The sequence below is a fragment of the Virgibacillus sediminis genome, from assembly GCF_042643265.1.
Taxonomy (GTDB): Bacteria; Bacillota; Bacilli; order Bacillales; family Amphibacillaceae; genus Virgibacillus_O; species Virgibacillus_O sediminis.
On the sequence record NZ_JBHRRZ010000001.1, the window covers coordinates 115344 to 173014 of the forward strand.

The 57671-nt window shown below is 40.7% G+C and carries 55 protein-coding genes and 1 tRNA gene (2 of these 56 cut by a window edge); 38 read left to right on the plus strand and 18 right to left on the minus strand.

What is annotated here, in order from left to right; translation table 11 throughout:
- The 4 genes from ACFODW_RS00590 to ACFODW_RS00605 form a co-directional block, all read left to right on the plus strand.
- Positions 1 to 958 carry the 3' portion of a DUF2254 domain-containing protein gene (locus ACFODW_RS00590; protein WP_390301331.1) on the plus strand. It extends 404 nt beyond the left edge of the window, so the window shows 958 of its 1362 coding nt (coding positions 405-1362); its start codon lies off the left edge, out of view; it ends in the stop codon at positions 956 to 958.
- Between the two features lie 254 nt (positions 959 to 1212).
- Positions 1213 to 1446 (plus strand): spore coat associated protein CotJA, encoded by a 234-nt coding sequence (locus ACFODW_RS00595; RefSeq protein WP_390301334.1) that lies wholly within the window; start codon positions 1213 to 1215, stop codon positions 1444 to 1446.
- Entirely contained in the window at positions 1439 to 1702 is a 264-nt protein-coding gene (locus ACFODW_RS00600) for a spore coat protein CotJB (RefSeq protein WP_390301337.1), read from the plus strand. The genes ACFODW_RS00595 and ACFODW_RS00600 overlap by 8 nt, the downstream gene beginning before the upstream one ends.
- A gap of 40 nt (positions 1703 to 1742) precedes the next feature.
- Complete coding sequence (locus tag ACFODW_RS00605) at positions 1743 to 2312, plus strand: manganese catalase family protein (protein WP_390301340.1); 570 nt, start codon at positions 1743 to 1745, stop codon at positions 2310 to 2312.
- A 338-nt stretch (positions 2313 to 2650) separates the two neighbouring features.
- On the opposite strand, the gene ACFODW_RS00610 is transcribed toward ACFODW_RS00605, so the two are convergent.
- Both ACFODW_RS00610 and ACFODW_RS00615 read right to left on the minus strand, forming a co-directional pair.
- A complete protein-coding gene (locus ACFODW_RS00610; RefSeq protein ID WP_390301343.1) occupies positions 2651 to 2977 on the minus strand; it encodes a four-helix bundle copper-binding protein in 327 nt (108 codons plus the stop codon).
- Between the two features lie 435 nt (positions 2978 to 3412).
- On the minus strand, positions 3413 to 3562 hold the full coding sequence (locus tag ACFODW_RS00615) for a hypothetical protein (RefSeq protein WP_390301346.1): 150 nt from the start codon (positions 3560 to 3562) through the stop codon (positions 3413 to 3415).
- A gap of 508 nt (positions 3563 to 4070) precedes the next feature.
- Between ACFODW_RS00615 and ACFODW_RS00620 the strand changes: the two genes are divergently transcribed.
- Positions 4071 to 5927 carry a heavy metal translocating P-type ATPase gene (locus tag ACFODW_RS00620; RefSeq protein ID WP_390301548.1) on the plus strand — a complete coding sequence of 619 codons (1857 nt, stop codon included), beginning with the start codon at positions 4071 to 4073 and terminating at the stop codon, positions 5925 to 5927.
- 675 nt (positions 5928 to 6602) lie between these two features.
- Positions 6603 to 7580 carry a UV DNA damage repair endonuclease UvsE gene (gene uvsE / locus ACFODW_RS00625; RefSeq protein ID WP_390301349.1) on the plus strand — a complete coding sequence of 326 codons (978 nt, stop codon included), beginning with the start codon at positions 6603 to 6605 and terminating at the stop codon, positions 7578 to 7580.
- A 70-nt stretch (positions 7581 to 7650) separates the two neighbouring features.
- Here uvsE and ACFODW_RS00630 read toward each other — a convergent pair whose 3' ends face one another.
- Both ACFODW_RS00630 and ACFODW_RS00635 read right to left on the minus strand, forming a co-directional pair.
- Positions 7651 to 8835, minus strand: coding sequence for an amidohydrolase (locus ACFODW_RS00630; RefSeq protein ID WP_390301352.1), 1185 nt, complete (start codon positions 8833 to 8835; stop codon positions 7651 to 7653).
- Between the two features lie 161 nt (positions 8836 to 8996).
- Positions 8997 to 10379: an MFS transporter gene (locus tag ACFODW_RS00635; RefSeq protein WP_390301355.1), complete on the minus strand. Its 1383-nt coding sequence runs from the start codon at positions 10377 to 10379 to the stop codon at positions 8997 to 8999.
- A 740-nt stretch (positions 10380 to 11119) separates the two neighbouring features.
- Between ACFODW_RS00635 and bioB the strand changes: the two genes are divergently transcribed.
- From bioB to ACFODW_RS00660, 5 genes are all read left to right on the plus strand, one after another.
- Positions 11120 to 12112, plus strand: a complete 993-nt coding sequence (gene bioB / locus ACFODW_RS00640) for a biotin synthase BioB (protein ID WP_390301357.1) — start codon at positions 11120 to 11122, stop codon at positions 12110 to 12112.
- A 390-nt stretch (positions 12113 to 12502) separates the two neighbouring features.
- Entirely contained in the window at positions 12503 to 13564 is a 1062-nt protein-coding gene (locus ACFODW_RS00645; protein ID WP_390301360.1) for a Fe(3+) ABC transporter substrate-binding protein, read from the plus strand.
- A gap of 139 nt (positions 13565 to 13703) precedes the next feature.
- Positions 13704 to 15326, plus strand: a complete 1623-nt coding sequence (locus tag ACFODW_RS00650) for an ABC transporter permease (RefSeq protein ID WP_390301363.1) — start codon at positions 13704 to 13706, stop codon at positions 15324 to 15326.
- A 4-nt stretch (positions 15327 to 15330) separates the two neighbouring features.
- Positions 15331 to 16068 (plus strand): ABC transporter ATP-binding protein, encoded by a 738-nt coding sequence (locus ACFODW_RS00655; protein ID WP_390301366.1) that lies wholly within the window; start codon positions 15331 to 15333, stop codon positions 16066 to 16068.
- Between the two features lie 469 nt (positions 16069 to 16537).
- Positions 16538 to 17503, plus strand: a complete 966-nt coding sequence (locus ACFODW_RS00660; protein ID WP_390301369.1) for a 3-hydroxyacyl-CoA dehydrogenase family protein — start codon at positions 16538 to 16540, stop codon at positions 17501 to 17503.
- Positions 17504 to 17716: 213 nt separating this feature from the next.
- Here ACFODW_RS00660 and ACFODW_RS00665 read toward each other — a convergent pair whose 3' ends face one another.
- A complete protein-coding gene (locus tag ACFODW_RS00665; protein ID WP_390301372.1) occupies positions 17717 to 18316 on the minus strand; it encodes a TetR/AcrR family transcriptional regulator in 600 nt (199 codons plus the stop codon).
- Between the two features lie 193 nt (positions 18317 to 18509).
- Here ACFODW_RS00665 and ACFODW_RS00670 point away from each other — a divergent pair, with 193 nt between their 5' ends.
- Positions 18510 to 19247: an SDR family NAD(P)-dependent oxidoreductase gene (locus tag ACFODW_RS00670; protein ID WP_390301376.1), complete on the plus strand. Its 738-nt coding sequence runs from the start codon at positions 18510 to 18512 to the stop codon at positions 19245 to 19247.
- Positions 19248 to 19591: 344 nt separating this feature from the next.
- Here ACFODW_RS00670 and cls read toward each other — a convergent pair whose 3' ends face one another.
- From cls to ACFODW_RS00695, 5 genes are all read right to left on the minus strand, one after another.
- The gene (gene cls, locus ACFODW_RS00675) at positions 19592 to 21049 is read right to left on the minus strand and encodes a cardiolipin synthase (protein ID WP_390301379.1); all 1458 of its coding nucleotides are present in this window, start codon (positions 21047 to 21049) and stop codon (positions 19592 to 19594) included.
- A gap of 57 nt (positions 21050 to 21106) precedes the next feature.
- The gene (locus tag ACFODW_RS00680; protein ID WP_390301382.1) at positions 21107 to 21682 is read right to left on the minus strand and encodes a class I SAM-dependent methyltransferase; all 576 of its coding nucleotides are present in this window, start codon (positions 21680 to 21682) and stop codon (positions 21107 to 21109) included.
- A 718-nt stretch (positions 21683 to 22400) separates the two neighbouring features.
- The gene (locus ACFODW_RS00685; protein WP_390301385.1) at positions 22401 to 22853 is read right to left on the minus strand and encodes an OsmC family protein; all 453 of its coding nucleotides are present in this window, start codon (positions 22851 to 22853) and stop codon (positions 22401 to 22403) included.
- A 492-nt stretch (positions 22854 to 23345) separates the two neighbouring features.
- On the minus strand, positions 23346 to 24449 hold the full coding sequence (locus ACFODW_RS00690) for a 5-methyltetrahydropteroyltriglutamate--homocysteine S-methyltransferase (protein WP_390301388.1): 1104 nt from the start codon (positions 24447 to 24449) through the stop codon (positions 23346 to 23348).
- A 237-nt stretch (positions 24450 to 24686) separates the two neighbouring features.
- Complete coding sequence (locus ACFODW_RS00695) at positions 24687 to 24893, minus strand: hypothetical protein (RefSeq protein ID WP_390301391.1); 207 nt, start codon at positions 24891 to 24893, stop codon at positions 24687 to 24689.
- Positions 24894 to 25080: 187 nt separating this feature from the next.
- Between ACFODW_RS00695 and ACFODW_RS00700 the strand changes: the two genes are divergently transcribed.
- Both ACFODW_RS00700 and ACFODW_RS00705 read left to right on the plus strand, forming a co-directional pair.
- Positions 25081 to 25989, plus strand: a complete 909-nt coding sequence (locus ACFODW_RS00700) for an AEC family transporter (RefSeq protein WP_390301394.1) — start codon at positions 25081 to 25083, stop codon at positions 25987 to 25989.
- 545 nt (positions 25990 to 26534) lie between these two features.
- Entirely contained in the window at positions 26535 to 29240 is a 2706-nt protein-coding gene (locus ACFODW_RS00705; RefSeq protein WP_390301397.1) for a tetratricopeptide repeat protein, read from the plus strand.
- 60 nt (positions 29241 to 29300) lie between these two features.
- Here the strand turns inward: ACFODW_RS00705 and ACFODW_RS00710 are convergent, their stop codons facing one another.
- From ACFODW_RS00710 to lexA, 4 genes are all read right to left on the minus strand, one after another.
- Entirely contained in the window at positions 29301 to 30143 is an 843-nt protein-coding gene (locus ACFODW_RS00710; protein ID WP_390301400.1) for a protein-glutamine gamma-glutamyltransferase, read from the minus strand.
- 152 nt (positions 30144 to 30295) lie between these two features.
- Complete coding sequence (locus ACFODW_RS00715) at positions 30296 to 30475, minus strand: H-type small acid-soluble spore protein (protein ID WP_390301403.1); 180 nt, start codon at positions 30473 to 30475, stop codon at positions 30296 to 30298.
- Between the two features lie 60 nt (positions 30476 to 30535).
- Positions 30536 to 30610: transfer RNA gene (locus tag ACFODW_RS00720), tRNA-Gln, on the minus strand.
- 322 nt (positions 30611 to 30932) lie between these two features.
- Positions 30933 to 31556, minus strand: coding sequence for a transcriptional repressor LexA (lexA, locus tag ACFODW_RS00725; RefSeq protein ID WP_390301406.1), 624 nt, complete (start codon positions 31554 to 31556; stop codon positions 30933 to 30935).
- 285 nt (positions 31557 to 31841) lie between these two features.
- Between lexA and ACFODW_RS00730 the strand changes: the two genes are divergently transcribed.
- The 8 genes from ACFODW_RS00730 (at position 31842) to ACFODW_RS00765 (ending at position 37723) form a co-directional block, all read left to right on the plus strand.
- Positions 31842 to 32480, plus strand: a complete 639-nt coding sequence (locus ACFODW_RS00730) for a YneB family resolvase-like protein (RefSeq protein ID WP_390301409.1) — start codon at positions 31842 to 31844, stop codon at positions 32478 to 32480.
- A gap of 90 nt (positions 32481 to 32570) precedes the next feature.
- Positions 32571 to 32804: a DUF896 domain-containing protein gene (locus ACFODW_RS00735; protein ID WP_390301411.1), complete on the plus strand. Its 234-nt coding sequence runs from the start codon at positions 32571 to 32573 to the stop codon at positions 32802 to 32804.
- Between the two features lie 106 nt (positions 32805 to 32910).
- Positions 32911 to 34914 carry a transketolase gene (tkt, locus tag ACFODW_RS00740; RefSeq protein WP_390301414.1) on the plus strand — a complete coding sequence of 668 codons (2004 nt, stop codon included), beginning with the start codon at positions 32911 to 32913 and terminating at the stop codon, positions 34912 to 34914.
- Between the two features lie 127 nt (positions 34915 to 35041).
- Positions 35042 to 35512, plus strand: a complete 471-nt coding sequence (gene sirA, locus ACFODW_RS00745) for a sporulation inhibitor of replication protein SirA (protein WP_390301417.1) — start codon at positions 35042 to 35044, stop codon at positions 35510 to 35512.
- Between the two features lie 45 nt (positions 35513 to 35557).
- Positions 35558 to 35785, plus strand: a complete 228-nt coding sequence (locus ACFODW_RS00750) for a YneF family protein (protein ID WP_390267097.1) — start codon at positions 35558 to 35560, stop codon at positions 35783 to 35785.
- A 187-nt stretch (positions 35786 to 35972) separates the two neighbouring features.
- Entirely contained in the window at positions 35973 to 36677 is a 705-nt protein-coding gene (locus ACFODW_RS00755) for a cytochrome c biogenesis CcdA family protein (RefSeq protein ID WP_390301420.1), read from the plus strand.
- Between the two features lie 68 nt (positions 36678 to 36745).
- Entirely contained in the window at positions 36746 to 37180 is a 435-nt protein-coding gene (locus ACFODW_RS00760) for a Na(+)/H(+) antiporter subunit B (protein ID WP_390301423.1), read from the plus strand.
- Between the two features lie 66 nt (positions 37181 to 37246).
- Positions 37247 to 37723 carry a CcdC family protein gene (locus tag ACFODW_RS00765; RefSeq protein ID WP_390301426.1) on the plus strand — a complete coding sequence of 159 codons (477 nt, stop codon included), beginning with the start codon at positions 37247 to 37249 and terminating at the stop codon, positions 37721 to 37723.
- A 255-nt stretch (positions 37724 to 37978) separates the two neighbouring features.
- Here ACFODW_RS00765 and ACFODW_RS00770 read toward each other — a convergent pair whose 3' ends face one another.
- A complete protein-coding gene (locus ACFODW_RS00770; RefSeq protein WP_390301551.1) occupies positions 37979 to 38446 on the minus strand; it encodes a DUF2621 family protein in 468 nt (155 codons plus the stop codon).
- A gap of 282 nt (positions 38447 to 38728) precedes the next feature.
- On the opposite strand from ACFODW_RS00770, the gene ACFODW_RS00775 reads away from it, so the two are divergent.
- The 6 genes from ACFODW_RS00775 (at position 38729) to ACFODW_RS00800 (ending at position 44395) form a co-directional block, all read left to right on the plus strand.
- Positions 38729 to 39835, plus strand: a complete 1107-nt coding sequence (locus ACFODW_RS00775) for an ATP-binding protein (protein WP_390301429.1) — start codon at positions 38729 to 38731, stop codon at positions 39833 to 39835.
- Positions 39836 to 40100: 265 nt separating this feature from the next.
- Positions 40101 to 42809, plus strand: a complete 2709-nt coding sequence (acnA, locus tag ACFODW_RS00780) for an aconitate hydratase AcnA (RefSeq protein ID WP_390301432.1) — start codon at positions 40101 to 40103, stop codon at positions 42807 to 42809.
- Positions 42810 to 43050: 241 nt separating this feature from the next.
- Positions 43051 to 43179, plus strand: coding sequence for an FbpB family small basic protein (locus ACFODW_RS00785; protein WP_390301435.1), 129 nt, complete (start codon positions 43051 to 43053; stop codon positions 43177 to 43179).
- Positions 43180 to 43313: 134 nt separating this feature from the next.
- The gene (tlp, locus tag ACFODW_RS00790; RefSeq protein WP_390301438.1) at positions 43314 to 43547 is read left to right on the plus strand and encodes a small acid-soluble spore protein Tlp; all 234 of its coding nucleotides are present in this window, start codon (positions 43314 to 43316) and stop codon (positions 43545 to 43547) included.
- Between the two features lie 121 nt (positions 43548 to 43668).
- On the plus strand, positions 43669 to 44091 hold the full coding sequence (locus ACFODW_RS00795; RefSeq protein ID WP_390301441.1) for an acyl-CoA thioesterase: 423 nt from the start codon (positions 43669 to 43671) through the stop codon (positions 44089 to 44091).
- A 1-nt stretch (position 44092) separates the two neighbouring features.
- Positions 44093 to 44395, plus strand: a complete 303-nt coding sequence (locus ACFODW_RS00800) for a hypothetical protein (protein WP_390301444.1) — start codon at positions 44093 to 44095, stop codon at positions 44393 to 44395.
- A gap of 30 nt (positions 44396 to 44425) precedes the next feature.
- On the opposite strand, the gene ACFODW_RS00805 is transcribed toward ACFODW_RS00800, so the two are convergent.
- The 3 genes from ACFODW_RS00805 to plsY form a co-directional block, all read right to left on the minus strand.
- The gene (locus ACFODW_RS00805) at positions 44426 to 44719 is read right to left on the minus strand and encodes a HesB/YadR/YfhF family protein (RefSeq protein ID WP_390301447.1); all 294 of its coding nucleotides are present in this window, start codon (positions 44717 to 44719) and stop codon (positions 44426 to 44428) included.
- A 39-nt stretch (positions 44720 to 44758) separates the two neighbouring features.
- Positions 44759 to 44998: a membrane protein insertion efficiency factor YidD gene (yidD, locus tag ACFODW_RS00810; RefSeq protein ID WP_390301450.1), complete on the minus strand. Its 240-nt coding sequence runs from the start codon at positions 44996 to 44998 to the stop codon at positions 44759 to 44761.
- A 92-nt stretch (positions 44999 to 45090) separates the two neighbouring features.
- Positions 45091 to 45672, minus strand: a complete 582-nt coding sequence (gene plsY, locus ACFODW_RS00815) for a glycerol-3-phosphate 1-O-acyltransferase PlsY (RefSeq protein WP_390301453.1) — start codon at positions 45670 to 45672, stop codon at positions 45091 to 45093.
- Between the two features lie 206 nt (positions 45673 to 45878).
- On the opposite strand from plsY, the gene ACFODW_RS00820 reads away from it, so the two are divergent.
- The 10 genes from ACFODW_RS00820 to ACFODW_RS00865 form a co-directional block, all read left to right on the plus strand.
- Positions 45879 to 46949, plus strand: coding sequence for an ABC transporter ATP-binding protein (locus ACFODW_RS00820; RefSeq protein ID WP_390301456.1), 1071 nt, complete (start codon positions 45879 to 45881; stop codon positions 46947 to 46949).
- Positions 46942 to 48468, plus strand: coding sequence for an ABC transporter permease/substrate-binding protein (locus tag ACFODW_RS00825; protein ID WP_390301459.1), 1527 nt, complete (start codon positions 46942 to 46944; stop codon positions 48466 to 48468). Before ACFODW_RS00820 ends, ACFODW_RS00825 begins: the two co-directional genes overlap by 8 nt.
- Positions 48469 to 48483: 15 nt before the next feature.
- Entirely contained in the window at positions 48484 to 48900 is a 417-nt protein-coding gene (locus ACFODW_RS00830) for a CoA-binding protein (protein WP_390301462.1), read from the plus strand.
- A 317-nt stretch (positions 48901 to 49217) separates the two neighbouring features.
- Positions 49218 to 51173 (plus strand): DNA topoisomerase IV subunit B, encoded by a 1956-nt coding sequence (gene parE / locus ACFODW_RS00835; RefSeq protein WP_390301465.1) that lies wholly within the window; start codon positions 49218 to 49220, stop codon positions 51171 to 51173.
- A gap of 24 nt (positions 51174 to 51197) precedes the next feature.
- Positions 51198 to 53648, plus strand: a complete 2451-nt coding sequence (gene parC / locus ACFODW_RS00840) for a DNA topoisomerase IV subunit A (protein WP_390301468.1) — start codon at positions 51198 to 51200, stop codon at positions 53646 to 53648.
- A gap of 132 nt (positions 53649 to 53780) precedes the next feature.
- A complete protein-coding gene (locus ACFODW_RS00845; RefSeq protein ID WP_390301472.1) occupies positions 53781 to 54923 on the plus strand; it encodes an acyl-CoA dehydrogenase family protein in 1143 nt (380 codons plus the stop codon).
- A gap of 57 nt (positions 54924 to 54980) precedes the next feature.
- Positions 54981 to 56351, plus strand: coding sequence for an acetyl-CoA carboxylase biotin carboxylase subunit (locus ACFODW_RS00850; RefSeq protein ID WP_390301475.1), 1371 nt, complete (start codon positions 54981 to 54983; stop codon positions 56349 to 56351).
- Positions 56352 to 56564 (plus strand): acetyl-CoA carboxylase biotin carboxyl carrier protein subunit, encoded by a 213-nt coding sequence (locus tag ACFODW_RS00855; protein ID WP_390301478.1) that lies wholly within the window; start codon positions 56352 to 56354, stop codon positions 56562 to 56564.
- A 79-nt stretch (positions 56565 to 56643) separates the two neighbouring features.
- Entirely contained in the window at positions 56644 to 57423 is a 780-nt protein-coding gene (locus ACFODW_RS00860) for an enoyl-CoA hydratase (RefSeq protein ID WP_390301481.1), read from the plus strand.
- Positions 57424 to 57440: 17 nt separating this feature from the next.
- A protein-coding gene (locus ACFODW_RS00865; RefSeq protein WP_390301484.1) for an acyl-CoA carboxylase subunit beta crosses the window boundary here: on the plus strand, positions 57441 to 57671 show its 5' portion. Its footprint extends 1299 nt past the window's final position; the window shows 231 of its 1530 coding nt (coding positions 1-231); the start codon lies at positions 57441 to 57443; its stop codon lies beyond the right edge, outside the window.

A 57671-nucleotide genomic window follows, 5' to 3' on the forward strand; every position in this document is an offset into this window, starting at 1 on the left:
ACCGATCTTATCAATCCTGACAGCTATTACAGCTGCTGTGACTTTTATTTATTTTATCAACCATACAACCACTTGGATGCAGGTTCATAATATTAGCTTTAATATGAATGCAAAGTCGAAACAGGTGCAAGCTTCTCTCGAAAAAGAATTGAGGCCTTACGTCCGTGAGGGAGAGGTGAATAGGGAGTCCCTCCCCCTTGAGTCTGATGGAGAAGTTATAAAGGCCAGACAATCAGGTTATCTTCAAGTCGCTGATTTTTCCAGACTGATTAAGCAGGCGAAAAGAGACGACAGCCTCCTAAGGTTCGAGGTACGTATCGGAGAATTTGTAGTAGAAGGAACACCGTTGCTGACTTATTGGGAATATGGAGAAACCATTAATCCTGAGCGGTATTACAGGTCCATTGAGATTGGGATTAAACAAACAGAAATTCAAGATCTGGAGTATGGATTGATAAAGCTTGCCGAAGTAGCCATCAAGGCTTTCGGTCATAACGACCCTCTTACGGTTACAAATACGATTCATCAAATTGCTGATTTGCTCAAAAAGATCGGCCAGTCTACGAACTTCTCTCCCTACCTTTTTGACCAGGAGCAGAAGCTTCGTGTCATCTTAAACCAAAAGGATTTTCAATATTATCTTCATAAGGGATTCGCATCCATTCGTGAGTATGCTAACCAAAACTCAATAGTTATAACGGAGCTTATAACGATGGTGTCTCTGCTGAGTAAAACGATGGATAGGGAGGTACATCAAGATTTATGGGAATTTGCCCGCCAGACCATTTTTGGATTTGATAACTATAGCCTATATGAAAATGACTGCTTGTATATTTTAGAGCAATTATCCGAGCTTGCTAAAAACACAGACAACCAGAAGGATTATCTTTTCCTGCTTGAATATATGCTGCAGCGGGTCAATTCGAAGAGTGCTTACAAGGTTCATTCTGCTCCTTAACCAACTGAAGGTCAATGAAGAGTTTAGAATGTTAGAGTTACCAACTTAACATGAAGTAAAACGCACATAAAAAGAAACTTTCAAATTAAGAACTATTTATCCCGACGGGGCGTTTCTGGTACATGCAGGAACGCTTTTTCACTGTCTGGTGTGTTATTTGAACAGAGGAAAGCTTTTGGCGTTAGGGATGTATAGATCTGTAAATATCAACATATGTATTAGGGTTGCCATTCAAAAGAAGGGAGGATTCATATATGTTTACACAGTTTAAGTACTGGGAGCCTTATGTCAGCCCGTTTGATCCATGCAAACCAATGCGAGTAAAAAGTTATTCCACACCTCCACAACTCTATATGGGATTTCAGCCCCAGGGACTAGAACAATATAAAACCGCGAAAGAAGCATTATACTGTGGAACACTTTGGCCACAACTTTTTAGTCCTTATCCTGATCCTAATCCACACTTACGGGGTGAGAAAAATGAGTAAGCAAATGCCTCCTGAATATTACCGACTCCTAGAGGAAATTCAGGCAAATGACTTCGTTGTACTTGAATTAAATTTGTATCTGGATACCCATCCGAATGATTATAAGGCTATTGAACAATTTAATAACCTTTCAAAGAAAAGCATGGAGTTAAAAATTCATTTTGAAAAACGTTTTGGACCGCTTATGCACTTCGGGAAAAGCTTTTCCAATTATCCCTGGAATTGGGATGATTCTCCGTGGCCTTGGCAAGTGTAAACATTTGGTTTAGAGATTTACTAATGGGAGGAGATAAGTAATGTGGTATTATGAAAAAAAGCTCCAGTATCCTGTAAAAGTCAGCGAGTGTAATCCTAGACTGGCCAAATATTTAATAGAACAGTATGGCGGGGCTGACGGGGAATTAGCAGCTGCACTCAGGTACTTAAATCAACGCTACACGATTCCGGATAAAGTGATTGGTCTGTTAAACGATATCGGAACGGAAGAATTTGCTCATCTAGAGATGATTGCTACCATGGTTTACAAGCTAACTAAAGATGCGACACCCGAACAATTAAAAGAAGCAGGGATTGGAGAACATTATGTAAACCACGATAAGGCACTTTTTTATCATAATGCAGCCGGAGCTCCCTTTACAGCAACTTATATCCAAGCTAAAGGGGACCCTATTGCCGATTTGTATGAAGATATTGCTGCAGAGGAAAAAGCGCGGGCGACATACCAGTGGATTATTGATATGTCCGATGACCCGGACTTGAATGACAGTTTGAAGTTCCTCCGGGAAAGAGAAGTCGTACACTCCCAGCGTTTTAGAGAAGCGGTCGAGATACTGAAAGCAGACAGAGATACAAAGAAGGTTTTTTAAAGTATAGGATTTCCCCAAAATCAAACGCTTAGCTTTGTCTGAAATGATATCATAGTTTCAAATACTGCCTCAGTTGAGATCGTTGTAATAAATGGATATATAGATAGTCTGCTAAGTTGATATGCTCTCTTTGTATGGAAAGTTTAAGAGACGAACTAAAGTGTGAAGGAGGCTCTCCCTTTTCAAGATAAGAGGGGTCTGTACAGGAAGATAGAAGAGGGAGAACCTTCCATAAATTGTATGCTTCATTTTTATATATGAATCTATCCCTTATCAAACATAATGGGCCCGATTATAGCTAAGCTCATAATCGGGCCTATTTACAACTATCATTTTTTTTAAGCTATCTTTTTGCATGCTTCTGCGCATTTAAAGCAAGCATCCGCACACCTCTGGCAATGTTCATGGTCATGTTTCTTGCATTCATTGCCACAATCTTCACAGATTTTCGCACAAACAGACGCCAGTTCGGAAACATATCGGGAATTACGGGAAATAGCTTGTTCAAGGTAGCTGCAGATGTCGGCGCATTCACGGTCCAATCGAATGCACTCAGCCATCATTTTTACATCTTCTTCTTGCAGACAGGCATCAAAGCAGTGGTTACACTCTTCCATGCACTCATGTAAGGTTTGTAGTAATTCCTGGTTTTGTTCATGTGACATTTATATTACCTCCTATCTTCTAATTACATAGAAAGTTTTCCCGGTGCTAGTCCTCGTAAACAGGTATTGAAAAATTCCATAAAAATTGCATGAATATTTAACATTCCATTAAAAGGAAGAATAGCTTTCTAATTATGTAATTGTGTCATAGGGGTTGATTAAGGCTAACATGACCTTGACATGAGTAAGCATCATGTTAACAAGCATATATAGAAGTGCCACCGCTCAACTTCTTAATAAATCAGCACTATTCGGTTTACAACCCATCCACTGTCCACCAAAAATGGATTGCAAATGAAGCTAAAAATACAGCTAAAAGTATGTCAAATAGAAACTACGTATCGGCCTTGATGATGAATAACCAAAACGCAAGGAATGTTCATGTAGAAATGGCTCTGCAACAGTTAGCTATACAGGAAAGACTTGAAGGATTTATTAGCAGAAAAGGTTGGGGATTCTTTCCAAAAGCAACGCAGGAGGAACAGCTTCAAACATATCAACAATTTCAACCTTATTTATAACACCCTCATGTGCTTCCAAGTGTTCGGCCATAAGGCCAAGGTCTACCGACGGCAACATTGCCATATGATCACCTTTCTCCTTGAAATAAACTTCCCTTACAAAATATGATACTGAACCAGTCCTTGTAAAATTCGTCTATCTACATAATTTCTTGACAATTTTTTAATAAAATAATAGGTGTATCATGAAAAGAGTGAGGGAAAAGTTGAAAAATAAAAGTACACTTAGTTCGGCAATAATAGTCTAAATGCAGTAATAGACCCTGAAAGGAGAATGTAATTTGGCAAAAGATCATGAACAACATACCAATCACAAACATCCTCATGACCATCACAATGAACATCCCTCACAGACCGTCAACCAGAATAACGGGCATGACAACCATACAAGTACACATGAAGTTCACAATCAAAAGGAACATGCTCATTCCCACAATCATGAAGGACATCATGGGGGACATGACCAACATAGTCATGGGGGTCACCATGGCCACGGGGATATGATTGCCGATTTTAAGAAACGTTTTTATACCTCTCTTATATTAACCATTCCAATATTGGCTCTGTCTCCTATGATTCAAATGTTCCTCGGAGTGGACTGGGGATTCCCCGGTGATCTCTATATCTTATTTGCTTTATCTACGGTTGTCTTTTTCTATGGAGGGTGGCCTTTTCTTACTGGAGCCGCCAGTGAGTTAAGGGAAAAGAACCCGGGAATGATGACACTGATTGGACTGGCCATTACCATTGCGTATGGCTACAGTACAATAGTAGTATTCGGATGGGAAGGAGATCAGCTTTTCTGGGAATTGGCAACCCTTGTCGACATCATGCTGCTCGGGCACTGGATTGAAATGCGATCCATTATGGGGGCTTCCAATGCATTGGAACAATTGGTCAAACTGATGCCCAATGAAGCTCATCGATTGAATGAAAAAGATGAGGTAGAAGACGTTCCTGTTTCTGAATTAAAAAGTAAGGATCATGTTTTGATCAAGCCTGGGGAAAAGATACCGGTGGATGGAACAATAGTGGATGGGAACTCTGCGATTGATGAAGCGATGCTGACTGGAGAATCGGTTCCTGTCGAAAAGTCCACTGGAGATGAGGTCATTGGTGGTTCTATTAATAAAGAAGGTTCCTTAACCGTTCAAGTGGAAAAAACGGGTGAAGAATCCTACTTATCTAAGGTAATTACAATGGTAAAAGAGGCACAGGAGTCCAAATCGAAAACCCAGGATTTAACGAACCGGGCGGCCAAGTGGCTGTTTTATCTTGCCCTAGTGGCAGGCTTCCTCACGTTGTTCATTTGGTTGCTGCTAGGGTATTCCTTTGATGCTGCCCTTCAGCGTATGGTGACAGTAATGGTTATTACCTGTCCGCATGCCCTTGGGTTGGCAGCTCCGCTTGTAGTCGCAGTATCCACGGCCATTTCAGCGAAAAACGGCCTCTTGATCCGTAATCGAGGAAACTTTGAAGAAGCCAGGAATCTAAACGCCGTTGTTTTCGATAAAACCGGCACCCTAACCAAGGGAGAATTTGGGGTAACGGATGTTGTTCCCAGAGAAGGCTACTCGGAAGAGGATGTCGTATATTATGCCGCAAGTCTAGAACAGCAATCAGAACATCCAATTGCAGCCGGTATTGTAAACGAGGCAAAAGAAAAAGTGATTCATTTAGGTAAAATAGAGGAATTTCAGTCGATTACTGGTAAAGGGATTGAAGGAAAAGTCGATGGGAACAAGATTAACGCCGTCAGTCCTGGCTATGTAAAAAGCCAGAACCTAGTATATGATAAAGATCTCTTTAATCAGATGTCAGAAGAAGGAAAAACAGTTATATTCGTATTAATGAACGATACGTTAATCGGTATGATCGCCCTTGCAGATATGGTTCGGGATACAGCGAAGGAAGCTGTGGCAAGATTACGGGATAAAGGTATACGCTCCATTATGCTTACAGGCGATAATAAAAAAGTGGCTAATTGGGTAGCAAAGCAATTGGGTATTGATGAAGTGTACGCGGAGGTATTGCCGGATGACAAAGCCAATCAAGTAAAGAAAATCCAAGGAAAAGGCTGCAAGGTTGCCATGACAGGCGACGGTATCAATGACGCTCCGGCTCTTGCGACAGCTGATTTAGGCATCGCAATCGGGGCGGGAACGGATGTGGCAATGGAAACGGCAGATGTCGTTTTGGTAAAGAGCAATCCAAACGACGTAGTAGGACTCATGGATTTATCGAGGAAGACCTACCGAAAGATGGTACAAAACCTGTGGTGGGCCACGGGCTATAACATTGTGGCAATTCCGCTTGCGGCGGGTATTCTGGCACCAATCGGGATTGTATTAAGTCCAGCGGTCGGAGCCGTGTTAATGAGTTTAAGTACGGTAATTGTAGCTATTAATGCCCAGTTGTTAAAGGCATAAGTAATTGACAAGGAAGGAATGGAACGAAGGAAAAGTGAAACATGACTGGCTTAATATTGAGAAGGGAAAAGCCAAAATAATTCATAAGAAAAAGCTGTCCTCATATGACAGCTTCATATGTCTTTACTTCTTTAATTTTTATTCATCCCTGTAAAACTAGTGCTAGGTTCAGCGCCGATGGTCCTATGCATTGAGTGGTACATTTCTTTTATCTACTCTCTGGACCAATCAGGATGAACTTGTTCCATTGCTTTTTTCATTTGTCCATAATTTAACAGGTATTAACAGGCCTGTTTTTACCATGAATCTTGAAACACGAATAATTGAAAACGTGCATAGGAGACCATCATATTACGATTGTCCTCGGATTCACAAAAATTATCAACAAATTATAAAAATAAAGAGAAGGGGACAGGAAGACTTTGATTTAACTATGTTTGTGATGCAAACGTCTGTGTTTATGGTTATGGACTCATTATCCTATTATAGTCGGTACACTTCCATATGGTGTTTCTTTGTCAGTTGCTCTATAGGAGTTAGAATTTCCTAAGAGAAAATATGGCTGATGGGTAGGTGGTTCATTAGAATACATCAACTTTTTATCAGGGTCTTATGATTATGAATACCTCCATGTGTACACACTAAGTTCATGTATATAGTGGAGGGGGAATTCGTATGACCAATTCGACACTATTCCGACTCGGATACGTGGCAATGAGTGTAAATGTAAAAAATTGTTCGCCATCGCAAACGATGACTTACAAGCGGTTTCAGCAACTTAAAGATAAAGAGGCGGCGATCTCACGTTTAGAACGAATTGCTCAGTCAAACATTCATAATTGCCTCCGTTTACTAAAACACAATCTTGCTCATGATATTAGATTTTTCAGGCTTAGTTCACGCCTGGTACCGCTCGCCACCCATGAGGATTTGACCGGTTGGGATTACATGGAAGCGATACGTGATGATTTGCGGGTATTAGGAGATTTTACCCGAAAACACAACATGCGTGTTGATTTTCATCCAGATCATTTCGTTGTTTTAAATAACCCAAAAGAGGAGATTTTCACCGGATCGGTTAAAAGCCTTCTTCACCATGTTCAGTTACTGAACGGCATGGGAATTGATTTAACCCATCGCAGTGTTCTGCACGTCGGGGGTACTTATAAAAACAAACCTATGGCATTGGAACAATTTATCTCTAACTGGTCATATGTTCCTGCCAGTGTTCAAAAAATGTTGATGATTGAAAACGACGACAAATCGTTTAACTTGCAGGATTGTCTCTATCTTGGTGAGAAATTGGGGATTCCAGTGGTGTTCGACTACCATCACCACTTGGCCAACCACGAAGAAGCGGATTGGGCGCTGAACTGGGATCGGGTCATAAACACCTGGGGAAATTCACCTCTTCCCTTAAAAATGCATATCTCCAGTCCGAAAAGTGAACAAGCCTTTAGGAGTCATGCCGATTTGGTTGATCCGGATATGTTTATGCGATTTTTAAAAGAGGTCAATGGGTCTGTTCCACAGATGGATTGCATGATTGAAGCGAAGAGAAAAGATAGTGCTTTATTTCAGTTGACACAGGATTTAAAAGGTAGGGACGATATTGAAATGGTCGATGAGGCGAGTTTTTACGTAAAAGCCTAGAAAAGCGGATCAGGGTGTTAAAAAGGCACAATAAGCAAATACTGCTTATTGTGCCTTTTCTGATATTCTTTCAACCATTTAAATAGCTGCAAGTTACATGTCCAACAGCTTTTGCTGCTACAAGTATTGCGTCTTCATCAATATCAAATTTCGGATGATGATTAAAATATGGTTCCTCTACGCCTTTTGGTGTACAACCAATATAGAAATAAGAACCGGGAATTTTCTCCAAATAGTACGCAAAATCATCTGATGGCGACATCTTAGGAAATTCTTTAACTTCCGTAATACTTTCGTCTTCAACCCCATCCAAAGCCTCGGCAACAAATGAAGTCAATTCAGGGTCATTATACAATGGCGGATAATCAGGTGTATAGGTAAGATCACACGTAACGCCAAAGGTTTCTTGCAAACCGTTTGTAATTCGATGGACTTCTTTGTCGATAACGTCTTGTGTTTCTTCATCTGAATAACGGATATCGCCTTCAATTTCGATGCTGTCTTTAATCACGTTAAAACTGCCTTTGCCATCAAATGAACCAATCGTCACCACTCCGCCAGTTAGAGGATCTATCTTGCGGCTGACAACCGTTTGTACTGTGGTGACGAAGTATGAACCGGCAACAATGGCATCATTTGCTTTATGTGGGGAAGAGCCATGGCCGCCAGTTCCCTGAATCCGCAATTTAAAATAGGTTCGTCCATTAAACGAATACCCGCTATGATAACCAACCGTTCCAGCGGGCGCCATGGGTAACACATGAATACCGAAAATGGCATCTAGATCATCAAGCATCCCAGAATCCATGATGCTTTTTGCACCGCCAGGAGGTTGCTCCTCCGCGTGTTGGTGAATGATTTTAATGGTTCCTTTGATTTGGTCCTTCAGTTGGATGAGGCAGTCCGCCAAAATTAATAAATACGCTGTATGGGCGTCATGGCCGCATGCATGCATGACACCTTCATTTTTTGATTTAAACGGAACGTCCGCTTCCTCTGTGATTGGCAGCGCATCAAAATCGGCACGCAGGCCGATTGTTTTTCCTTCGCCATCCCCTTTAATTGTTACAATAATGCCATGTCCATTCCCTACATTCGTTTCAATGTCCACTTCTTTACCTTCATAGAAATCTTTAATATATTTAGCTGTTTTATCTTCTTTGAAGGACAGCTCTGGATTTTCATGTAGATGCCGGCGGATCTCAATCATTTCCTCTTTACGCGACTCAAGCATTTCCATTAATTTTTCTCTCATACATTCATTTCCTTTCTGTCTTAAGTGCTTTTTTCTGTTACTACATTTGATAAATAGGTAGTAGCTTCGTTAACAACTGTTAAGGTATCTAAACAATAGCGACAATCGATTGCTCCATTCCGGGGTCAGTGGAATTTGCCGTGCTTTTGATTGGTGAAGTATTATCTGGACTCCACATGTTTAGGAACTAAAGCTATAATGGAAATCAATGAAACAATAGCAAAAATTACATTTGTAATAATCCCTGCTGTTGCCGCAACTTCCACTGAACTGAAGGCTGCTACAGCCCCATATACGGTACCTGAGATCGCAATCCCGAATGCATTGCCTAATGAGCTCGCCATTTTATAAATACCCGAGGCCTCGCCAACCTTATTATCTGGTGAGGATGAGACGGCTGTATCAGTAGACGGTGTCGCATACATACCCAGACCTAAACCAAACAGGATAAATCCAAGAAATACTGCAATGGTATACCAAAGGTCAGGTAAAAAGGTTACTCCCATGATAGCAACACCAATTAATGTGGATATAGTCCCCCAAATCATCGGGTTTCTAGCACCGACACGCTGCATTACTTTTTCACCTACCCGAATTAAGGAAAGTACTGCTATCAAATAACCGATGGATAACATACCTGATTGGAATTCTGTAAAGCCACGGCCCACTTGGACATACGTATTAGCCACAATAAGTGTACCTGCTACAGCATTTAAGAAGAAATTCGATATGGTTGCGCCTGTATAAGATTTGTTTTTAAATAATTTAAAATCAATAAGCGGCGTCTGTTCCCGATTTTTTTCATAGCGCACGAAAGCAATAATACCGCCGATTACAACAGCCATTAAAATCAGGGTTATCGGGCTAGTCCAGCCCAAGGTTTCACCTTGTGTAATAACAATGTTCAGCGACAATATCGCGACAATAAATATGGCTAATCCGCCAAAGTCAAATTTAAATTTGCCTTTTGTCTCAGCCTTACTTTCTGGTACCTCTCTAATCAGCCACATAGCAAGTAAAGCGAAGATGATGGAAAAGATGAAAATCCATTTCCACCCCATATAGGTTGCAATTGCACCACCAGCAAAAGATGTTATACCAGACCCACCCCAAGAGCCGATGGACCAATAACTTAATGCACGCTGGCGTTCTCCACCTTCAAAAAATGCTTTCATTAAAGCAATGGTTGCTGGCATGATACACGCTGCAGACAAGCCTTGTAATGCACGTCCGATTATCAATAGGATTGAGCCTTGTGCCAACACGAGTAATAAGGAACCAATCACACTTAAAATCAAACCAATATAGGTGATTTTTTTCCTCCCTAATCGATCTGCTAAACCGCCAGCTACAACGATGAAAAGTCCGGAAAATAGGGAGGTGAGACTGATTGCAATATTTAGTGTCCCCATGTTAACGCCCAAATCTCTTTGTACTGCAGGAACAATGTTTACCATTGCCTGGGCAAAGAGCCAGAAAGTGATTACCCCAAACACGATTCCTATGATTAATTTATTTGTACCTCGATAGGTTGTTCCATCCATATTACATCCTCCTTAGTTTTGCAACTTTTCAAGCAAACTGAATCTCGCTTATTGTGTGGTTTCTTGGCCGTAAATATACGTGCATGAAAAGAATGATAAGAGGTTGATGGGACAACACCGATTACTATATTACACAGAGAGAAAGAGTATATTTTTTCTATTGGAGAAAGGAAGGTGAAGGTAATGGCACTTCGACGATGGAAAAATGAAACGGAAGCTATTTATTAGAGGAAGAAGACATTACGTTTTATCCAAAAATGTCAACTTTTAAATTAAAAGGTTTACAAATACCGCTAATTTCTTTTATAATCACTTATAAAGGAGAGGGGGGGGGTGTAATTTGAAAAATGTTGGACGGTGCTGGTTTTGTAATGAGAAATTTATTTACCCGGGGATCGCTTCGAAGGATCATTGCGTCAATCGCTCCTTTTTCGGTAGCCAACGATTAACCAGCCACTCCACTGTACCACTCTGTTAACTACATAAACTGGAGTGCCAATTTAAGCCATTTTTGAAAGCCGAATAACAGTTCTTATTTTCAGTTGCTTTACGGCAGAGAAATTGAAACGACATGAGTATTACCGTTTTATAAAACTGCAGATTGATTAAAAACATATCAATAAAACAACCATAGGTCGCACGTCCTTTGGAAGCTGGCCCCGGAAAATTTCAGCTAGCAAGAGATTACCATCCGTGCAAATCATTATCAAAACAAAAAAGTTAGGGCAAGGGGGAGTATAATGTTGAACTTTAAAGCATTAGCAAATGATGTCATTAATGGTTATGAGATTACAGAGGGAGAAGCGATGAAAATTTTAGAATGTCCGGACGAAGATATTCTAGAACTGCTGAACAGTGCTTATTTAATTCGAAAAAATTACTACGGAAATAAAGTAAAGCTGAATATGATCATTAATACAAAATCTGGGGCTTGCCCGGAAAACTGTGGATATTGCGCTCAATCAAGGGATTCAACTCATCCAATTCAAAAATATCGGATGATGCAAAAAGAGTCGATTGTGGAAGGGGCAGAAAGGGCTCATAAACTAAATTCAGGTACCTATTGTATTGTTGCTAGTGGACGTGGACCGACCAACCGGGAATTAGAGCAAGTCACAAGCGCCGTCAAAGAAATAAAACAAAAATATGACTTAAAAATTTGTGCCTGCTTAGGAATACTTAAACCTGGACAGGCTGAACAACTAAAGGATGCCGGTGTGGACCGGTACAATCACAATATCAACACTTCAGAAAATCACCACGATAATATTACCACCAGTCACAGCTATCAAGACCGCGTCGCAACAGTAAACAAAGCGAAAAATGCAGGGATCTCACCATGTTCAGGTGTCATTGTTGGTATGAGAGAAACAAAACAGGACGTCATACAGATGGCTACAGCACTGAAACAATTAGATGCTGATTCCATTCCAGTTAATTTTCTGCACGCAATGGAAGGAACATTATTAGAGGGGACTGATGAATTAAATCCCTTATATTGTTTAAAGGTATTGAGTCTGTTCCGTTTCATCAATCCAACGAAAGAAATACGTATCTCTGGGGGACGTGAAGTGAATTTACGCAGTTTACAGCCACTTGGTTTGTATGCAGCAAACTCCATTTTCATCGGGGACTATTTGACAACTGCTGGACAAGAAGGGACAAAAGATCACCAAATGCTAAAAGATCTTGGTTTCGAGGTTGATTATGCTGGAAGCGAACAGCCAATTTAGTATCTTGAATTAAAGATGACTTCTATTAAGAAGGTGACAATAAATCGCCATGTGATTAGATCACATGGCGATTTATTTTATTTCCGATCTTTTTCTTCATATAGTAAATGGTTCATCTCGATTCTTTTGGGGAGACGGCCGAGGGACTGGTTTGTGTTTGCTGGTAATGTCCATCTGCCGAAAGTTAAGCAGGTGAGAGTTATAATCTTCCTATACAGCATAAGAATTTTTTCTTTTCTCAAGACCTAAAAGAAAGGGGTTAACATGAATATTAAAAAAGAGTAAGAATCTTTATAAAAAACCTTGACTTGAAAGCGGTTATCGTTAATAATATTAATTGGAAATGATAATCATTCTCAATAATCTTAGGAAGAAAAGGAGCTACATAACATGTACAAAAAAATACTATTCTTTATTTCTCTAGTATTCTTAGTGGTTGTTTTAGCCGCTTGTGGCAACCAAGAGTCAGGTGGCGAAGAAGCCAATGAGAACGAACCCAGTGAAGAAGAAGTCAATCTTTATACCAGCCGACATTACGATATAGATGATGAGCTCTACAAGCAATTTCAAGAAGATACTGGTATAAAAGTTAACGTCATTGAAGGGGAGGCCGATGAGTTAATTGAGCGTATGAACCGTGAAGGTGAACAAACGGCTGACTTGTTCTACACAGCTGATGCAGGGCGCTTGCACCGTGCCAAAGAGCAAGGATTATTACAAAGTGTAGAAAGCGATATTTTAGATGAAAATATTCCTGAAAAATTAAAAGATGTTGACCAAGAGTGGTTTGGCTTAACGAAACGTGCTCGTGTCATCGTCTATCATGAGGATCGGGTGGACCCAAGCGAGCTATCGACTTACGAGGATTTAACGGATTCAAAATGGGAAGACCGTATTCTCATCCGTTCATCAGAAAATATTTATAACCAATCTCTCCTAGCATCCTTTATAGAGTTACATGGGCGTGATGAAGCTAAAGCTTGGGCTGAAGGAATCGTAGAGAATATGGCCCGTGATCCACAAGGTGGCGACCGCGACCAGGCCAAAGGAGTCGCAGCCGGTGAGGGTGATATTGCGGTTATGAACACGTATTACCTTGGCGGCATGTTAAATTCAGTAGATGAAGAAGAAGTAAAAGTCGCAGAGCAATTAGGTGTCTTCTTCCCTAATCAGGATACAACGGGAACCCATGTGAATGTAAGTGGCATTGGTATAACGAAGCATGCACAAAACAAAGAAAATGCCATTAAACTAATCGAGTTCTTATCATCAGCAGAAGTGCAAGAACAGTTTGCAAGTGCAAACTATGAATATCCGGTCAACCCTGAGGTGGAACCAGCTGAAACCCTTAAACAATGGGGCGACTTTAAAGAACAGGATATTAATCTATCCGTGTTAGGTGAAAACAATGCTGAAGCTGTGAAAATTTTTAATGAGGTTAACTGGAAGTAAGAACATATCAGATTAGGTTGTTGGCTCCAACAACCTAATCTTCTTGTATATTTTCGGAACAAATTAAAAAGATATTTCCTTTCGAGGCGAGGATTTTGTAAGATGGATAAGGTGTACAGGATTGAAAGGCGTGAACTACGTGGAATTGTTAAGAAATATTAAAAATAACATAAATAGTTGGACTATATTAAGTATTATATTTGTATGTCTCATATTACTGCCAAACTTATCCATCATCATACAATTCTTTAATGAACCCAATGAAAATTGGTTCCATATAAAAGAATACATGCTTAATACGTATATCACCAATTCTCTGATACTCGTCCTATTTGTTGGACTATTTGCAGCTTTAATTGGGTCAAGTTTAGCCTGGATTATATCTGCGTACGACTTCCCGTTACGCGGCTTCTTCCAGTGGGGGCTGATTTTACCGTTAGCGATCCCTCCATATATTGGCGCTTACACCTATCACGGTATATTGAATTATACGGGGATCATTCAAACCACATTAAGAAACCAACTTGATATAACGGTAAATCAGCAATACTTTAATATTATGAACATGCCAGGTGCAATTTTTATATTTGTGATTTTTCTATTTCCCTATGTTTTTACCATCACCAAAGCCTTTCTCGCCAGACAGTCGACTTCCTTGATTGAAAACGCTCGCCTACTAGGAAGCAGTGCTTGGCGAATCTATTTTAAAATTGTATTACCGATTGCTAGAGCCTCGATTGTGGCAGGTGTAAGTTTAGTTGTACTTGAAGTGCTCAATGACTACGGAGTTGTAAAATACTACGGTATTCAAACTTTTACTACGGCTATTTTCCAAACGTGGTTCGGTCTTGGGGATCTTGAATCGGCAATAAAACTGTCGGGAACTCTTATGCTCGTTATATTAGGTATTCTACTGTTGGAGAGAATTTTACGAGGTCGTAAACGTTTCAGCTTTACCACCACTAAAGTTAAGCTGTTACAGCCCGTTAAGTTGAAAGGTCGAAATAAGTGGCTTGCGTTTAGCTATTGTATGTTCATTTTTGCATTTGCTTTTATCATTCCTTTTATTCAATTGATTTTTTGGGCGTTTTTAACGTACGAACAACTCTTCTCCAGTGAGATGTTAAATGTTATTAGTAATACGGTGTCTGTTGCCCTTGTTGCAGCGACAATCGTTACGATTATGGCCGTTGTGATTAGTAATTTTTCACGACTCCATCGAGGTTTATTAGCAAAACTTTTTCCTAAGGTGACAATTTTAGGGTATTCTATTCCTGGGGCAGTCATTGCAGTTGGAATTGTGACTCTGGTCATTGCTATCGATCAAACGATATACCAATGGGGATGGGTATCTTCCTATGTACTAAGTACAAGTATCTTTATGTTAATTTTTGCTTATATCATTCGTTACTTAGCTGTAGGTTACAACTCGGTTGACTCAGGGTTCGAGCGAATTGGCACAAATTTTACAGAGGCTTCCAGGATGCTCGGCAACAATATCACCCAGTCTTTCTTCAAAGTTGATTTCAAACTCATTCGCGGTGCAATTTTCAGTGGATTCATCCTTGTTTTTATCGATATATTGAAAGAGCTCCCATTAACGTTAATCTTAAGGCCTTTTAATTTTGAAACACTTGCAACTAACGCCTTTACGTATGCGACCAATGAGATGATTCACGAAGCTGCTGTTCCATCGGTTTTAATAATTTTGATTAGTGCAGTTTCCATTTACTTTTTCCATTATTTCTTAGAAAGGAAGTAAACTTATGTTTGTTCATATCCAAGACCTGCATTTCAAATACCCAAACGCAAGGGAACTGTCAATTGATGCGTTTAATCTAACCATTAATGAGGGAGAGATTACCACTATATTAGGTGAGTCAGGCAGTGGCAAAAGTACGTTGCTGCGATTGATTGCTGGTCTAGAAATGCCCATCAAAGGAAAAATAATGGTTGGCAAGGACTGTATGTGCAGCCAGTTGAAGTTCGTACAGCCCGAAAAACGCGGTATTGGTATGGTTTTTCAAGATTATGCCTTATTTCCTCATATGACACTGGAAGAAAACATCAAGTTTGGTCTTTTAAAATGGCCGCGTAAAGAGAAACAGATACGGGTAAAAGAAGTGATTGATCTTGTGGATTTAAAAGGGTATGAAAAGCGTTACCCTTATGAGTTAAGTGGTGGACAGCAGCAGCGTGTAGCTTTAGCACGTGCCCTTGCACCAAGGCCTAAATTGCTACTTTTTGATGAACCTTTTAGTAACCTTGATGCAGATTTGCAAATTAAAATTAGAGAAGAACTTCGTGTTATTTTAAAAACAGCCGGTGTGACTTCCATATTTGTTACCCATGATCAAGACGATGCCCAAGCGTTAGCTGATAAAATAGTTATTTTAAGAAAAGGAAAAATAAAAGAGGTGGGATCCCCAGATAAAATCTTTGGTACTGAATGTGATGTTTCCGAACGCTTGGCTGTTAAACCAAGAGTTTTGTCTAAAATATAATTTTCAACTCTCGCAGCTTATGGGCGCGAGAGTTTTTTAATGAACGCCGTCTATTTATTTAAGGGAGAACATGTTAATGGAAGTTTTCCCAATATATTTAGCAGGTATTAGTAATCCTTTTCATCGGGATTGAACAGAGGAAATGTTGTTTTTTCATAAAAATTTGTATATTGTTGCATATAGAGGAATTGATGTGTTTATAAATCACAAAATATATTTTAAAATATATGAAAGCGCTGTCGGGATTCCGTTTTAAAAGAATAATGATGGGAAGTCCAACAGAAATACACTCATTTCATGATCAGTGTTTAGGCTTTACATAGCAATGAAGAGAATGCTCGTATTACTGTTGGAGATATGGAGCAACTTCAGTCAAATTAAATGTGAGCGTTAAATGCTTAACGGCTTGCGCCCAGCTAATATCAAGTTTAGTTATGACAAAATAATTCAGATGAAAAGGGGTATTCACATGAAGAACATCACAATACTTGGAGCAGGGGTTATGGGGCATGGTGCTGCGCAATTATTTGCTCAGGCAGGAAAAAATGTGCGTATCCGGGCTAGACGTGAATCATCTTTGGAAAAAGCAAGGGAACTTATGACTAACAGCTTAGATATCATGGTGGAGAAAGGCATGCTTACCGAAAACGATAGAAAGCAAGCATTAGCCCGTGTAACATATACAACTGATTTGCATGAAGCTATACAAGATGCTGATTTTATTTTTGAATCAATTCCCGAAGTTCTTGAGCATAAATTGGATACTTACGAAATTATTGAAAGCATTGTCTCAGACCAGACGATTATTTCATCTAACACTTCGACTTTCCCATTAGAAGAATTAACACAAAGAGCAGAGCATCCCGGTAGATTTATCATTACTCATTTCTTTAACCCGCCGCAACTTGTGCCGGTTGTGGAGATTGTTAAAGGGGAAAGTACAAACGAAGACACAGTGGACACGACTTATGACTTAATGAAGGAAATCGGAAAATCTCCAGTAGTGTTAAAAAAAGAGATTAAAGGTTTCATCGTCAACCGTGTTCAAGTAGCTATGCTTCGTGAAGCGTTCAACTTAATGGAACAGGGAGTAGCTACTGCAGAAGATATTGATATTGCTATGAAAGGAAGCATGGGCTTTAAATGGGCTTTTTGCGGGCCGATGGAAAGTCAGGACTTAGCTGGTTTGCAAACAACAAAAGCTATGGTTGGAAACATATTGGAAGACCTGTCTAATACAAGAGAAGTTCCTTCCTTTTTATCGGAAATGGTAGAAAATGACCAGCTTGGCATTCGAACTAACGAAGGTTTTTACAAGTATGATGATAATGGGGAAGAAGCAATCCATACTCGAGACGATCATTTCCTTGACCTGCTCAAATTATTACAGGAAAAAGCTGAAAATAAGGAAAGAAACGTACCGACTGCCAAATAAGAAGTATTCTGAATCTGGTCGCGTTGAGCTTAGTTGGATATTTTTTTTTGGCCATAGTCGAATAGGAACCAGTCCACATAGCTATAACTAAGGATAATTTTTGTGCGAATTTATATTTTGGCCAGAAAAAACGGCACCTCAAATTGTTAGACCGTTCCCGGCAATTTGGGGTGCCGTTCTAGTTCTCCTGTTGAATTTCCAGGTCTTCGATTTTTATTGGTTCCCGATATACGTAACCGATTCAATATGTGTGCGCGACAACTTAATTACCTCTTTAATAAATTCCTCTCTAGGGGCTTTAAAATTGGTATTAATCCAGTTGGTTAAAAGGCTATAAAAGCCATATGCTGTGTAGCGTGTAAAGTAATCCATATCTACGGGTATATTGTTGATCGTTTTAAATTGAAATCTTTCCTTGTAGATTCTAAAGATTTTCTGCGGAAATTGTATATGTATCCCGGGTATGGTGTCTTGATAGTTTATCAACTCGAAAAAGTTACGATTCTGATAGATATAGGTGATAATATCAAAGGACCCAGCATTCAGATTAGCAGTATTTATATTTTTTTCCGATTGATACGGATTTCCAACAGCTTCCTCTAACCCCTGAAGCTTGGTATGGAGTAAATCCTCAGCTAAATAGAAGATATCATGGTAATGGATATAGAACGTGCTTCGGTTATATCTGGAATACTGGACAATATCTTTGACTGTAACGGCACTGAAGCCTTTTTCCTTGATCAAGTCAATGAGTGCGAGCTGAAAATGCTCTTTTGTTCTGTTTTTGCGTGGAGTTGAAAGCTGTTTCTTCATTAGAATGCCCCCAATATGAATCAATTTGAAGTCGATTGTATAGCCCATAGACAAAAAATTAGGATTTGTCTATCTAGTGGACGCTGTAAGAAATATCAATGTTTGTATTACCCCCATGTAGGTAATAATATAAGAATATAAGCTTCTTTTAATAAGGTTTAAATTTATATATATTATAACAGGAGGTATCCTAATGGGGAAATTACAGGATAAGGTAGCTGTCATAACAGGTGGAGTATCTGGTATCGGTGCCGCAACAGCTCGTTTATTTGCAGCTGAAGGGGCAAAGTTAGTATTAGTAGATATGAATGAGGAAAAAGGTGCGGCTTTTGAATCGGAGTTGAAATCTCAAGGAGCGGAAGCCCTTTTTGTGAAAGCTGATGTAACGAGTGAAGAAGAAGTGAAAAATATCTTTTCTACTACATTATCTACTTTTGACAAAGTGGATGTTCTATTTAATAACGCTGGAATTGGCGCAGTAAAGCCAACAGAAGAATTAACGTATGCAGAATGGAGAAAAACGGTAGAAGTTGATTTAGATGGTGTATTCCTGGTTGCTCAAGCAGCAATCAAAGAATTCTTGAAAACTGGTAGTGGGGTTATCGTTAACACAGCTTCCATGTACGGATGGGTTGGATCACCTGGAAGCGCAGCATATAATGCAGCAAAAGCTGGTGTGATCAACTTAACCCGTTCACTTGGCTTAGAGTATGCAGAACGTAATATTCGAGTCAATGCATTATGTCCGGGGTTTATTGAAACACCAATATTAGGTGATACAGACAGAGAATTCTTAACGAATGCAACACCAATGAAGCGTTTAGGCAAACCGGAAGAAATGGCAAAAGCTGTGTTGTTTATGGCTAGTGACGATTCCTCTTTCATGACTGGCAACTCATTAATTGTTGATGGTGGATATACAGCACAGTAATGGACAGATAGCAAAGAATCCATTTTGAATTACATTCAGGATGGATTCTTTATTATGTGCAAGAAAGTATTCATTTGTTGCTTGACCAAGCCTTTTATAAGAATAGTCAACCCTGTTATTTTGAATTCAGTGTCCAGCCTTTCCGTGAAACATCCATTTTCTGTGTTTGGTGTAGTAGAAGGTAACCCAGCCAGCGGAGCGAAGTGTATTTCCGGAGCGGTTTATATCCACTAATCAAACTTTCTAGTTAGTTCGGATTAATCATTGTATAAAACACTTTTGTCCCAGCGTCTTTTGGTACTTTTTCATCACCATGAGGGCATAAGATTGATCGGCATTTTTGTTCAAAGAACTAGTGAAAATAGGCGAGAAACTGCTTCTTTGCACTTGCTCTGGATAGAACGTTTTCTGTAATCTTCAATAGTCAACTCCGAACTCATTCGGCTATCTTCCAAAAATAATTGATGAAGGCGTTGAGCAACTTTTTTATCGTAAATGATTGCATTCACTTCAAAATTTAGTTTGAAGCTGCGAATATCAAGATTTGTCGATCCAACTGATGCTACGTCTTGGTCGACCACAATAGTTTTAGAGTGCAAAAATCCCTCCTCATACAATAATATTTTTGCACCGTGTACTAAAAGCTCGCCTACATATGCCAAAGTAGCCCAATGAACAAGAGGGTTATTACCTTTACTAGGAATTAAAATTCGCATGTCGATACCTGCGAGCAGTGAAATTTTGCAAGCATCCATTAAACTCGGATCAGGTATGAAATAAGGTGTTTGTATATAAATACTATGTTTAGCAGACATGATCAGCTCAATAAACATGTTTTTGATGTGTTCTGTTTCCGAATTAGGTCCACTTGAAATAATCTGCACAGGACTATTTCCTTTGTGTTTCTCCTTAAGAAAAGAATGCTTTTCGAATTCCGGTTTAGGATGGTTCTGTGCCTTATACCAGTCTAAAATAAAACTCAACTGAATGTGGTTAACTGATTCTCCCTTAATTTTTAAATGGGTGTCACGCCAGTTTCCAATTTTTTTATCTAGACCTAGATACTCATTGCCTATATTAAATCCACCGATATAGGCAATACCGCCGTCAATAATACAAAGCTTCCGGTGATTTCGATTATTTAAATGAAAATTTACCAGCTTTAGAAATGACGGGAAAAATACTGCGACTTCTCCTCCATTAGAGATCAAATTATCAAAGAAGGAACGAGGTATTCCTCTAGAACCGATTTCATCATAGAGGACCCGCACTTTGACTCCTACCCTTGCTTTTTCAGTAAGCTCGTCTAGAAGCTTGGCTCCCAAAGAATCGTGTTTTATTATGTAATATTGTATATTAATTTCTGTTCTAGCAGCTCTTATGTCTCTGAATAAAGCGTTAAATTTCTCAGGTCCATTATTAAAAACAACAACCTCATTGTCGGTTGTAACTAATGCATTCGATGATCTTAGGTTCATCATAATTAATTTTGAGTATTTTTTTAGTGTAAGGTTTCCAAAATAGTTGTTATGTTTTAGAGCTGTTATTTGTTTATTTACCTTCGATTGAAGAAAATCCCTCCATCGCGTTGATGTGTTATAGAAATTTTTTTGTTTTAACTGACGGCCGAAAAATAGGTAAATTAAAAAACCGATGATTGGCATAAAGAGTAGAACCAACAACCAAGCCCAAGTTGATCCGATGTCCCTTTTTTCCTTAAAAATAATAATCAGCGCTGGAAGAATATTGATACTTAAAACTATAAAGGCCACAATAAGTGTGTTTACGTTCACTAAGCTCATTACTACCCCTCTAACATAGCCTGAATGATGTGTACGTTTAAAAAATGAAAGAACACCCTACTTATAAGCAATAAAAAATAACTCATTATACAATAACTTCCCGAACTTCCGTATTGTTTGGCAATTAAATCCCTCTTCTAAAAATAAATCATGATAGCCTTGTTCATTTTGAATATAAGACCCATTGTCCATTTTTTTCATGTACCAATTATTAATTTTCTTTTTTTCAAACAAGCAAGGTTCAAGGACTACTATCATTCCGCCGGGCTTTAATGTATTTTTAAATTGCTTGATATAGCTTTTTATTTTATCAGAAGGGATATGGTGCAATACTGCAACAATTAAAATGACATCTATCGAATTTTTTCTAACGTTTAATACATCGTTCTGAAATACATCAAAATCATAATCCGGATAAAGCTTTTTCGCAAAATTAATTCTTTGCTCAGTTGGATCTACTCCAATGTATTGCCCAGGTTTACAAAGAGTGCAGTTCGCCCCGGTACCGGCTCCGAAATCAAGTACATTCTTTTCCCTGAGATTAATGTGTTTTTCTATTCTTTTATGTATATAAAATTGTGTAAGCCATTTAGGTCGAATTATTTTATGATAGAAAAAAGGTGAGAGTTCCATATATAATTCTCCTTTTTCTTGGGATTGGATGGTGAAGAGTAGTGTCAGGCTGCCGGAACATCTTTTTTGCAACAATCTTAAGTTAACCAATATCCCTTTAGTGATACCTCCCATTGCTAATTTTGAAATTTCTTAATTTCCAAAGGAGATCTAAAAAGGATAGAGAATTTAATATGGAGGCTTTCCTGTTATCAATATGAATAAAGGGAGAGAGGTTAATGGAAGGAGGAGTTGGCACTGATCAAAGCTGTACGGAATTCTTACGTGAGCGAACATGGGGATGGATATAAGTGAAGAAGGAAATGGGTGACAGCATTTTTGAGTTGCTTGTATACAACTGATCTATCTGTCTTGACCTGCTGAAAAAGCCCGAGCATTTTCTGCTCCGATAGCTGGTTAATACAAAACTCTGGTTTATAAATGTATTATGGGTGGATTTCTCTGAGAGATACTTTCAAGGGCGCGTTTGAAGAATAACGGGCAACGAATGAGGAGGTCTGGTTTAATATAGGGATCTCTATAAAGAACAAAATTATGATGTGAGGATTAAAAGAAGGTAAACTCAGCTTGTTCCAAGTAAGCATACATGGAATCTAAAAGTATCAAGGAATATGTTAGCAATGATTACACTACTTGGATGGAAAAGGGAGGGCCTTTAAAATTATCCCCTGACTATTTAGAAGGCCCCTTCTTTTTTATTTTTGTTAATCAGTCACTTCTATTTAACAGGGTTTTCAACAACTACATTTGAGGAGACAAGATGAACTGTATTCGCAATGGTATCTCCAACTGGACAGTGGCTTTCTAGGTACGCCTTGTACGCTTCAATTCTTTCCTTCGGAGCATTCGTTTCAATATGGAATGTATATCGGATTTCCTGGAATCCCGATCGCACGTCCGATTTTCCTAAAAATCCATCAGTATCAATATCACCTTCTAATTCCACCCAAAAATTTTCGAGTTCAACGTCGAACTTTTTGGCATAAGTTTTTGCCACAATGGATTGGCATGCCCCTAAAGCGGAAAGGAGTAGTTCAACTGGGGTCATCCCTTTATCCGTACTGCCCATATTTTCAGGTTCATCAATGATTACTTTATGTCCTCGCGATTCTGCCTCTACCAAAAGATTTTCCTTTAAAACTGTTTTTGCTTGAACTGTTGTTAAAGCCATTTAATATCTCTCCTTTTCACTTATAAAATAGGTGTATCTTGTCGACTAGTAGACTTTGGATAAAAGATTATCTGTCCTAATTCTAGTTATCGATTCTAAAACATAGTATTTTTATAAGTCTAGTTTTGTTTATATTATCATACAATTTTTGAAAATCAACCACCATCTTCTAGAAAGTTCCTTTAGAGTACATGTCTGTATTCATGACAACTTCCTCGCGGGGCATGACAGGCCATTTCGAATACATATGGCCGGGCTGTTGGTTTACTCTGCGGTAACCATATTAGTGAACTATAGAAGGCATTGAAACTTGACCTTTGCTGTTGGTGTATAAATAAGGGGGCACCTATAGAACTGAATTGGAAAATAGGTGAATACTGATTGAAGTAGAAAAAAACAACCCCTAACTTGAATAAGGAATTGTTTTTCTGGTTAGTGCAGGAAATATGATGAAAGTCTGACCCTGAAGACATTAACATTCTATAGTGATTTTTATTCCCAAATTTCCTTGGATACATCCACGATAAATTTTAATTTCTCCCATTGTTGTTCTTCGGTTAATTTATTACCGTGATGTGTAGAAGCAAAGCCGCATTGCGGGCTAATGCAGAGCTGTTCTAATGGCACATATTGAGACGCTTCCTGAACACGGGATTTAATAGCTTCTTTATCTTCTAATTCACCACTTTTAGAAGTGAACACACCCAGTACTACTTGTGGCCCGCCGGTTGGAATATGTTTCAGTGGTTTGAAATCACCGGAACGCTCGTCATCATACTCTAAGAAAAAGCCGTTTACTTTTTCTTTCGCTAGAAAATTAGGAGCAATTCGGTCGTACGGACCTTCAAAGGCATATGCAGATTGATAGTTACCACGGCAGAGATGAGTAGTAACAACCAGGTCCTCTGGTTTGCCTTCTAATACGCCATTTGCAACACGTAGTGCGAGATCAATCAGTTCTTCTCTTTCCAAGTCACTTTTTGCAAATGGAAGTTCCGGTGCACATAGTCCTGCAATATACACATCATCCAATTGGATATAACGGCAGCCAGCCTCATAAAATGCTTGTAGGGCATCGCGGTATGCTTGGACAATATCTTTGGCGAACTCTTCAATGTCTGGATAAATCTCTTCATTCCGGATGCCGGCATTGAAAAATTGATTTGGGCTTGGGATCGTCATTTTTGCAACGGCACGATCCCCGACAATTTCTTTAAATTCGATGAAATCTTTTAAGTGTGGATGCTCGGGGTTGAAGGATACCTTGTCAGTGACACGTACGTTATATGCCTCTGTTTCAACTCCTACGAATTGATATCCTTGTTCTGGTACATATCCTTCCACTCCGTTTAAATGCTCCATGAAATCTGTATGCCAGAATCTGCGGCGGAATTCTCCGTCTGTTACCGCTTGAAGGCCAACTTCAATCTGTTTGTCCACGATCCGTTTGATTTCTTCCGTTTCTATTGCCCGTAATTCCTCGGCTGTAATATCACCTTTCGTAAATTTCTCTCTAGCTTCATGAATGGAGGAGGGGCGCAGCAAGCTTCCTACGTGATCTGCCTTAAAAGGGGCTTTAACTATCGTCTTTGTCATGATATTCCTTCTTTCTCTTCCTGTTTAATTGATTTAACGATAGTTTAGCATGAAGGACAGGAAGAGGGGTAACTGATAAAATCTATCTCTTGATATAGTTTAAAACTATGGCAAGGTTCTCTGAACAAGAATTATATTATGCTCTGTTATGAACTAGGTAGTTTTGGAAAGGAGGTTCAGGTTCTTCCGACTACTAGTATCTGAAGGGACAAGCCCCGAACATTACTGTACGGCCGATCACTTCTTATTATTTTCGACTCTTTTCCTTGCCATTTCAAAAACTTCTTCCATAAACGGGTCGCTGCCCTTAATTTCACTAAGCGTGACATTACCTCTCTTGATTTTACTGCATCTTTCATGAATATCTTTTTGGACAGAGAGAGGGACTAAACTTTCTTTCAACATATTTTGCAACTCTAGCACTATTTTCAAATCCTCATTCATTAATTAACACAACCTTTCCCATTTTGTTTGATGATAAGTGTAGTTAATACAGGTTGGAGTCGGCCGGAGCAACAAACTCTATAGATAGCAGTCTCCAAAAGTATGTTAAAATTGCTTGGATGTAATCAATTATCCCTTCACGCTTTGGAATAGGAGGGGAATAGCACATATTGAGGAGAACTATTATATGAATCAAGAATTTTTATACGTCATTCTCATCATTGCCTTTGGCTATCTACTTAAACGCCTTCATGTCTTAGAGGAAAAAGATGGGCAAGTTATTGCAAAAATAATTTTTAAAATTACGCTGCCTGCTTTAGTGATCGTTACATTTGATAAGGTTGAGATTGAAACTTCTTTAATGCTTATACCGTTAATTGTAGTATTATATGGGTTATTTGCCACTTTTATCGGTTTTCTCCTATTTAAAAATGAAGAACGGGAATTGAAAGGATCTTTCCTGATGCTTACGTCAGGGTTTAATGTCGGTTTATTTGCGTTTCCTCTCGTATTTGCCCTATGGGGAATGAGTGGGCTGACTTATTTTAGTATGTTTGATGTCGGAACTTCATTTATTACCTTTGGTGTGGCGTACATTTTAGGAAGTTATTTTTCAGATGAAGGATTAAGCCTGAAGCCAAAAGAAATAATTAAGAAACTGGTCAGGTCCATTCCATTAATGACTTACTTCATTGCAAGTATTCTGAACTTCAGTGATATTCAACTGCCAGATATAATCATTTCTGTGGCGGGTACCATATCGGAAGCGAATATCCCTTTGTCCTTGCTTTTACTGGGAATTTATTTAAACTTCAAATGGGAAAAGCAGTTCTTCAAACCAATAGTGAAGTTTCTGATGTTCAAATATGGGCTAGGATTGGTTTTTGGAGTAATTATGTTTTTCACCCTTCCATACGATGAGATGTTCCGGTATACGATTCTGATCGGTGTGTTACTTCCGGCTGCAACATCTGCTATAACGTTCGCCGTTGAATTTAAATACAGTACGGACAGCATTAGGCTTATGGCAAATATAACCAATATTACCATTCTAGTTAGCATTATATTTTTATACATATTCGCTAACGTTATTTAGTAAATTCTATAAATGCCACATTTAAATCCCTCATGCGAGGGATTTTTATTATCGTTAAGCGAATCGAAGTATGCAACTTATCTTTACCGCAACTTCACTCAACCACAAAGGTAGAGCCCCTACGATTATTATTATTTATAAGCAGGATAGGGAAGCATATGGGGCAGCCTCTCCCCCTGAAATAGTTGGACTCAACCGAATAGTTTCTTGAGCAACGAAAACAGGCAATCTTTGACTAAATTGGTCTGAAAGCAGATAATAAGGAATAGTTATCTCATAACAGCCCTTCTTCAGACGGACTTTAACAAGGCCCCTGAACAGAGCAGACTTACCAGTGTTAGGGAAGGGTTGTCACTAATCGATCGAACTGGATATCGGCTATTCCTGTTTACGTCCAGAATTTTTACGCATGAAATAAAAATGTCAAAACGTTTATTGCTTCTTGCCTAACGGGTATACATATATTACATCTAACTACTTTCATCATCACAGCATACGTAATGAATCAACACTACAGTAGAAATATGTTTTAGCGGGGGAGTAAGATGACATTAGAGAATCTACTAATCAGAAAGTACTATTACAGTACCTTTTTGGAAGATAATGAACAGCATCATCCTATAAAGGTTCTAAGTGAGAAATATATGGATGAGCAGCAGAATGAGATGTCGGATTTCTCGAATATCCGATTTGCGCAAGGAGAGGTTTATTACCTGAACAATGATTTTGAAGCGGCTATATTCAAATGGGAAAACGTTTCCAATGAATTGAAGCCTTGGGCGCAAAAGAATATTGCGGATGCTCATTACAAATTGAATCTATTGGCAATTGCAGAAGAGTATTATAAAGCAGTTGAAACCGATTCATCGGTCCTGAAAACAGAAGTGCTGTTACAGTTATTCACCTTATACATACAACGGAGCAATTTGGAATTGGCGGCTGAATCAATTAAGAATGCCGTTAAATTAAATCCAGGATACCCTGATGTTACGGACATGGCCCGTTCTTTCTTCGAAGAGCGTGGCAATTGGGATGATGCCGTTGAATTGGCTATAAATGAATCAATTCGAACGGAGTCTCTGTATTGGTTTGAAACTTTGGAATCTTATGTGGCTAAAGGGCATGCAGCAGATAGAGAACCTGACTTTTTTAAAGAAGTATTAATAGCTGTATATCATGTAGAGCAGGATTATTTTGAAAAACTGGTGGAATCGCTTTGGAACAGTTATAGCCAGACTAACAAGTTCTTTCTATGGCTGCGGGAGATCAACCACTTTTTCCTTCAATTGAAACCGGAGAATGACCGTATATGGAGAAAACTGCCGGCACTCTACGAAGAAACATATTTTGACTTAATTGACGGAAAGTACTTAATCAGGGATTTATTCCCTCTAATGCCTAGTCATTTAATCAATTGGGTTAAGTTGAGTGCTTCTGGAGAATCATTGGCTGCATCTTCAGCTCTTCTTGCATGGAGTGGAATTTTCCCATCCAATATCGATTCATCGATAACTGAGGAAGCAGAAAGCCTGGTTCTTAAATCATCTCCCTACCAAGAGGGGATGGAGGATGCTCTTCGACTATTTGAATCAATAAAGAAGTGGGCACAGGAACAAGGATCATTGCTGGACGAGCGATACAGATGGATGGTGCAAGAGCTTGTAGATAGTGATAGATTTCACTTGATGCTGATAGGTGAAAATGCAAATGAGAACTTAACGGTTGTACGTGAATTAGCTGAAAAGGACGTAAGGGAAATAACATCTGCACTCTTGATTAAAGATGGGGAGGAAACGGAAATACATGCCGTTTCAGATAGAGATGTTAAAACCTTTTCAACGATAGATGATACTGAAATGGAAGAATTAGACGAAGAAGTGTTTTTCCATTGGAATAAGCCGGCTCCCTTTTTAAGAGATAACAATCTATCGGTGTTGACTGCTCCTGAAAAAGAGCTGTCCAGCTATTTAAGTATGGCAGATGGATTGTTGTTTTCCTTCAATGCCGATCAGCCTTTGTCTGAGGAAGTTTTGGCAAAGACGGCAAAAATTAGGGAACAAGAACCAGACCTGCCAATTTGTTTTGCCCTGGTCAACGGTTATAGTAATTTGCAGGATGAAGAACATATGGAGTCGGTAAGTGGAAGAATTCATACTTATTTCCCTGATTCGTTGGTAATCAATTTTCAAAAGAATGAAGGGGGTGTGGGTCTATACAATGGCCTGTCAAAGTTTATCCACTCTGCACGGTATAATAGAAATATTGAAAAAAAGCGCACGAAGAGTATTTTAGATTATGTAAAGAAATCAATTAACCAGCTAAGGGCACAACGCCTGGAACTGGAGAAAAATCTAATAGTTAACGTGAAAGATAATAAGGAAATGGTTACGAAGCTTGAAGGTGCTCAGCGTCAATTGGGTGACATGGAGGACAAAAAAATACAGGACATTAAAAACTCTTATCAGAGCATCCGGGAAAAACTGAGAGCACGTATGGAAAGAAATATTCCGGAAATTCTGCGAAATTGCGCACAGTATATAAAGGAAGACAGCAATTTTGAGACAGTTCAAGAGGAACTGAATATAGAGATGAATAAACAGATAACTAATTATTTTGAAGAGACAGCTTTAAGGGATTTCCGCTCTTCTATTGAACAATGGTTGGAAGAGAGTGAAGAACAATTAGTAGAAAGCCAAAGTTATCTAGATGAAATGAAGGAAAGCTTTAACCAACTGTTTGGGGAAGAAAGGTTGAAGCTTCATTGTGACATGCAGGTATTGGACGATTGGCGGCGGGATATTGATCGGATGACAAGCGGAAGCATTAAGCTGGAAAATAATGATCTGATAAGCCAGCCAGGATCTTCCCAGTTTCTGTTGAAGGGGGCAGGGAGGTTGTTTGATTCACTGCCTCAATATAAAGGCGTCCTTTATAATAGATATAAACAATATATCGAAACAAGGGATTACAGCCAAGCAGCTGAATCCGTTACAGAAATGTTTATCCAGCAGTTGGAGTTATTTGGGAAATCGCTTGATCGGGATATCCATCTATTTTTCGCTGGTCCTTCTAAAGAACTGCAAAATGCCTTGAAAGAAACCCATAATAAGATCGAAGACGGTGAAACAGCTTTGAACAATATGAGGAAGAATCCAGAGAATTACCAAGATCCACTTACATTATTCGAATTAAAACTGCGCCAATTTGGATGGATGAATATGGTAGAAAAGCCTGTTCATGAATACCCTTAACTCTATCAAGAGCGGAAAATGCACCTTGCCCCTTGCAACAGACAGGGTGCATTTTTCCTATTAATAATACATATTATTCAAATAGATTAGATAGCCGTTAAACGAAATGGATGCTTGGTTATGGTGTACCACTTTATATTGTGGCTTATAAGCAACAAATTCTCGTGACGGCATAGAAAATTGCGATAGATGCTTAAAGGATGGCCTGGTAACAAACGGCATCATATAGGCTGAGCGAGTGCTTCCGGGCCTTCTATGTTGATTGAGGGATTGGATAATCTGTTCTCCGGACTTAATTCCTATTCCATGGCCGAAAAATGTTCCGTCCTCCAACACTACGGCATTTTCTCCCCTCCACCAATCCGTTTCTGGATGAAAATCTGGATTATTAAAATAGACCACATCACCGGGAAGCGTAAAATTTGTATTAATTCGCTGAATGCCAAGATCAGAGTCGAAATGCCAGCTGTATAAGTAGAGGTTCTGAAACAGCTGATTAAATAATCTCTCCCCGATAGCAGCTAAAACAGCACGGTAGTAAATGATCAATATAGCTGTTGCACATTCAAATCCATAAAGAGAGCCGTTTCTGTAAATATCTTCAATTGCATCCGAAGGTCTGACATCCTGCCGTAATCTAAACCCGCCGACACTCGTCCGGTGCCAATATTCCGGATTGCAGCGGGAGTTCCTAAAGGTTTCAAACTGTGCGTCACTGTTGTTCATGGCTTTTGCACTCTCTATAATGTTTTTTCGCAATTGGAGTTCAAAGCGCAATCCATTCATGGTTTGATAAGAATAAATGATAGGATGGCCTTGCATTTGTCTGTAGATTGTACGTTCAATAGCATCTGAGGTCCAAGTATCACTTGCTGGAGCATCCATTCCTTGCAATTGAATCATTTCGTCCACATCCTTGTTTTAGTAAAGTTGGATTTGTACCCAGTGTATTCTTGGTGTCGTTTAATGTGTATATCAACTAGTCCACTCATTGCAGAAAACAAAAACACCGTCCGGCTGTATAACCGGCGGTGTTCTTACTTTCCCTGTATTTCTTATTGTTCCTGCAATTCTCCGAGCGATACGCGGTGGGTCTCCTGTGGATTCTCCAACATATAGACATTGGCTGTTTCGTTTTGCTCATCAATGTTTTGTATGTATATCGGATTTCCACGGAACGTTACATTAATGAGGTTTTCGGATTGCCTTATTTCCTTTGCCCGCTGCTTATCCATATATCTCGTTCTCCTCCTTATCAGTCATACTTGTATATTGAAATCATGTTTAAAGTAAAATGGCTGGTCTAGCTGGATTCGAACCAGCGAATCACGGGATCAAAACCCGATGCCTTACCGCTTGGCTATAGACCAACGATATGGAATTGCAAATGACAAGAAAAAATTGTCTATTTTCAAGATAGATCTTAACCCTTGTATCTTGTATCGCCTGTATGTCCTTATTATCTTATCCGAATAGAGAGATACTATTCGTCCAAGATCATTTTTTTATATCTTTTGAAGCTGCAGACGGAGAACACCAGTATAAAAATAAGCGTAAGCGGACATATTCATCATTTGTGACTATTACTGTGTCGATTGAATATCTAAGAAAAGAGGATAAAGCCATGCTGCGATGTATGGAGACTTGAAAATTTTGAAAAATAAAAGCCGCCAATGGCAGCTTTTATCCAGTTTAATGGATATTTCTATATAGACCGATCACTTTTCCAAGAATTGTTACATTTTCATAAATAAGAGGGTCCATCGTAGCATTTTCAGGCTGGAGACGGATATGATCCTTCTCTTTGAAGAAGCGTTTTACTGTAGCTTCGTTTTCTTCTGTCATTGCTACTACTATATCACTGTTTTGAGCAGTGTTTTGCTGTTTAACGATGACCTTGTCTCCATCAAGAATGCCCGCCTCTATCATACTTTCCCCGTCAATAACAAGGATAAAAAGGTTGTCATCCGCTCCTGCGCTAGAATTGGGGAGGGGGATGTACTCTTCTATATTTTCTACCGCAGTTATCGGCAATCCGGCAGTTACCTTACCAATTACTGGCGCGTACGTAACTTCTTCTCTAGGGATATTGTTGTCTTCTTCCATATTCATTACTTCTATCGCACGCGGCTTTGTCGGGTCCCTCCTGATGAAGCCTTTGCTTTCCAACCTGGAGAGGTGGCCGTGCACCGTCGAACTAGAAGCAAGCCCCACTGCTTCTGCAATCTCACGAACAGATGGGGGATAACCTTTTTCACTGACTTGTTCTTTTATATAATCAAGGATCATTTGCTGCCTTTTTGAAAGCTTAGTCATCTATCAAACACCTCGCACATAGAATTTACTAGTGATAGTTTACCATTTGGTACCAGGTAATGCAAACGTTAGTTCGAAAAAACGGTTGACAGGACCATACGTTCGGTATTAATATGAATGTACTTAAATGCGAACAAAGGTTCTTAAATTTTGTGGGGGGAATGCTGTATGTTTGGTAAAATAACAATGACCGATGTATTTTATATAGGTGCTTTTATTTTGATGCTGGGGTTTTTGTATTTTGCTATGATAACCAGCTGAGATCGACAGAAGGGGTTATGACACATGAGAGCTATCATCTATTGCAGAGTTAGTACCAATAAAAGTGAACAAGAAACATCACTGGAGAGACAGCGGCAGGAACTCAATGAACTGGCGGTAAGATTCGGGTTTGAAGTGATTGCCTCCATAGAGGATCAAAGAAGCGGATACGATATAGATCGTGAGGGCATATTCGAGATGCTTGATTATTTTGGAGAAGGAAGTGCTGACTGTCTGTTGATACAGGATGAGACGAGGCTTGGGCGCGGTAATACAAAGATTGCCTTGTTTCATCAGCTGCAAAAATTAGAAGTACCGGTGTATACTGCCATCCATGACGGGAAACTGGAACTGTCCGAATCCGACTCCATGGTTCTTCAAATAGTAGGAATAGTGGAAGAGTACCAACGGAAAATTCATAATGCGAAAATTAGGAGAGGCATGAAAAAGGCCGTTAAAGAGGGGTATAACCCGGCGGATAATCTATCAAATCAAGGAAAGGCTCCCGGCAGGGAAAGAGTCCCATTTCCCATCGAGGAAGTAGTAAGATTGAGGCGGAATAAAATGACCTTTGAGGAAATTGCAAAGACATTGAATAATCTGGGATATCCGGTATCCAAAGCAACTGTCCACCGCAGGTACCAGGAGTATCAAAATACTTGATTATGAACATATGGAACGATAATATGAAGAGCAAGGACGGGATGTCCCTGCTTTTTTTATGTTCTGCAGGGGCCTCAAGGAGGTTTAAACATGTTATCTGAGGAAAAATTAGGGCGTATCAATGAGCTTTCCAGAAAATCCAAAAAAGAGGGTTTAACGGAAGAAGAAAAAAAGGAACAGAAAAAGCTTCGGGAGGAATACCTGAAAAACGTCCGGAATTCATTCAAAAACCAATTTAAGTCTATGACAGTGATGGATCCGGAAGGGAACGATGTAACCCCTCAAAAAGTAAGGGACCTGCAGGAAAGAAACAAAAAACATTAAAACTGTTCATTATCAATAATGAACTTTCACTTGTTATGTGAAAAGTTTCATTATAGAATGTATATGTGACAAACAAATCAGACAGAAAGAGAAAAGGAGATTTTAAATGGCAGACAGAATTGAACAGCAATCAATCAATACCATTCGTACCTTATCCATTGACGCAATTGAAAACGCAAACTCCGGACATCCAGGTTTGCCAATGGGTGCCGCTCCGATGGCATACACATTGTGGACGGATTTTATGAACCACAATCCTAAAAATTCCAAATGGTTTAATAGAGACCGTTTTGTATTATCCGCAGGACATGGATCCATGCTCCTATACAGCCTCTTGCACCTTTCCGGCTATAATGTAACCATGGAAGACCTGAAAGGATTCCGCCAGTGGGATTCAAAAACACCAGGTCACCCTGAAGTACATCATACAGATGGGGTGGAAGCAACAACAGGACCTCTTGGGCAGGGGATAGCTATGTCCGTAGGAATGGCTATGGCAGAAGCTCATTTAAGTGCAAAATTCAATAAAGAAGATATTAATGTAGTGGACCACTATACTTATGCAATTGTCAGTGATGGCGACTTAATGGAGGGGATCTCCCATGAAGCTGCTTCTCTGGCAGGGCACCTGGGCTTAGGAAAGCTCATTGCACTCTATGATTCCAATGATATTTCTCTAGATGGTGATTTGGACCGTTCTTTTTCGGATAATTCAGAGCAGCGGTTCAAGGCGTATGGCTGGCAAGTGCTCCGTGTTGAGGACGGTAATGATGTAGACGAGCTTCGTCATGCTATTAAAGAAGCACAGAAGAACACAGATCAGCCGACACTGATTGAAGTGAAAACGGTTATTGGTTATGGTTCCCCTAATAAATCAGCTTCAGCTGCATCCCATGGCGCTCCTCTTGGAGGCGATGAGGTTAAGCTCACTAAAGAATTCTATAAGTGGGAACATGAGGAATTCCATGTACCTGAAGATGTCTATGCTGATTTCAACGAGAAGATTGGAAAGCAGGGGGAAGAAGCTGAAGCAGCTTGGAATAAAACATTGGAAACATACAAGGAAAAATACCCTGAACTTGCAGAGGAATTTGAACTTGTTCTTTCAGGAGAGCTTCCGGCTGACTGGGATAAAGAACTTCCTGTTTTTGAACCAGAGAAGGACACGCTGGCAACTCGTGCATCCTCAGGTAAGGTCCTGAACGCTATTGCCAAGTCCGTTCCGAACTTCTTTGGCGGAAGTGCCGATTTAGCTGGTTCAAACAAAACTCTGATTGAGGGAGAAGATGATTTCTCTCGTAAAAACTATGCTGGAAGAAACATCTGGTTCGGTGTACGTGAACACGCAATGGGGGCTGCCCTCAATGGTATGGCATTACATGGAGGACTGAAGGTATTTGCGGGTACATTCTTTGTCTTCAGTGATTATCTGCGTCCGTCCATTCGCTTGGCATCTATTATGCAGACTCCAGTAACCTATGTGTTTACCCATGATTCTATTGCTGTCGGTGAAGATGGTCCTACTCATGAACCAATTGAACAACTGTCCTCACTGAGAGCAATGCCTGGTCTTTCTTTGATCCGTCCGGCAGATGCTAATGAGACACAGGCAGCATGGAGGCTGGCATTAGAATCCAAAGATCAGCCGACTGCTCTAGTGCTGACAAGACAGAACCTTCCAACACTCGAAGGTACGAAAGAAAATGCTTATGAGGGTGTTAAGAAAGGCGCATATGTTGTAAGCAAAGCCGATAAAGAAACACCTGATGCACTGCTTCTTGCCACTGGTTCCGAAGTACAGCTGGCTGTCCGTGCGCAACAGGAATTGAAAGAAAAAGGCATTGATGTCAATGTAGTCAGCATGCCGTCTTGGGATCGGTTCCAATCTCAGGATGAAGCATACCGTAATGAAGTCCTTCCACCGGCCGTCAAGAGCCGTGTAGCCATTGAGATGGGATCTCCATTTGGCTGGGAGCGTTATGTAGGTGATGAAGGAAAAGTTCTAGGAATTGACAGGTTCGGCGCCTCCGCAAATGGCGAAAAGGTTATGGAGGAGTACGGCTTCACTGTTGAAAATGTAATTAAATATGTAGAGTCCGTAATCAAGTAATAACCAAAAAGATGGTTCCTTTAAGGGGCCATCTTTTTTTCGACAAAACTAGTGTGGTTTTACAATAGGAAGTGACATTTTTTTGGAGGTGAATACGTATAATAGATGATAAAAGGAGATGATTGCAGTGTATGAGTATTCTATCTTTTGGATAAAAGAAGAAATAGCGAATAATTATTTCCATAAAAGTGATCTATTATATCGTTTTATATATGAATACCAGCGTAATCACCGCCGTCCAGATTTAAAGGATCAATTTAATTATATAACTAACAGTTTTTCCGTTTCTAATTTAGTTACATACCTGAAGACATGCCGGGACTTAGGTTTTGTCGGCAGTGAGAAAATTAGTATTAGGGGAAATATGGTGGAAATCTACCTAAATGAGAAATATATTTCTTTACAGATAAAAGAGAAACAATTACAATTCGTTTGTAAGACACTACAGGATGCAGAAGATCTGCTGTTTCCGCTGTTGCGGAAGTTCGATAACAAGTTATTCGTGGTTGGTAACAACCATAGAAAATTTGGGTGGATATCACCAATACAGCAGCTTAATGTTTCCCTCAGTGGACAAGTGTTGTATTCTTATCCCTAATTTACTATACTGTATAGGAGACAACACGAAGGAGGAAAGCTTGAAATGAGCACGATTTGGGTCGTATTAATAGCAATTTTGGCATTGATTGCCGGTGTTGCGCTTGGATTTTTCATTGCACGAAAGTATATGATGAATTATTTAAAGAAAAACCCGCCAATTAATGAACAGATGCTTCGCACACTAATGATGCAGATGGGACAGAAGCCTTCCCAGAAGAAAATCAATCAGATGATGCGGGCGATGAACAACCAGAATCAGTCCGGAAAGTAATATGCAATTATTAATCATTCATTAATAATGATATGCATACGAACATACTCCTTGCTATCCTAATAGTTGGGGGTATTTTTAATTTTTGCACTTTCCGTGTGAATGTTGGGGTATTGTCAAAAATGATTGCTTTTCTGCCCTTATAATTCTGATAAAATGAATAAAGCGATGTTTTAGGAGGATTACTATGGAAGAGATTAATGTCTTTCTCGCTTTTGGGGCAGGCTTTCTGTCATTTGTTTCGCCCTGTGTTTTACCGCTTTTTCCTGCCTTTTTATCTTACATAACTGGAATGAGTGTAAGCGAAATACAGGAAGAGAACAAAAAACTCAATAAAAAAGCGATGCTGCATACCTTATTCTTTTTGCTTGGTTTTTCCAGCGTTTTCATCATGATCGGGTTTACCACCTCTTTTATTTCGGAATTTTTGATGACTTATCAGGATATAATCAGGCAGATCGGAGCAGTTTTAATTATCTTTTTTGGTCTAGTGATTGTAGGAGTATTGAATTTTGAATTTCTCATGAAAGACAGGAAAATTAGATTCAAGAACCGTCCAGCCGGATTTTTCGGTTCCTACTTGGTTGGTACCGCATTCTCACTTGGATGGACTCCATGTACGGGCCCGATCCTAGCAATTGTATTATCTTTGGCAGCAACTAACCCTGATATCGGGATGATTATGATGGTCAGCTATGTGTTAGGATTTTCTATTCCGTTCTTTTTGCTTTCCCTATTTATCGGTAAGCTGAGATGGTTTAAGAGAAATAGTGGATGGCTAGTGAAAGTAGGCGGTTATGTGATGATCGGGATGGGGATTGCCCTATTTTTTGACTGGACCACCAAAATTACTGCATTTTTAGCTGGATGGTTTGGTTTTTACGGATTTTAATGGATTTTCACGCGTGTTTATACTATCATTATTAAATATAATGTTGTGAAAGAAGGGGACGGATTTATATGCATACACCGAATGATTTAATTTTAAAGACGACAACCTCGGTAATAACATTTATTCTGCTAGGATTTGCTATCTATCTGTTCATTGCTGGCCATAATTCTCCAGGTGGCGGGTTTGTAGGGGGATTATTGACCTCCGGTGCCATTTTGCTGCTGAATATGGCTTATGGAATGGAAGCGGTCCGAAAGATGCTTCCGATCAATTATACGACGATGATACCGGTTGGGTTAGCGATTGCAGTAGGCACGGGTGCGGGATCATTCCTATTTGGTGTTCCATTCCTATCCCAGACGTTCGGATACTTTCATTTCCCAATTTTTGGAGAAGTTGAACTTGCTACGGCAATGTTGTTTGATTTGGGTGTCTATTTCACGGTTGTCGGTGTTATGATGACCATCATATTAACAATCGCCGAGGACACGGAGCAGCAGTAGGAGGAACTAAAATGTCCAAAATGTTTGTTGGCTGCCTGTGCATAACGGCAGGGAAGAGTGATTAACATGTTCTGGTTAATAGCTAGTACCATTGTTGCTGCCTGCATGGCTTCTATCATGATTGTCATTCGTCTAAGAGCGTCAAAAAGACCGGCATCTCTTAGAAAGATTATCCTTCCTCCCTTATTTATGAGTACGGGGGCGTTGATGTTTATCTTTCCAGCTTTCCATATCAATCTTTTCCAGTTCATGGAAGCAGCGGCAGCAGGAATGGTTTGCTCTATCTTTTTGATTAAAACGACAAAATTTGAAGTCAGGGATCAGGCTATATATTTAATTCCCTCCAAATTATTTGCATTGATTTTAGTTGCTCTATTGGTATTTCGCTTAATCTTCAAATTGATCATCGGAAGTACGATCTCTTTTGGTGAAACAAGTGGGATGTTCTTTATTCTCGCTCTATTCATGATCCTAACCTGGCGGTCGGTAATGTTATATAAATACATACAGCTGGAAAGGGATCTTAAGTGCCGGACAGCATAAAAAAGTGCGCCAAGTGTTCCTTGGCGCACTTTTTTAATTTAGTAACTAAGAATTTTAGGCTCATCGGTAACCTATCAACTGGAATAGCCTGCTCCGCTCTAACAAAGCAAGTTTTCCTTCCACTTAAATATAACAAGTAAAAGGGCCACACACCATATGGCAGACCAACGAGCATTGAATAATTTCTAGTGGCCGCAGCAACATAATGGCACTATAAGGGCCAAGAGTTGGCATGGCCACCTGTTCTAATTTCTTTCACCTGCTGGTTGGATAGCGATCCTGCCAATCCTCTGCATAATCCTTTTTTGATAAATTAAATAAGTGCTCATAAGGTTTTGTGTCAATATCCTTTTCTTTTAGTTTTTTCCTTAAGAACTTATGATCCCTTTTCGGGGTAGCCACAATATAACCTTCTATTAGTGTTTCCTTCGTAATAACCTCATCTTTTTTCTGAAGGGCCATTTCTCCAATTTTGCTAGCAATCTTATGCCTGGCTACATCCCGAAACAATTCAGGAACAGGGGAGACAAGTTCCTCCAGAAATTCCTTTTCTTCCTCCTGCCACATATGTCTCGTTTTCTCCATGTAATATTCTTCCCAATCCATATCCGAACGCCCATCAGCTTTCGGCAGTTTTTTCAAGAATTTACGGAACATGAAGAATCCGCCGATTCCCATTAGACCAATCATTATAAAACCCCAAAGAACAATTAAGTAATCCATCATATCTGCCAACTCTTTCACCTGATCTTCCAAGAGAACAATAGAGGAATCCATTATTTTCTATTCCGAAGCAATTTATTTTTTGTTCTCTTTATAGTAATATTACATATAATTAGAAAGTAAAATTATGGTAGTTACATATTTACTGTTATCATTAATTATAGTAGGAATTTATAAGATAAACAAGATTCATGTCAACTAGCTGTTGCATCTTTAGAGATAATGCACTTTACAGACGAGATCAACCAGGTTTCTACATTTTGGAGGGGGGAAATCACTATAATGCAATATAAGAACCATGGCAGAGAAGGAGTCTCAGGGATCTATCCAAGCTTCCCAGAACAAATACAGACCGATCAGTCTAAGCTCCCTCCATCAATTTTGAGATGGATAGGTGAGGCTGCTGATGCAGTGATAATTGTATGGGATGAAGATGGGAATGCCCAGTATATTTCCAGGGCCTTTGAGCAATCGCTTGGATATAAATTGTCCGAAATCCAAGCGCTGAAATGGCATGATTTGGTATCTCGGCAAGATGCCTGCTATATAAAGAAAACAATCGATAAAAGTGGAGGACACGACCAGGTATTTACAAGCAGTCTTCTACATAAGAACGGCCAGTATATCAGGTGCCAATGCAAACTGAGAAAGATTACAGATCAAATGACTGGCTCCATATTTTACGCTAGTATCATTAAAGACATGACAGAGAGAAAAGAATTGGAAGAAATGATTATTCGCTATGAAAAAATGTCGGATGCAGGGCAGCTTGCGGCAGGTATTGCCCACGAGATACGGAATCCTCTGACCTCATTGAAAGGATTTTTGCAGCTTCTCCAGGCAAAAGTAAAGGGAAGAGATGAATACTATAAGATAATGCTTGAAGAAATTGAAAAAATGGAAAAAATCACCACCGAACTATTGTTTGTTTCCAAACCATTAACCGAAAATATGAAAATGGAACCCGTAACCGAAATGATTGAGGATGTAGTGACACTTTTGTCAACACAGGCAAGAATAAAGGGAATCGACATTGAGTATGCGGGAGAAGATGGCGCATTTGTCTATTGTGATCGTTCACAGGTTAAGCAAGTACTCCTCAATTTAATTAAAAATGCTGTAGAAGCGATGGAAGAACCAGGCACCATTCAGGTGAAAGCCAAAAAAAGTGAGGAAGATGTTTGTATACAGATAATTGATGAAGGTGCCGGCATTCCGGAAGAGCTCATTCAAAAATTAGGGGAACCCTTTTTCACGACAAAAAAAAGTGGGACTGGCCTTGGACTAATGATTACCAAGAAAATTCTTGAAAGGCATAATGGAAAACTGTCCATTAAAAGAAACAGAGAAAAAGGCAGCACTTTCGGAATATACTTTCCGATACAGTAAGTTATAACTTTAGACCATACTTCTTTTCCTTTGGTATAATTTTTACTTATCATTTTAAATAAGATATTGATATATCTACTTTTATGTTAAATAATTGTTTTATAGACTGTCTTCGTATAAAATATAACTCGAAATGATAATTTTCATTCATTTCTTATCTTAATGAAAGTATCAGTAATTTGAAATGTGAAAATGGTCATATACCCGTTTTCTGATGGAAATTCGGTGCAGTGGCCAAAGCAAGTATTGGGAGAGGGGTTAAAATATGGGAAACAACGCGTTTAATTCCAAGAAACAGTTTAACGCAAACGGAAAAACGTATAACTATTATGACTTAAAAGCGGTTGAAGAGGCAGGACTGGGCAAAGTTTCCCGTTTGCCATTTTCTATCCGCGTTCTATTGGAATCGCTTCTACGACAGCATGATGGCCGTCAGATTAAAAATGAACATGTGGAAGGCCTTGCAAAATGGGGAACAAAAGAAGGGGAAGGCAGCGATGTACCTTTCAAGCCATCCCGTGTAATTTTACAGGATTTCACCGGGGTTCCTGCGGTTGTTGACCTTGCTTCTTTAAGGAAAGCTATGGTGGATATGGGTGGAGAGCCAAATAAAATCAATCCAGAAGTGCCAGTTGACCTAGTTATCGACCACTCTGTGCAAGTCGATGAATACGGTACTCCTAATGCACTTCAAGCTAATATGGATCTTGAATTTGAACGCAATGCCGAACGTTATGAGTTCTTGAACTGGGCTCAGAAAGCTTTTGAAAACTACCGGGCAGTTCCACCGGCAACCGGTATCGTTCACCAAGTTAACCTAGAATACATTGCAAACGTTGTCCATGGAGTCAAAAACAGTGATGGAGAATATGAAGCATATCCGGACACACTAGTTGGTACCGATTCCCATACCACTATGATCAATGGCCTAGGAGTCCTTGGATGGGGCGTAGGCGGTATTGAAGCTGAAGCCGGAATGCTTGGGCAGCCGTCATTTATCCCGGCACCTGACGTTATTGGTGTGAAATTTACCGGAAGTTTCCCTAATGGAACAACAGCTACTGACTTAGCCTTGAAAGTTACTCAAGTGTTGCGGGAGAAAAATGTGGTTGGCAAATTTGTTGAATACTTCGGTCCTGGGCTGAAGGATATGCCTCTTGCAGACCGTGCAACCATTTCTAACATGGCACCGGAATATGGTGCTACTTGCGGATTCTTCCCAGTGGATGAAGAAGCTTTGAACTACCTTAAACTCACCGGCCGTGACCAAGAGCAGGTTGACCTGGTTGAAAAATATTGTAAAGAGAACAATCTCTGGTACTCTGCTGATCAGCCGGATCCTGAGTACACAGAAATGGTGGAAATTAACCTCGATGAGCTTGAGCCAAACCTTTCCGGACCTAAACGTCCGCAAGATTTGATTGCTCTTTCCGATATGAAGGAAAAGTTCAATAATGCTGTCACCGCTCCAGAGGGTAATCAAGGTTTCGGGATGGATAAATCAGAATTTGACAAAGAAGTAGAAATTGAGCATCCAAATGGCAGCCGTTCCGTTATGAAGACGGGTTCACTGGCAATTGCTGCAATTACTTCCTGTACTAATACTTCCAATCCATATGTAATGCTTGGTGCAGGACTTCTTGCGAAAAATGCGGTCGAAAAAGGGCTGGATGTACCGGAATACGTCAAGACATCTCTTGCCCCCGGGTCTAAGGTTGTTACCAAGTACCTGGAAGACTCTGGATTAATGCCATACCTGGATAAGCTTGGATTCAACCTGGTTGGTTATGGCTGTACAACTTGTATTGGTAACTCCGGACCGCTCCGCCCGGAAATTGAACAGGCTATTGCGGACAATGACTTGCTTGTTTCTTCTGTTCTTTCAGGAAACCGTAACTTCGAAGGCCGAATTCATCCGCTTGTAAAAGCCAACTATTTGGCATCTCCTCCATTGGTGGTTGCATACGCACTAGCAGGTACAGTGGATGTAGATCTTTCGAAGGAGCCATTAGGTAAAGATAAAAATGGGGAACCAGTATATATGAATGATATCTGGCCTTCTATGAAGGAAATCAAGGAGCAGGTGGAAAATGTGGTTACACCTGAGATTTTCCGCAAAGAATACGAAAATGTATTTGAATCCAATGAAAAATGGAATGAAATCGATACAACGGATGAACCCCTGTTTGAATGGGATAAGGATTCTACTTATATCCAAAACCCTCCATTTTTTGAAGGATTGTCCAAAGAAGCGGATACCGTTAAGCCATTGAATAAATTGCGTGCCATTGGTAAATTCGGTGATTCGGTTACAACGGACCATATTTCACCAGCAGGTGCCATCGCAAAAGATATGCCGGCAGGCAAGCATCTGCAGGATAAGGGAGTTTCCCCTCGGAACTTTAACTCCTACGGTTCCCGTCGTGGTAACCATGAAGTTATGATGCGGGGAACATTCGCCAACATTCGGATCCGCAATCTGCTGGCTCCGGGGACAGAAGGCGGATATACAACTTATTGGCCAACAGGCGATGTAATGCCGATCTATGATGCCGCAATGAAATATCAGCAGGATGGAACTGGTTTAATTGTATTAGGCGGTAAAGATTATGGAATGGGCTCATCACGTGACTGGGCAGCCAAAGGGACCAACCTCCTTGGTATTAAAACAGTTATTGCTGAAAGCTTTGAACGTATTCACCGCTCCAATCTTGTCATGATGGGCGTCTTGCCGTTACAGTTCGAAAAAGGCCAGAGCGCGGATAAATTAGGGCTGACCGGAAAAGAGACCTTCAATGTAGAAATTGGTGAAGATGTAAAACCGCATGATTTAGTAAAAGTTACTGCGGTCGATGAAGAAGGAAAAACAACTGAATTCCAAGCGATTGCACGCTTTGACAGTGAAGTAGAAATTGACTACTACCGTCATGGAGGCATCCTGCAAATGGTTCTCCGTGATAAGATGGAAGCTTAATGTTTGCCAAAAGGCCTGTACTGCTGACAGTACAGGCCTTTGCAATTTACTGAGCTTTCAATTGACTAAAAGTTATATTAATTGAAATAGTTGGCGATACTCCTTATTAGACAGCCAGGCTGTTTAGCCTTTGGCATCAATTACAGTCCGGCAGACGAAGCACGGGGTTTGATGATCTGTTGTGAAGGATGTCTTGCCCCGGTATAAAAAGGAGTGAGCCACCATTTCTTTAAAGAAGAGATTGTCTTTTGAAGAATTAGTCCAGGAGAACCGCCAGCAAATCCTGAATGATCGATTGCTGATGGATAAGCTCGAGGAAGAAGTCGATAACCGTATGCATCTTTCTTCCCAAAAGAAGCAAGCCGAATAGTCAACCCCCTTCTCTGAATGGCAGAAATGTCCAGGGGAGGGGAGTTGTTTTGTATGGGACCGGCAATCATTTACAGTTATATTGCTTCCTGTTTTGAAGAGACTATGGATGAGCCTAACAGAGGAGGGTTATGAGTGGTACACAATAATAATAAGCCAAAGCCTGATGACCGCAGTGACAATGTAGAGAAATTGCAAAGCATGGTACAGGATACTTTGCAGAACATGGAGAAGGCAAATGAAACCATGGAAGTTTCCCACGGCGATCAGAAAGAGAAAATCAAAGAAAAAAATGAACGCCGTGAAGCTGCTGTAAAAGGTATGCGTCAAGAGATTAAGGATGAGGCACAGCACAATAACCTTCACTAAGCTCAAGCAGGGATCCCGCAGATGTGGTCGGGATCCCTGCTATTGATTATAAGCAAAAATCTGCAAGCAACATATACATTTATGGTAGGATATAGAAAGTTAGGCATTAAGGGGGAAAATCATGAAGAAGATCCGTACACCCATAGAAGTAAGATATCAGGAAACAGATCAGATGGGGGTTGTTTATCATGCCAATTACCTTGTCTGGTTTGAAATAGGGCGAACTAAATTTATTGAAAGTCTCGGTCTCAGTTATACGGAAATGGAAAAAAATAATGTGGTCTCTCCTGTTACGGATGCGACAATATCCTTTAAAAAGCCGATACGTTATGGGGAGGACGTTGCAGTAGTAACATGGGTAGAAGCATACAACGGGGTACGCACAACTTATGGATATCAAATAATTAATGGTGATGGTGAAACTGCTGTCAGTGGTACCACCGAACATGTAATTGTACATAAAGAAAGTTTCAGACCACTTTCTTTAAGGAAAGCTTTTCCGTCATGGCATCAAGCATACTTACAAAGTAAAGAAGGAGAATAGGATGGCATTTGGAGTTTCAAAAGAGGAACTGAAGGCTTGGAAAAAGGATGTAAAAGATGGGAAGATCGCTTTTTTGACCCATTTTTGGCTGGATGACCGTTTTCCTGGCTGTACTACAGTTACAAAGGTGGGGTGCAGTGATTTAAGCCGGTTGCAGGAATGGGGAACTCGGTACGGCCTTAAACCCGAATGGATACACCATGATAAGAATTATCCGCACTTTGATTTGTTCGGCGATAGACAGAGGGATATTTTGAGGGGTGAGAACCAGCACGATCAATTGGAAAGATTTAAAATAAACTAGGAAAGAGGCGTACTGCAGGCACGCCCTTTCCTAGTTTATATATTTAAATTGCGGTTCATCGCTTTTTCTGCTGTAAGTGATTTCGAGGTCTTTTCCATCAAAGTACCAAACATCGGCATTTTCAATAAAGAAGTTGATCCTTTCTACCTCTTGGGAGGTATGTGGATCCTCAGGATTACTCTCTTTTACCCCCAGTGAAAATCCGGGAATATTTCCACCCATTCCGCCATATCGGACATAAAACCGAAGCGAAGCAGTATCGTCCTCTACGTCCAATTCCCTTTTATACCATTCGGCAGCTTCTTTGCTGACTTTTAATTCCACGAGCAACCTCTCCTTTAAACCAGATTTGTGTAATCCCTACTAATTTTCATCCTCATCAGCGCTGTTCTTCTTGGGGACCAGGTCAACTCCGCCCGGGTGGAAAGGATGACATTTACTGATTCTTTTTATGGTCAAGTATGCTCCTTTTACTGCTCCAAAACGCTCAAATGCCTCCAATCCATATGCAGAACAGCTTGGATAAAAGCGGCAGGAGGGGGGAGTGAAAGGGCTGATTGCCTTCCGGTAAAAATTGATGACCCCAATAAAAATGTATTTCATACAATGACCCCTTCAATGGTTCCTTCTTCAAGCATCTTATGTTTCAGTATACTAAAATCTCTAGACAAGGTTCAATTTATTGATTTGTATGGTCACATCCATGTGATTTTCGGTTCCGTTTTATTTTTTATCCGTTTCAAATTTTCTTTATGTCTGTAAAAGACGAATAAAGTAAGTAAGGCAATGACAATGGTAAGACCGGGCTCCCCCATAATAGCTGAAGCAATCACAGAAATGACACCAGTGATCATGGAAGAAAGCGATACATACTTGGAAAGATATAAGGTCAACAGAAAACTTGCAATCATAATTACAAATAAAAGCGGGTTGACACCGAGGATAATACCGCTCGAAGTGGCCACGGCTTTTCCTCCTTTGAATTTGGCGAATAACGGATAGGTATGTCCGATTACGGCAAATAGTCCAATAACAAGCCGATTGACATCTGCATCAACCAGAAGTGGAATGCTTGCAGCGGCAGTGCCCTTTAGAATATCAGCCAGGGTAACAATTATTCCCGCCTTTATTCCAAGCACCCTGAATGTATTGGTGGCACCAAGGTTCCCGCTTCCGTGTTCTCTGATATCAAGCCGGTATCCAACTTTTCCGACTATCAGTGCAGAGGGGATAGATCCCAAAAGATATGCAATGATAATAAATAAAATATAGTCCATAAAATGTTCCTACTTTCTAAAGAATTTCGCAGCAGTCGATTATGTTGTTATTTTAGCATGAAGTCTTGATGGAAAGAACCTTAAATCTAAAATATCATGGTCTCTCCCTAGAAGTATATGGTTTCCATTGAGAGCTTTTAGGGTATAAACTAGAGGTTCAACTAATAATAGGGCATCCATGCAGCCCTCCAGCAGGGGTGAGGAAGATGATTGAATTCAGGAATGTATGGAAAACATATACAGACGGGACGGAAGCTGTAAAGAACTTCTCTCTTAGCATCAACAGTGGAGAAATTGTCACCTTGATAGGACCGAGCGGGTGTGGAAAGACGTCCAGCCTCAAGATGATCAACCGCTTAATAGAGCCTACTGCCGGCTCCATTTACATAAACAACCAAGATATAAAAGACTTTAATATCCATGAACTCCGATGGAATATCGGGTATGTTCTTCAGGAAATTGCATTATTTCCTCATTTGAGCGTTGGAGAGAACATTTCAGTTGTGCCGGAGATGAAGAAATGGAAACGAAAGAGAATGATGCAAAGAAGTGAGGAACTGCTGGATATGGTCGGCCTCGAACCGTCCACCTACATGAACAGAATGCCCTATGAATTATCCGGTGGGCAGCAGCAGCGCATTGGGGTTATTCGTGCGTTGGCGGCTGATCCGGATATTATCTTGATGGATGAACCGTTTAGTGCATTGGATCCGATCAGCAGGGAACAGCTTCAGACAGATATCCGCCAGCTACAGCAGGAAATTGAAAAAACTATTGTATTTGTTACCCATGATATGGATGAAGCCATGGCAATCGGTGATAGGGTTTGTCTCATGGAAGACGGGGAAATCATTCAATATGATACTCCACAGCAGTTAATATTGAACCCGAAGAATCAATTTGTTAAAGACTTTATCGGGGAACGCAAATCTCCTTGGCATACAGCCGTTGATGTAATTGCTAAATCAGCTGACGACAGAGTTATCACCGAAAGCTTTTTTGATACGGGCCATATTCCTGAACATGGGCTGTTTGCAGTATGTGATGATGACGGGAGATATTTGGGGGCAGTGCAGAACGGGGAATCTACAGCCATTATGACGTTGGAAAACGATATGCCGTTGATTAAAGCGTCAGAAATCATGCATGAGAACCAGCAGGATTTCTTCCCCGTACTAAAGAGGGAAAAGATGATAGGCATTTTAAACCACGAACAAATAGTATCTTTCTTGAAGGAGCGGGAGGTACAGAAGAACGGGGGTGCTCATGATGAATGAATTTCTTTCCGTTCTTCAATCTAGACAGGATCAGCTCCTGCAGACTTTATGGGAGCATCTGCAGATTTCTCTCACAGCGTTACTGATAGCCATTGTCATTTCCGTTCCACTGGGTATTATCTTAACAAGATACCCCTCTATAGCCGACCCCATCATAGGTGTTTCGGCTGTATTGCAAACTATTCCCAGCCTGGCAGTGCTAGCCTTTTTGATTCCCTTTCTAGGGATTGGAACATTACCGGCTATTGTCGCGTTGACCATTTATGGACTGCTGCCGATTCTGAGGAATACCTATACTGGGATTAAAGAGGTCGATCCCGCCCTAAAAGAAGCAGCTACAGGAATGGGGATGAATACGTACAAACGGCTGACGAAAATGGAACTTCCTCTGGCCATGCCGGTGATTATGGCAGGAATACGCACATCTATGGTTCTTATTGTAGGTACTACTACTATTGCAGCTCTGATAGGTGCAGGAGGCCTAGGTGAACTGATTCTATTGGGAATTGACCGTGGGGCAGATGTCCATCTGATTCTATTGGGTGCTATACCTGCAGCCTTACTAGCCATATTCTTGGATCTTATTCTCCGTGGAATCGAACGGGTTTCCGGAAAACTTGGCTTCAAATCTCTTCTTTCCGTAGTATTAATTACCGTGTTGATCGTCGGGGTTCCGTTTCTTACTAAGAATTCCTCACAAGCTGATTTAGTAATTGGGGGGAAATTGGGCTCTGAACCGGAAATATTAATTAATATGTACAAGCAACTGATAGAGGAAGAAACGAATCTAACCGTAGAACTTGAACCAGGGTTGGGAAAAACAGCCTTTGTATTTTCGGCATTACAAGAAGGTGATATTGATATTTATCCGGAATTTACCGGCACCGCAATTGTAACTCACCTGGAAGAGCAGGCGGAAAGCAATGATGCTGGTGAAGTATATGAACAGGCTGCAGTGGGTATGAAACAGGAGTATGGTATGGAATTCCTTCAGCCGATGCAGTTTAATAACACTTATGCGGTTGCCACAACTAAGGAGCTGGCGAATCGGTATAATCTCGAAACCATTGGTGATCTAAAGACAGTGGAGGATGAAATCACTGCCGGGTTCACCTTAGAATTCACTGATCGCTATGATGGTTATGTGGGAATGCAGGATGTATATGACATCGATATCAATAACATTCGTACAATGGAGCCGGGGATCCGTCAAGACGCCTTGGCAAATGGTGAAGTAGATGTAATCGATGCTTATGCCACGGACAGTTATATGGTAGAATTAGGACTAGTAACCTTGGAAGATTCAGAAAATTTATTCCCTCCATATCAAGGGGCTCCATTAATGAGGGAAGAAACCTTAAAAAAATATCCCGAACTGGAAGCTGCTTTAAATCAGCTTGGCGGGAAAATAACTGATGACGAGATGCGGCAGATGAATTATCAGGTAGACTATGAAGATAGATCTCCGCAGGCCGTAGCAAGGGAATATTTAACAGAGCAAGGTTTATTGGATAATTAAAGGAGGATGATTCATATGGCATGGAAAAACCCGTCTAATGAGGAATTAACAGAAATACTGAGCAAGTCGAAGACGATAGCAGTAGTGGGCTTGTCGGATAACCCCTCGAGGACTTCCTATCAAATTGCTAAGATTATGCAGGAACAGGGCTATAGAATCATACCAGTCAATCCTACCGTCGAAACGGTGCTTGGGGAAAAAGCTTATCCTTCTCTAAAAGATGTCGAAGAACCTATCGATATCATCAATGTGTTCAGAAGGCCGGAGCACCTGCCGGCTGTTGCTGAGGATGCTGCGGAAACGGACTGCCGCATATTCTGGGCACAGCAGGGCATTATCAACGAAGAAGCCTACCATTACTTGAAAGAACGGGATTTTACCGTAATAATGGACTTATGCATAAAAGTAGTCCATGCTGTTCTCTTGAAATAACGCAGAGGGATGACATACAGCTGTCATCCTTTTTTGTTGAGCTATTTTTGCTGGAGTGGGGAGCATAGCTCCTGTTGGTTATTACATACAGTAGGAATTCCCTCTTCCATTTTCGGTCTGACCAGCACCAACAGGGCAGGCTAGGCCTTTGTTCCTGTTAGCATGCAGTTTGCAGATATAGTATACTTAATATCATGTTTTGGGGTACTATGAGAATATCGGTAAAAGCAGGTTTTACATAAACAAACATTTGTTCTATTATAGAGTTATAACTATTATTCATAGACCTCGGTGAAAAGAAAGGAGTCGACAGCAATATGGTTAGACAATCGGAAACATATACAGATGAGTCGATTCAGGTATTGGAAGGATTGGATGCCGTCCGGAAACGGCCTGGAATGTATATAGGCAGTACAGATACACGTGGCCTGCATCATTTAGTATTTGAAATAGTAGATAATGCCGTCGATGAAGCCCTGGCCGGTTATGGCGACCTAATCAAGGTAACAATACATAAGGATAACAGCATATCGGTAGAGGATACTGGGCGAGGAATACCGACCGGCATGCATCGTACAGGGAAACCTACGACAGAGGTAATCTTTACGGTGCTCCATGCCGGCGGAAAATTCGGCCAAGGTGGATATAAAACAAGCGGAGGACTGCATGGTGTTGGTGCCTCAGTTGTCAATGCACTCTCCGAATGGCTGGAAGTATCCATTTACCGGAATGGCGAGGAGTTTTTTCAGCGGTTTGAAAATGGCGGAAAGCCAGCAGGTTCACTGGAAAAGGTGGGGAAAACGAAAAAAAGCGGAACGGTGATCCATTTCAAACCGGATACGTCCATTTTTTCCGCAACTACCTATAATTTTGAAACATTATCGGAACGGCTGAGGGAATCCGCATTCTTGTTAAAAGGGCTGAAGATAGAGCTGGAGGATAAACGTACTGGCGATAAAGAGCTTTACGAATATCCTGATGGCCTTGAATCATTTGTTGCTTACCTGAATGAAGAAAAGGATACTCTGCATGAAGTAGTATCCTTTGAAGGCGAACAGCAGGGAATTGAAGTGGATTTTGCATTTCAGTTTAATGATGGATATGCAGAAAGCATGCTGTCCTTTGTAAATAATGTACGTACCAAGGATGGCGGGACCCACGAATCGGGAGCAAGGGCCGCAATCACCCGAACATTTAATGAATATGCCCGAAGAACGGCCTTACTGAAGGAAAAAGATAAAAATCTGGAAGGTACCGATTTGCGGGAGGGTCTGACAGCTATTGTTTCCGTTAGAATACCAGAGGAAATGCTACAATTCGAAGGACAGACTAAAGGGAAACTCGGAACCACGGAAGCCAGATCTGCCGTTGATTCGGTGGTATCTGAAAAGCTCGCTTATTTCCTGGAAGAGAATGCAGATATATCTACACTGCTTACGAAAAAGGCAATAAGAGCAAAAGAGGCGAGGGAAGCAGCCAGAAAAGCAAGGGAAGATGCACGCTCTGGAAAGAAAAAGCGCCGAAAGGATACACTTCTCAGTGGTAAACTTACGCCGGCTCAATCCAGAAATTCAAGTAAAAACGAGCTGTATCTTGTAGAGGGTGATTCTGCAGGCGGCTCAGCTAAACAGGGAAGAGACCGTAAGTTCCAGGCAGTCCTTCCCCTTAGGGGTAAAGTGATCAACACAGAAAAGGCAAATCTGCAGGATGTATTCAAGAATGAGGAAATCTCCACTATCATCCATACAATTGGAGCAGGAGTAGGAGGAGATTTCAATATGGAAGATGTGCAGTACGATAAAATTATCATTATGACGGACGCAGATACAGATGGAGCACATATACAGGTGCTTCTGCTCACCTTCTTTTACCGCTATATGCGTTCGCTCGTAGAAGAAGGTAAAATATTCATAGCACTTCCACCACTTTTTAAAATCTCTAAAGGAAAAGGGAAAAAGGAAAAAGTTGTATATGCCTGGGAAGAACAGGAAATGAAAAAAGCTGTGAAGGAATTCAAAAATGGCTATATTATCCAGCGGTATAAGGGTCTTGGCGAAATGAACGCAGACCAGTTATGGGAGACTACCATGAATCCGGAAACACGTACACTTATCCGAGTAACTATTGATGACCTTGCAAGAGCTGAGCGCAGGGTAACTACATTGATGGGGGATAAGGTAGAACCACGAAGGAAATGGATAGAAGGGCATGTGGAGTTCGGAATGGACGAAGATGCAAGCATATTGGAAAACGATAAGATTCATAATTCATAGATAGCTAAATAAGGGGAGATTGTTTTGGCACAGCCAGAAAAATATTTGGACCTTCCTTTAGAAGAAGTGATAGGTGACAGATTTGGAAGGTACAGCAAGTATATTATTCAAGATAGGGCACTGCCTGATGCGAGGGATGGATTAAAGCCTGTGCAACGCAGAATTTTGTATGCCATGCATGAAGAGCGGAACGTATATGATAAAAACTTCCGCAAATCAGCCAAGACAGTGGGGACCGTCATCGGGAATTATCATCCGCACGGTGATTCCTCTGTTTATGAAGCAATGGTACGCATGAGCCAGGATTGGAAGATGAGAAATGTCCTGGTAGAAATGCATGGTAATAACGGGAGCATTGATGGAGATCCATCAGCAGCCATGCGTTATACAGAAGCGCGCCTTGCCCGGATTACGTCGGAACTTCTCCGGGATATTGATAAGGAAACCGTTGATTTCATCCTTAATTTTGATGAAACTTCAGAAGAGCCGGTTGTACTGCCGGCAAAGTTCCCTAATCTTCTCGTGAACGGCTCAACCGGTATTTCTTCCGGTTATGCAACAGATATACCTCCTCATAACTTAGCAGAAGTAATCGATGCAGTTATCATGCGCATGGACAAGCCTCAGGCTGGAGTAGACGATTTAATGAGCGTGATGAAAGGCCCTGATTTTCCAACAGGTGGAATAGTCCAGGGTAAAGACGGAATTAAAAAAGCATATGAAACTGGACGCGGAAAAGTTATTGTGCGAGGAAGGGCTGTTGTGGAAGATCTGCGTGGCAACCGCCAACAGATTGTCATCGATGAGGTTCCCTATGAAGTGAACAAGGCCAATATGGTCAAAAAAATCGATGAACTGCGAATCGACCGTAAAGTGGAAGGCATCGCGGAGGTCCGGGATGAAACAGACCGGACAGGATTGCGGATTGTAATTGAACTGAAGAAGGACGCGAACAGCGAGGGCATTTTGAACTACCTTTATAAAAATACTGACCTGCAAGTAACCTATCATTTCAATATGGTCGCTATCCAGGATAAGACACCCAAGCTGCTTTCGCTCCCTCAAATGATTGATGCCTATATCCAGCATCAAAAAGATGTGGTGACAAGACAGACAGCCTATGACTTGAGGAAAGCAAAAGATAGAGCTCACATAGTGGAAGGGTTGAAAAAAGCTGTCTCCATTTTGGATCAGCTGATTGTAACGATCCGTGAGTCAAAAGATAAGCAAGATGCAAAAAAACGGATTATGGAAGCCTACGGTTTTACAGAGGTTCAGGCAGAAGCAATCGTAATGCTCCAGCTTTATAGATTGACTAACACAGATATCACTATGCTGGAAAAGGAAGCAGATGAGCTTCAGAGGAATATAGAAGAATGGGAATCGATTCTCGCAAGCGAGAAAAAGCTCCATCAAACAATCAAAAAAGACTTGAAACAAATTAGAAAGACGTTTGCTGACCCCCGTAAAACAGTAATTGAAGACAAAATAGACGAATTGAGAATCAACATCGAAGTGATGGTTGCCAGTGAGGATGTACTTACTTCCGTAACGAGAGACGGATATATCAAGCGGACAAGCCTACGGTCATACGCTGCTTCCAACGGAGAGGACTTGGCCTTGAAGGAGGGAGACCATCTCACTTCATTGATAGAGCTGAATACGACTGATAAGCTGCTTCTCTTCACCAACAAAGGGAAGTATTTGGTAATACCTGTGCATCAGCTGCCCGAAATACGCTGGAAGGATATGGGTCAGCACATTTCTAATCTCGTATCTCTGAACAAGGATGAGCAGATCATTAAAACAATCCCAATAAGAGAATTCAAGGATGATCACTATCTGGTTTTCTTTACGAAAAATGGAATGATTAAGCGAAGCGAACTAAAATTGTATGATGCTCAGCGACATTCGAAGCCATTAATCGCATTGAATATTAAAAAAGGTGATGAGCTTATCGATGCTCATATGACCGATGGAAGCTATGATGTATTTATTTCGTCTAACACAGGCTATGGCGTCTGGTATGAAGAGTCGGAGGTTTCTGTGGTCGGGCAAAGAGCTGCCGGGGTAAAAGCCATCCAGCTGAAGGATGGGGAGCATGTTGTATCCGGTCAGGTGTTCTATAGTACTGCTAGTCCCTCCCTTGTCCTGGTGACACAGCGTGGTGCATGCAAACGAATGAAGTTACAGGAATTTGAGAAGTCGGGAAGAGCTAAACGGGGCCTAGTGATGTTGAAGGAATTGAAGAACAGACCGCATCGCGTCAAAGGTTTGTTTGCTGTGGAAGACAACGTTCAGTTCTCCGCACAGACGGAAAATGGGGAGATACATACCATTTCCCCATGGGAGCTGTCGGCCAAGGACCGTTACAGCAATGGCTCCTTTGTAATCGATACAGATAACTATGGACAAGTAACAGAGGTTTGGAAAGAAGCGCCTTATGAAAAGCCCTTTGAGGGGTCCGAGGAATAATAAGACAATCAGATGAATACGATAAAAAATTAAGAAAATAGGAAAAATTATTGTGATTCTTTGTCTTTCAAGCTACAATTTAGATATACACTCTGATTGGTAACTTATTCCGGGAGACCGAGGAGGGTTATGATGAATTTTGAACTGACAAAGGAACAGCAGATGGTTCAAAAAGTGGTAAGGGAATTCGCGGATGAGATAATCCGCCCCAGGGCAATTGAAATTGATAGAGAGGCTAAATTCCCAGCAGACATCTTCGACCAGATGGGCGAGCTTGGTCTGCTGGGCATTCCTTTCCCTGAGAAGTATGGAGGATCAGGAGGAGACACCCTGTCCTATGCTCTTGCCGTTGAAGAAATCGGCCGGGTATGCGGTAGTACAGGTCTCAGCTATGCAGCTGCTGTTTCACTAGGTGCCAGCCCTATCTATTATTTCGGAACAGAAGAGCAAAAGCAAAAATATTTGGTTCCTATGGCTCAAGGGAAGACTCTTGGGTCTTTCGGGTTGACAGAGCCTAATGCTGGATCTGATGCCGGTGGAACTAAGACTGCAGCAGAAGAAAGTGGAGAAAACTATCTGATAAATGGGGAGAAATGCTTTATAACCAATGCTTCCTATGCGGAACAGATTATTGTCACCGCAGTAACCGGAAAAGACGCTAAAGGAAAGAATCTGATTTCCTCCCTTATTGTACCAACAAAAACAGAGGGAGTTCATATTACCAACAATTATGATAAGATGGGTGTTCGTGGATCGGATACAGCTGAAATAGTATTAGAAAATGTAAGCGTTTCAAAAATCAATCTGCTGGGTCAGCCAAACAAAGGATTTCCTCAGTTCCTTCAGACCTTGGACGGCGGCCGGATCTCTATTGCCGCACTTGGACTCGGTATCGCCCAAGCGTCACTGGATAGATCATTAGCCTATTCAAAAGAACGGGAGCAGTTCGGCAGGAAGATCTCCACGTTTCAAGCTATTCAATTTAAATTAGCAGACATGGCAATGGAAGTAGAACTCGCCCGTAATATGGTCTATAAAGCTGCCTGGCTTAAGGACAGCGGCAAAGAATTTGGCAAGGAAGCTGCGTTTGCCAAACTTTACGCAACTGAGACCGCATTCCGGGCGGCAAATCAGGCCATCCAAATTCATGGGGGATATGGATACATGCGGGAATATGAAGTAGAGAGATACTTGCGGGATGCAAAATTATTGGAAATAGGAGAGGGAACTTCAGAGATTCAAAGACTGGTGATTGCCAGGCAGCTCGGATGTTAAACGGTATGAGATTAACCAATCATAATATTGAGCCGGACAGTCAGGGGAGGAGTTTCCATGATTAAGAAACTATTGATTGCAAACCGCGGAGAGATCGCCAGACGTGTTATTCGCACCTGCAAAGAAATGGGCATTCACTCAATTGCTGTATATTCAGAAGCGGATCAATATGCTCCCCATGTTTTTGAGGCAGACGAAAGTCATCTGATCGGCCCATCAAGAGTGGATGAGAGCTATATGAATATTGATAAAATCCTGACGGCAGCTAAAAAGGCTGGTGCCGACGCAATCCACCCAGGATATGGCTTTCTTAGCGAAAATGCTTCTTTTGCAGAGAGGTGCAGGGACGAAAACATCATCTTTATCGGACCGTCCCCGGATATCATTAGACAGATGGGGGATAAAACAGCTGCCAGGAAAGCAATGAGGGATGCCGGGGTTCCAGTCGTGCCAGGGTCTGTAGGAATAGTAGGCTCCGCTGAAGAAGCAATGAGCTCCGCCGGCAAAATCGGCTATCCCATCATGCTGAAAGCTTCAGCTGGTGGAGGCGGAATAGGAATGCAGGAAGTACACGATGAAAAGGAATTAATGAAAGCTTATGCAAGCAATTCCAAGCGGGCTAAGACCTTCTTTGGTGATGGCTCCATGTTTTTGGAAAAGAAATTGGAGAATGCCAGGCATATCGAAATACAAATCATCGGAGACTCATTTGGAAATGTCATTCATTTATTTGAACGGGAATGTTCCATACAGCGGAGGAATCAAAAAGTTTTAGAAGAGGCCCCCTCCTCCTTTATTTCTGATGAGACAAGAAGGCAAATGGCGGAAACAGCTGTAAGGGCTGCAAACACCCTGAATTATAGTAGTGCTGGAACAATAGAATTCTTAGTAGATGAGCGGGAAAAGTTCTACTTCCTGGAGATGAATACCCGTATTCAAGTAGAGCATCCGGTTACAGAAGAAATTACCGGTACTGATATTGTCGAACTCCAGATAAACGTTGCTAATAATAAGAAACTTCCTTTTACACAAGAACAAATTAAATACCGGGGCAAGGCAATAGAAGCTCGCATTTATGCAGAAGACCATCGCACTTTTTTCCCCTCTCCAGGTCATATTGATACTTTCCATCCTCCTTGTGGAGAAGATATCCGTAATGAAATAGCTGTAACTGAAAACTATCAGGTTACTCCTTACTATGATCCTATGATTGGAAAATTGATTGTGAAAGGGGAGACGAGAGAAGCAGCAATAAAACGACTCAAAACCGCTCTCAGTCAATATAGGATTGGCGGTATAAAAACCAATCTCCCCATGCTTCGGGAGATTATAGAGTCAGAGGCATTCCAAAAAGGGGAGACTACTACCTCTTTTGTCCAGGATCATTATATTCCTAATATTTCCACTGTAGAAAAGGAGGAGAAATAAGTGCAGGAGCTAAAAGCAACTATGGCGGGGAGTGTATGGAAGGTTGCAGTCAATCCAGGGGAAGCTGTTCAGGAAGATCAGGATATTATCATCCTTGAATCGATGAAAATGGAAATCCCGATTACTGCAGAAGAGGATGGTACGGTAAGAGAGATTAAAGTAGCGGAAGGGGACTTTGTGAATGAAGGGGATGTAATAGCGGTCATTGAATGAAATATCAAGGTATCTTGCAGACTTTCGATTCCATACTAAGCATCTTTATTCTTCTTTTTAAATATGGAAGGAGGTCATCATGGCTTTAGCTGAATGGAGGATGGTGGAGAAGCATATAGCATTGATCACTTTAAACCGGCCGGAAGCGGCTAATTCCTTATCATTGGAAATTCTGGATGAACTGAATCAATCTGTCCGGGAAATCAATAAAGACCACCATATCTATTGCACCATTATTACAGGGGCAGGTTCAAGAGCCTTTTGTTCAGGGGCAGATTTGAAAGAACGTAAAGATATGTCAGAGCGGCAGGTAATGCAAACGGTATCGTATATAAGCGAAACAGTCGGCAATATAGAGAATTTGCGAATGCCGGTTATAGCTGCGATTAATGGAGCTGCCTATGGCGGGGGGTTGGAACTAGCTCTCGCCTGTGATATTAGGCTGGCTGCTTCAGGTGCTAAGATGGGGCTTACCGAAACGTCACTTGCGATCATTCCAGGTGCAGGCGGGACCCAGCGGTTGCCGAGAATAATAGGTGTCGGCCAGGCCAAGCGTCTTATCTATACAGCTGAGCCGATTTCTGCCCATGAGGCATACACTTTGGGTTTGGTTGAGATAGTGACAGACTCGGATAAACTTTTAGAGGAATCTATATCCTTAGCAGGATCTATTGCCAAAAATGGCCCGGTTGCTGTTAGCCAAGCAAAAACAGCTATAAACCAAGGGCTACAAACAGATATTACAACTGGCCTGGGAATAGAACAGCTTAGTTATAGGGGAACCTTGTATACTTCTGACCGTCTGGAAGGGTTAAAGGCTTTCCAGGAGAAAAGAAAGCCTGTTTATAAAGGGGAATAATTGCAGGAGGTTATCTAATGTCATATCTCGATGAACTGCAGAAACGGACAGCAAAGATCAAGCAAGGCGGAAATGAAAAATACCATGAAAAAAATAGGGAGCAGGGCAAACTGTTCGTACGACAGCGATTAGAATTGCTTTTAGATGAAAATTTGGATATTGAAGATGCTTTTTTTGCTAATTGTATGGATGACTCTCTCCCATCCGATGGTGTAGTTACGGGAATAGGTAAAATAGACGGCCAATCG

Coding starts and splice junctions, on each gene's coding strand:
- ACFODW_RS00735 (WP_390301411.1), top strand. CDS start 32,571: ATGTTATCTGAGGAAAAATTAGGGCGTATCAATGAGCTTTCCAGAAAA.
- ACFODW_RS00645 (WP_390301360.1), top strand. CDS start 12,503: ATGTACAAAAAAATACTATTCTTTATTTCTCTAGTATTCTTAGTGGTT.
- acnA (WP_390301432.1), top strand. CDS start 40,101: ATGGGAAACAACGCGTTTAATTCCAAGAAACAGTTTAACGCAAACGGA.
- tkt (WP_390301414.1), top strand. CDS start 32,911: ATGGCAGACAGAATTGAACAGCAATCAATCAATACCATTCGTACCTTA.
- ACFODW_RS00730 (WP_390301409.1), top strand. CDS start 31,842: ATGAGAGCTATCATCTATTGCAGAGTTAGTACCAATAAAAGTGAACAA.
- ACFODW_RS00610 (WP_390301343.1), bottom strand. CDS start 2,977: ATGTCACATGAACAAAACCAGGAATTACTACAAACCTTACATGAGTGC.
- ACFODW_RS00680 (WP_390301382.1), bottom strand. CDS start 21,682: ATGGAACTCTCACCTTTTTTCTATCATAAAATAATTCGACCTAAATGG.
- ACFODW_RS00690 (WP_390301388.1), bottom strand. CDS start 24,449: ATGACAAAGACGATAGTTAAAGCCCCTTTTAAGGCAGATCACGTAGGA.
- ACFODW_RS00695 (WP_390301391.1), bottom strand. CDS start 24,893: ATGAATGAGGATTTGAAAATAGTGCTAGAGTTGCAAAATATGTTGAAA.
- ACFODW_RS00615 (WP_390301346.1), bottom strand. CDS start 3,562: ATGGCAATGTTGCCGTCGGTAGACCTTGGCCTTATGGCCGAACACTTG.
- ACFODW_RS00860 (WP_390301481.1), top strand. CDS start 56,644: ATGGCTTTAGCTGAATGGAGGATGGTGGAGAAGCATATAGCATTGATC.
- ACFODW_RS00655 (WP_390301366.1), top strand. CDS start 15,331: ATGTTTGTTCATATCCAAGACCTGCATTTCAAATACCCAAACGCAAGG.
- ACFODW_RS00700 (WP_390301394.1), top strand. CDS start 25,081: ATGAATCAAGAATTTTTATACGTCATTCTCATCATTGCCTTTGGCTAT.
- yidD (WP_390301450.1), bottom strand. CDS start 44,998: ATGAAATACATTTTTATTGGGGTCATCAATTTTTACCGGAAGGCAATC.
- ACFODW_RS00670 (WP_390301376.1), top strand. CDS start 18,510: ATGGGGAAATTACAGGATAAGGTAGCTGTCATAACAGGTGGAGTATCT.
- ACFODW_RS00710 (WP_390301400.1), bottom strand. CDS start 30,143: ATGATTCAATTGCAAGGAATGGATGCTCCAGCAAGTGATACTTGGACC.
- ACFODW_RS00765 (WP_390301426.1), top strand. CDS start 37,247: ATGTTCTGGTTAATAGCTAGTACCATTGTTGCTGCCTGCATGGCTTCT.
- ACFODW_RS00845 (WP_390301472.1), top strand. CDS start 53,781: ATGAATTTTGAACTGACAAAGGAACAGCAGATGGTTCAAAAAGTGGTA.
- ACFODW_RS00600 (WP_390301337.1), top strand. CDS start 1,439: ATGAGTAAGCAAATGCCTCCTGAATATTACCGACTCCTAGAGGAAATT.
- uvsE (WP_390301349.1), top strand. CDS start 6,603: ATGACCAATTCGACACTATTCCGACTCGGATACGTGGCAATGAGTGTA.
- cls (WP_390301379.1), bottom strand. CDS start 21,049: ATGAGCTTAGTGAACGTAAACACACTTATTGTGGCCTTTATAGTTTTA.
- ACFODW_RS00715 (WP_390301403.1), bottom strand. CDS start 30,475: ATGGATAAGCAGCGGGCAAAGGAAATAAGGCAATCCGAAAACCTCATT.
- ACFODW_RS00830 (WP_390301462.1), top strand. CDS start 48,484: ATGGCATGGAAAAACCCGTCTAATGAGGAATTAACAGAAATACTGAGC.
- ACFODW_RS00605 (WP_390301340.1), top strand. CDS start 1,743: ATGTGGTATTATGAAAAAAAGCTCCAGTATCCTGTAAAAGTCAGCGAG.
- ACFODW_RS00850 (WP_390301475.1), top strand. CDS start 54,981: ATGATTAAGAAACTATTGATTGCAAACCGCGGAGAGATCGCCAGACGT.
- ACFODW_RS00755 (WP_390301420.1), top strand. CDS start 35,973: ATGGAAGAGATTAATGTCTTTCTCGCTTTTGGGGCAGGCTTTCTGTCA.
- ACFODW_RS00775 (WP_390301429.1), top strand. CDS start 38,729: ATGCAATATAAGAACCATGGCAGAGAAGGAGTCTCAGGGATCTATCCA.
- ACFODW_RS00685 (WP_390301385.1), bottom strand. CDS start 22,853: ATGGCTTTAACAACAGTTCAAGCAAAAACAGTTTTAAAGGAAAATCTT.
- ACFODW_RS00825 (WP_390301459.1), top strand. CDS start 46,942: ATGAATGAATTTCTTTCCGTTCTTCAATCTAGACAGGATCAGCTCCTG.
- ACFODW_RS00595 (WP_390301334.1), top strand. CDS start 1,213: ATGTTTACACAGTTTAAGTACTGGGAGCCTTATGTCAGCCCGTTTGAT.
- ACFODW_RS00705 (WP_390301397.1), top strand. CDS start 26,535: ATGACATTAGAGAATCTACTAATCAGAAAGTACTATTACAGTACCTTT.
- plsY (WP_390301453.1), bottom strand. CDS start 45,672: ATGGACTATATTTTATTTATTATCATTGCATATCTTTTGGGATCTATC.
- ACFODW_RS00750 (WP_390267097.1), top strand. CDS start 35,558: ATGAGCACGATTTGGGTCGTATTAATAGCAATTTTGGCATTGATTGCC.
- lexA (WP_390301406.1), bottom strand. CDS start 31,556: ATGACTAAGCTTTCAAAAAGGCAGCAAATGATCCTTGATTATATAAAA.
- ACFODW_RS00660 (WP_390301369.1), top strand. CDS start 16,538: ATGAAGAACATCACAATACTTGGAGCAGGGGTTATGGGGCATGGTGCT.
- ACFODW_RS00800 (WP_390301444.1), top strand. CDS start 44,093: ATGGCATTTGGAGTTTCAAAAGAGGAACTGAAGGCTTGGAAAAAGGAT.
- ACFODW_RS00630 (WP_390301352.1), bottom strand. CDS start 8,835: ATGAGAGAAAAATTAATGGAAATGCTTGAGTCGCGTAAAGAGGAAATG.
- bioB (WP_390301357.1), top strand. CDS start 11,120: ATGTTGAACTTTAAAGCATTAGCAAATGATGTCATTAATGGTTATGAG.
- ACFODW_RS00665 (WP_390301372.1), bottom strand. CDS start 18,316: ATGAAGAAACAGCTTTCAACTCCACGCAAAAACAGAACAAAAGAGCAT.
- parE (WP_390301465.1), top strand. CDS start 49,218: ATGGTTAGACAATCGGAAACATATACAGATGAGTCGATTCAGGTATTG.
- ACFODW_RS00760 (WP_390301423.1), top strand. CDS start 36,746: ATGCATACACCGAATGATTTAATTTTAAAGACGACAACCTCGGTAATA.
- ACFODW_RS00620 (WP_390301548.1), top strand. CDS start 4,071: ATGATTCAAATGTTCCTCGGAGTGGACTGGGGATTCCCCGGTGATCTC.
- ACFODW_RS00820 (WP_390301456.1), top strand. CDS start 45,879: ATGATTGAATTCAGGAATGTATGGAAAACATATACAGACGGGACGGAA.
- ACFODW_RS00795 (WP_390301441.1), top strand. CDS start 43,669: ATGAAGAAGATCCGTACACCCATAGAAGTAAGATATCAGGAAACAGAT.
- ACFODW_RS00770 (WP_390301551.1), bottom strand. CDS start 38,446: ATGGATTACTTAATTGTTCTTTGGGGTTTTATAATGATTGGTCTAATG.
- ACFODW_RS00635 (WP_390301355.1), bottom strand. CDS start 10,379: ATGGATGGAACAACCTATCGAGGTACAAATAAATTAATCATAGGAATC.